The sequence below is a fragment of the Rhodococcus sp. ABRD24 genome, from assembly GCF_004328705.1.
Taxonomy (GTDB): domain Bacteria; phylum Actinomycetota; class Actinomycetes; order Mycobacteriales; family Mycobacteriaceae; genus Prescottella.
In genome coordinates this window covers 803,761-861,431 of sequence record NZ_CP035319.1, presented here as the reverse complement: position 1 = coordinate 861,431, position 57,671 = coordinate 803,761, and the positions used below count along the sequence as shown (strand labels likewise).

Annotated in this window: 52 protein-coding genes and 3 tRNA genes (1 of these 55 running past the window's edge); 39 read left to right on the top strand and 16 right to left on the bottom strand. The window is 67.5% G+C overall.

What is annotated here, in order from left to right:
• The 5 genes from ERC79_RS03760 to ERC79_RS03740 all read left to right on the top strand — a co-directional run.
• A protein-coding gene (locus tag ERC79_RS03760; RefSeq protein WP_242676843.1) for a histidine kinase crosses the window boundary here: on the top strand, positions 1–938 show its 3' portion. The gene continues 289 nt to the left of window position 1, outside the view; only the last 938 of its 1,227 coding nucleotides appear in the window; the start codon falls outside the window, past its left edge; its stop codon occupies positions 936–938.
• A gap of 9 nt (positions 939–947) precedes the next feature.
• A complete protein-coding gene (locus ERC79_RS03755; RefSeq protein ID WP_131575848.1) occupies positions 948–1,610 on the top strand; it encodes a response regulator transcription factor in 663 nt (220 codons plus the stop codon).
• An 83-nt stretch (positions 1,611–1,693) separates the two neighbouring features.
• Complete coding sequence (locus ERC79_RS03750; protein ID WP_131575846.1) at positions 1,694–2,725, top strand: ATP-dependent 6-phosphofructokinase; 1,032 nt, start codon at positions 1,694–1,696, stop codon at positions 2,723–2,725.
• Positions 2,726–2,747: 22 nt separating this feature from the next.
• Entirely contained in the window at positions 2,748–4,259 is a 1,512-nt protein-coding gene (gatB, locus tag ERC79_RS03745; protein WP_131575844.1) for an Asp-tRNA(Asn)/Glu-tRNA(Gln) amidotransferase subunit GatB, read from the top strand.
• An 11-nt stretch (positions 4,260–4,270) separates the two neighbouring features.
• Positions 4,271–5,479, top strand: coding sequence for a cation:proton antiporter (locus ERC79_RS03740; protein WP_131575842.1), 1,209 nt, complete (start codon positions 4,271–4,273; stop codon positions 5,477–5,479).
• 3 nt (positions 5,480–5,482) lie between these two features.
• Here the strand turns inward: ERC79_RS03740 and ERC79_RS03735 are convergent, their stop codons facing one another.
• A complete protein-coding gene (locus ERC79_RS03735; RefSeq protein ID WP_131575840.1) occupies positions 5,483–6,628 on the bottom strand; it encodes a PQQ-dependent sugar dehydrogenase in 1,146 nt (381 codons plus the stop codon).
• A 113-nt stretch (positions 6,629–6,741) separates the two neighbouring features.
• On the opposite strand from ERC79_RS03735, the gene ERC79_RS03730 reads away from it, so the two are divergent.
• A complete protein-coding gene (locus ERC79_RS03730; protein ID WP_131575838.1) occupies positions 6,742–7,638 on the top strand; it encodes a DoxX family protein in 897 nt (298 codons plus the stop codon).
• Here the strand turns inward: ERC79_RS03730 and ERC79_RS03725 are convergent.
• The 3 genes from ERC79_RS03725 to ERC79_RS03715 form a co-directional block, all read right to left on the bottom strand.
• Positions 7,631–8,626, bottom strand: a complete 996-nt coding sequence (locus tag ERC79_RS03725) for a hypothetical protein (protein WP_131575836.1) — start codon at positions 8,624–8,626, stop codon at positions 7,631–7,633. The two genes, ERC79_RS03730 and ERC79_RS03725, sit on opposite strands and share 8 nt — an antisense overlap.
• Before the next feature lie 155 nt (positions 8,627–8,781).
• Positions 8,782–10,623 carry a dihydroxy-acid dehydratase gene (gene ilvD / locus ERC79_RS03720; protein WP_131575834.1) on the bottom strand — a complete coding sequence of 614 codons (1,842 nt, stop codon included), beginning with the start codon at positions 10,621–10,623 and terminating at the stop codon, positions 8,782–8,784.
• Between the two features lie 187 nt (positions 10,624–10,810).
• Positions 10,811–11,287, bottom strand: a complete 477-nt coding sequence (locus tag ERC79_RS03715) for a PH domain-containing protein (RefSeq protein ID WP_131580699.1) — start codon at positions 11,285–11,287, stop codon at positions 10,811–10,813.
• Positions 11,288–11,558: 271 nt separating this feature from the next.
• On the opposite strand from ERC79_RS03715, the gene ERC79_RS03710 reads away from it, so the two are divergent.
• From ERC79_RS03710 to ERC79_RS03690, 5 genes are all read left to right on the top strand, one after another.
• Positions 11,559–13,508, top strand: coding sequence for an acetolactate synthase large subunit (locus ERC79_RS03710; RefSeq protein WP_131575832.1), 1,950 nt, complete (start codon positions 11,559–11,561; stop codon positions 13,506–13,508).
• A complete protein-coding gene (ilvN, locus tag ERC79_RS03705; RefSeq protein ID WP_131575831.1) occupies positions 13,505–14,008 on the top strand; it encodes an acetolactate synthase small subunit in 504 nt (167 codons plus the stop codon). The genes ERC79_RS03710 and ilvN overlap by 4 nt, the downstream gene beginning before the upstream one ends.
• Positions 14,009–14,099: 91 nt before the next feature.
• Positions 14,100–15,101 (top strand): ketol-acid reductoisomerase, encoded by a 1,002-nt coding sequence (ilvC, locus tag ERC79_RS03700; RefSeq protein WP_207390478.1) that lies wholly within the window; start codon positions 14,100–14,102, stop codon positions 15,099–15,101.
• Positions 15,102–15,362: 261 nt separating this feature from the next.
• Entirely contained in the window at positions 15,363–16,955 is a 1,593-nt protein-coding gene (serA, locus tag ERC79_RS03695) for a phosphoglycerate dehydrogenase (RefSeq protein WP_131575827.1), read from the top strand.
• Positions 16,956–17,069: 114 nt separating this feature from the next.
• Entirely contained in the window at positions 17,070–18,083 is a 1,014-nt protein-coding gene (locus ERC79_RS03690; protein ID WP_131575826.1) for a 3-isopropylmalate dehydrogenase, read from the top strand.
• Between the two features lie 64 nt (positions 18,084–18,147).
• Here the strand turns inward: ERC79_RS03690 and ERC79_RS03685 are convergent, their stop codons facing one another.
• Positions 18,148–19,350 carry an MFS transporter gene (locus ERC79_RS03685; protein ID WP_207390421.1) on the bottom strand — a complete coding sequence of 401 codons (1,203 nt, stop codon included), beginning with the start codon at positions 19,348–19,350 and terminating at the stop codon, positions 18,148–18,150.
• A 126-nt stretch (positions 19,351–19,476) separates the two neighbouring features.
• Here ERC79_RS03685 and ERC79_RS03680 point away from each other — a divergent pair, with 126 nt between their 5' ends.
• The 5 genes from ERC79_RS03680 (at position 19,477) to ERC79_RS03660 (ending at position 22,430) form a co-directional block, all read left to right on the top strand.
• Positions 19,477–20,250: a fumarylacetoacetate hydrolase family protein gene (locus ERC79_RS03680; RefSeq protein ID WP_131575824.1), complete on the top strand. Its 774-nt coding sequence runs from the start codon at positions 19,477–19,479 to the stop codon at positions 20,248–20,250.
• A gap of 94 nt (positions 20,251–20,344) precedes the next feature.
• Positions 20,345–21,820 (top strand): glutamate--tRNA ligase, encoded by a 1,476-nt coding sequence (gene gltX, locus ERC79_RS03675; protein WP_131575822.1) that lies wholly within the window; start codon positions 20,345–20,347, stop codon positions 21,818–21,820.
• A gap of 137 nt (positions 21,821–21,957) precedes the next feature.
• Positions 21,958–22,029 (top strand) — tRNA-Gln (locus ERC79_RS03670).
• A gap of 146 nt (positions 22,030–22,175) precedes the next feature.
• Positions 22,176–22,251 (top strand) — tRNA-Glu (locus ERC79_RS03665).
• Positions 22,252–22,354: 103 nt separating this feature from the next.
• Positions 22,355–22,430 (top strand) — tRNA-Glu (locus ERC79_RS03660).
• Positions 22,431–22,493: 63 nt separating this feature from the next.
• Here the strand turns inward: ERC79_RS03660 and ERC79_RS03655 are convergent.
• From ERC79_RS03655 to ERC79_RS03645, 3 genes are all read right to left on the bottom strand, one after another.
• Entirely contained in the window at positions 22,494–22,694 is a 201-nt protein-coding gene (locus tag ERC79_RS03655) for a DUF5302 domain-containing protein (RefSeq protein WP_131575820.1), read from the bottom strand.
• 89 nt (positions 22,695–22,783) lie between these two features.
• Positions 22,784–23,281 carry a PPOX class F420-dependent oxidoreductase gene (locus tag ERC79_RS03650; protein WP_131575818.1) on the bottom strand — a complete coding sequence of 166 codons (498 nt, stop codon included), beginning with the start codon at positions 23,279–23,281 and terminating at the stop codon, positions 22,784–22,786.
• 89 nt (positions 23,282–23,370) lie between these two features.
• Positions 23,371–24,072, bottom strand: coding sequence for an IclR family transcriptional regulator (locus ERC79_RS03645; RefSeq protein ID WP_131575816.1), 702 nt, complete (start codon positions 24,070–24,072; stop codon positions 23,371–23,373).
• A gap of 119 nt (positions 24,073–24,191) precedes the next feature.
• On the opposite strand from ERC79_RS03645, the gene leuC reads away from it, so the two are divergent.
• The 3 genes from leuC to ERC79_RS03630 all read left to right on the top strand — a co-directional run bounded on the left by leuC (position 24,192) and on the right by ERC79_RS03630 (position 27,150).
• Entirely contained in the window at positions 24,192–25,625 is a 1,434-nt protein-coding gene (leuC, locus tag ERC79_RS03640) for a 3-isopropylmalate dehydratase large subunit (protein WP_131575814.1), read from the top strand.
• 26 nt (positions 25,626–25,651) lie between these two features.
• On the top strand, positions 25,652–26,263 hold the full coding sequence (leuD, locus tag ERC79_RS03635; protein ID WP_131575812.1) for a 3-isopropylmalate dehydratase small subunit: 612 nt from the start codon (positions 25,652–25,654) through the stop codon (positions 26,261–26,263).
• Positions 26,264–26,418: 155 nt separating this feature from the next.
• Positions 26,419–27,150 carry an HU family DNA-binding protein gene (locus tag ERC79_RS03630; RefSeq protein WP_131575810.1) on the top strand — a complete coding sequence of 244 codons (732 nt, stop codon included), beginning with the start codon at positions 26,419–26,421 and terminating at the stop codon, positions 27,148–27,150.
• A gap of 101 nt (positions 27,151–27,251) precedes the next feature.
• Here ERC79_RS03630 and ERC79_RS03625 read toward each other — a convergent pair whose 3' ends face one another.
• The 3 genes from ERC79_RS03625 to cofC form a co-directional block, all read right to left on the bottom strand.
• Positions 27,252–28,226, bottom strand: coding sequence for an NUDIX hydrolase (locus ERC79_RS03625; protein ID WP_131575809.1), 975 nt, complete (start codon positions 28,224–28,226; stop codon positions 27,252–27,254).
• A 3-nt stretch (positions 28,227–28,229) separates the two neighbouring features.
• The gene (locus tag ERC79_RS03620) at positions 28,230–30,392 is read right to left on the bottom strand and encodes an RNA degradosome polyphosphate kinase (RefSeq protein WP_207390477.1); all 2,163 of its coding nucleotides are present in this window, start codon (positions 30,390–30,392) and stop codon (positions 28,230–28,232) included.
• Positions 30,393–30,515: 123 nt separating this feature from the next.
• Positions 30,516–31,232 carry a 2-phospho-L-lactate guanylyltransferase gene (gene cofC / locus ERC79_RS03615; protein WP_131575805.1) on the bottom strand — a complete coding sequence of 239 codons (717 nt, stop codon included), beginning with the start codon at positions 31,230–31,232 and terminating at the stop codon, positions 30,516–30,518.
• 159 nt (positions 31,233–31,391) lie between these two features.
• Here cofC and ERC79_RS03610 point away from each other — a divergent pair, with 159 nt between their 5' ends.
• Together ERC79_RS03610 and ERC79_RS03605 are read left to right on the top strand one after the other, a co-directional pair.
• Positions 31,392–32,390 carry an NAD(P)H-dependent glycerol-3-phosphate dehydrogenase gene (locus ERC79_RS03610; RefSeq protein WP_131575803.1) on the top strand — a complete coding sequence of 333 codons (999 nt, stop codon included), beginning with the start codon at positions 31,392–31,394 and terminating at the stop codon, positions 32,388–32,390.
• 71 nt (positions 32,391–32,461) lie between these two features.
• Positions 32,462–33,568: a D-alanine--D-alanine ligase family protein gene (locus ERC79_RS03605; protein ID WP_131575801.1), complete on the top strand. Its 1,107-nt coding sequence runs from the start codon at positions 32,462–32,464 to the stop codon at positions 33,566–33,568.
• A gap of 45 nt (positions 33,569–33,613) precedes the next feature.
• On the opposite strand, the gene ERC79_RS03600 is transcribed toward ERC79_RS03605, so the two are convergent.
• Positions 33,614–34,195, bottom strand: a complete 582-nt coding sequence (locus tag ERC79_RS03600; RefSeq protein ID WP_131575799.1) for a DUF3515 domain-containing protein — start codon at positions 34,193–34,195, stop codon at positions 33,614–33,616.
• Position 34,196: 1 nt separating this feature from the next.
• On the bottom strand, positions 34,197–34,442 hold the full coding sequence (locus ERC79_RS03595) for an Lrp/AsnC ligand binding domain-containing protein (protein ID WP_131575797.1): 246 nt from the start codon (positions 34,440–34,442) through the stop codon (positions 34,197–34,199).
• Between the two features lie 274 nt (positions 34,443–34,716).
• Between ERC79_RS03595 and ERC79_RS03590 the strand changes: the two genes are divergently transcribed.
• Genes ERC79_RS03590 through ERC79_RS03580 form a run of 3 tightly spaced genes read left to right on the top strand, consistent with a single transcriptional unit; the run spans position 34,717 to position 36,866 of the window.
• Positions 34,717–35,655 (top strand): thiamine-phosphate kinase, encoded by a 939-nt coding sequence (locus ERC79_RS03590; protein ID WP_242676842.1) that lies wholly within the window; start codon positions 34,717–34,719, stop codon positions 35,653–35,655.
• Between the two features lie 9 nt (positions 35,656–35,664).
• Complete coding sequence (locus tag ERC79_RS03585) at positions 35,665–36,186, top strand: gamma carbonic anhydrase family protein (protein WP_131575793.1); 522 nt, start codon at positions 35,665–35,667, stop codon at positions 36,184–36,186.
• A complete protein-coding gene (locus ERC79_RS03580) occupies positions 36,186–36,866 on the top strand; it encodes a uracil-DNA glycosylase (RefSeq protein WP_131575791.1) in 681 nt (226 codons plus the stop codon). Before ERC79_RS03585 ends, ERC79_RS03580 begins: the two co-directional genes overlap by 1 nt.
• Positions 36,867–36,944: 78 nt before the next feature.
• On the opposite strand, the gene ERC79_RS03575 is transcribed toward ERC79_RS03580, so the two are convergent.
• Together ERC79_RS03575 and rpmB are read right to left on the bottom strand one after the other, a co-directional pair.
• Positions 36,945–37,739, bottom strand: coding sequence for an enoyl-CoA hydratase-related protein (locus ERC79_RS03575; protein WP_131575789.1), 795 nt, complete (start codon positions 37,737–37,739; stop codon positions 36,945–36,947).
• A 150-nt stretch (positions 37,740–37,889) separates the two neighbouring features.
• Positions 37,890–38,081: a 50S ribosomal protein L28 gene (gene rpmB / locus ERC79_RS03570; RefSeq protein ID WP_131575787.1), complete on the bottom strand. Its 192-nt coding sequence runs from the start codon at positions 38,079–38,081 to the stop codon at positions 37,890–37,892.
• Positions 38,082–38,396: 315 nt separating this feature from the next.
• Between rpmB and ERC79_RS03565 the strand changes: the two genes are divergently transcribed.
• The 10 genes from ERC79_RS03565 (at position 38,397) to mutM (ending at position 50,466) form a co-directional block, all read left to right on the top strand.
• Entirely contained in the window at positions 38,397–40,028 is a 1,632-nt protein-coding gene (locus tag ERC79_RS03565; protein ID WP_242676737.1) for a DAK2 domain-containing protein, read from the top strand.
• 40 nt (positions 40,029–40,068) lie between these two features.
• Entirely contained in the window at positions 40,069–42,324 is a 2,256-nt protein-coding gene (recG, locus tag ERC79_RS03560) for an ATP-dependent DNA helicase RecG (protein ID WP_131575783.1), read from the top strand.
• Between the two features lie 185 nt (positions 42,325–42,509).
• Positions 42,510–45,917 (top strand): pyruvate carboxylase, encoded by a 3,408-nt coding sequence (locus ERC79_RS03555; protein ID WP_131575781.1) that lies wholly within the window; start codon positions 42,510–42,512, stop codon positions 45,915–45,917.
• A 27-nt stretch (positions 45,918–45,944) separates the two neighbouring features.
• Complete coding sequence (gene rsmD / locus ERC79_RS03550; protein WP_131575779.1) at positions 45,945–46,511, top strand: 16S rRNA (guanine(966)-N(2))-methyltransferase RsmD; 567 nt, start codon at positions 45,945–45,947, stop codon at positions 46,509–46,511.
• Positions 46,508–47,002, top strand: a complete 495-nt coding sequence (gene coaD / locus ERC79_RS03545) for a pantetheine-phosphate adenylyltransferase (protein WP_131575777.1) — start codon at positions 46,508–46,510, stop codon at positions 47,000–47,002. Before rsmD ends, coaD begins: the two co-directional genes overlap by 4 nt.
• 153 nt (positions 47,003–47,155) lie before the next feature.
• Positions 47,156–47,911, top strand: a complete 756-nt coding sequence (locus tag ERC79_RS03540) for a DivIVA domain-containing protein (protein ID WP_131575773.1) — start codon at positions 47,156–47,158, stop codon at positions 47,909–47,911.
• A gap of 145 nt (positions 47,912–48,056) precedes the next feature.
• Positions 48,057–48,623: a DUF177 domain-containing protein gene (locus ERC79_RS03535; RefSeq protein ID WP_131580695.1), complete on the top strand. Its 567-nt coding sequence runs from the start codon at positions 48,057–48,059 to the stop codon at positions 48,621–48,623.
• 2 nt (positions 48,624–48,625) lie between these two features.
• On the top strand, positions 48,626–48,811 hold the full coding sequence (gene rpmF, locus ERC79_RS03530; protein WP_131575771.1) for a 50S ribosomal protein L32: 186 nt from the start codon (positions 48,626–48,628) through the stop codon (positions 48,809–48,811).
• 16 nt (positions 48,812–48,827) lie between these two features.
• A complete protein-coding gene (gene rnc / locus ERC79_RS03525; protein ID WP_131575770.1) occupies positions 48,828–49,574 on the top strand; it encodes a ribonuclease III in 747 nt (248 codons plus the stop codon).
• Positions 49,575–49,599: 25 nt separating this feature from the next.
• Positions 49,600–50,466 carry a bifunctional DNA-formamidopyrimidine glycosylase/DNA-(apurinic or apyrimidinic site) lyase gene (mutM, locus tag ERC79_RS03520; protein WP_131575769.1) on the top strand — a complete coding sequence of 289 codons (867 nt, stop codon included), beginning with the start codon at positions 49,600–49,602 and terminating at the stop codon, positions 50,464–50,466.
• On the opposite strand, the gene ERC79_RS03515 is transcribed toward mutM, so the two are convergent.
• Complete coding sequence (locus tag ERC79_RS03515; protein ID WP_207390420.1) at positions 50,402–51,886, bottom strand: PLP-dependent aminotransferase family protein; 1,485 nt, start codon at positions 51,884–51,886, stop codon at positions 50,402–50,404. The genes mutM and ERC79_RS03515 overlap by 65 nt on opposite strands.
• Positions 51,887–51,952: 66 nt before the next feature.
• On the opposite strand from ERC79_RS03515, the gene ERC79_RS03510 reads away from it, so the two are divergent.
• The 5 genes from ERC79_RS03510 to ERC79_RS03490 all read left to right on the top strand — a co-directional run bounded on the left by ERC79_RS03510 (position 51,953) and on the right by ERC79_RS03490 (position 57,465).
• Complete coding sequence (locus ERC79_RS03510; RefSeq protein ID WP_131575765.1) at positions 51,953–52,672, top strand: pyridoxamine 5'-phosphate oxidase family protein; 720 nt, start codon at positions 51,953–51,955, stop codon at positions 52,670–52,672.
• A 182-nt stretch (positions 52,673–52,854) separates the two neighbouring features.
• Complete coding sequence (kdpF, locus tag ERC79_RS03505; protein ID WP_131575764.1) at positions 52,855–52,953, top strand: K(+)-transporting ATPase subunit F; 99 nt, start codon at positions 52,855–52,857, stop codon at positions 52,951–52,953.
• A gap of 21 nt (positions 52,954–52,974) precedes the next feature.
• On the top strand, positions 52,975–54,675 hold the full coding sequence (gene kdpA / locus ERC79_RS03500) for a potassium-transporting ATPase subunit KdpA (RefSeq protein ID WP_131575762.1): 1,701 nt from the start codon (positions 52,975–52,977) through the stop codon (positions 54,673–54,675).
• Positions 54,672–56,807 carry a potassium-transporting ATPase subunit KdpB gene (gene kdpB, locus ERC79_RS03495; RefSeq protein WP_242676736.1) on the top strand — a complete coding sequence of 712 codons (2,136 nt, stop codon included), beginning with the start codon at positions 54,672–54,674 and terminating at the stop codon, positions 56,805–56,807. The genes kdpA and kdpB overlap by 4 nt, the downstream gene beginning before the upstream one ends.
• A gap of 7 nt (positions 56,808–56,814) precedes the next feature.
• Positions 56,815–57,465 carry a potassium-transporting ATPase subunit C gene (locus ERC79_RS03490; protein ID WP_131575760.1) on the top strand — a complete coding sequence of 217 codons (651 nt, stop codon included), beginning with the start codon at positions 56,815–56,817 and terminating at the stop codon, positions 57,463–57,465.
• Positions 57,466–57,671 lie beyond the last annotated feature (206 nt).

Here is a 57,671-nt window from a genome sequence, read left to right as displayed (position 1 = left end):
ACGACTTCCCGTGGCAGGTGGTCCACGTGATGGTGCTGATGGCGTTGTTGTTCGCGGTGAGCCTGCGCTCGCCCGTCGCGGTGGTCGCGGTGGCGTGGGCGGCGACCGCGATGCTGTTCCTTGCCGATGCACCCGGACAGGATGGCCGGGGTTGGGCGGTGGGGCTGACGGTGCTGGTGCTGTTCGGTCTGTTGATCCGGTGGCTCGTCCTTTCTCGGCGTCAGCTTGCCCGGCAGGCGGAGGTCACCGAGGTGGAGCGGGCACGACGGGCGATTCTCGAGGAGAAGGCCCGCATCGCCCGCGACCTGCACGATGTGGTGGCCCATCACATGTCGCTCGTGGTGGTTCAGGCCCAGAGTGCGCCTTACCGGGTCGAGTCGGTTTCGGACGAGGCCCGGGCGGAGTTCGAGTCCATCGGTGCCACGGCGCGCGAGGCGCTCAACGAGGTGCGTGGCCTGCTCGGAGTACTGCGTAGCGACGGTGCGGAGGTCGAGCGCGCACCGCAGCCGGGAACCGCACAGATCGATGAGCTTCTCGACGCCAGCGTGCGGGCGGGAATCTCGCTGTCGCGGAGCATGACCGGAGATCCGGCGGTCATCTCGGAGGCGGCGGGGCTCACTGTGTACCGGATCCTGCAGGAATCTCTCGCCAATGCCGCGCGGCATTGCCCGGGCGCCCACGTCGAGGTCGCGCTCGACTACTCGTCCGCGGTGACGTCACTCGTCGTGACGAACGGTCCGGCCACCTCGGAGCCGAGCGTCGGCGCGCACGCGGAATCGTCCGGAGGGAGTGGTATTCGCGGTATGCGCGAGCGGGCCCGGGCCGTCGGCGGCACGCTCGACACCCGACCGCTCGACGACGGGGGATTCGAGGTCAGGGCGCATATCCCCGGCGGCTCGGCCGCCGCGGTCGGCGTCTCGTCGACGACACTGGCCTAGTCTGTGGCGGTGGCGATCACGGTATTCATTGCGGACGATCAGGCGATGGTGCGGCAGGGTTTCGGGGCGCTGCTGGCCGCCCAGCCCGACATCAGTGTCATCGGCGACGCCCCGAATGGGCTCGTCGCGGTCGCCGAGGTCAAGCGTCTGCGCCCCGACGTCGTGCTGATGGACGTGCGGATGCCCGAGATGAACGGCCTCGATGCGGCCCGTGAAATCCTCTCCGCAGCAATGGATCCTCCAGTTCGGGTGCTGATGCTGACAACGTTCGACATCGACGAGTACGTCTACGAGGCGCTGGGCATCGGTGCGAGCGGATTCATGCTCAAGGACGCCCCCGCGGAGGAACTGATCCGCGCGGTCCGCGTCGTCGCGGCAGGCGAGGCGCTCCTCGCACCTACCGTCACCCGGCGGCTGATCGCGGACGTCACTCGTCGGCGCGTTGCTCCACGGGCCCGGCACAAAGAGCTGGAGACACTGACCCCCCGCGAGCGCGAGGTGCTCGAGCTCATCGCGGCCGGGCTGTCGAACACCGAAATCGCCGAACGCCTGTTCGTTGCCGAGCAGACCGTCAAGACGCACGTCGGGAAGGTGCTCTCGAAGCTGTCGTTGCGCGACCGGGCCCAGGCCGTCGTGCTGGCGTACGAATCGGGGCTGGTCACACCCGGTTGATCGGCTCGGGGTGCCTGATCGGCGTGGGAGCGGCAAGATGAGAGGGAAACCGCTCTGCTCCGTGAAGGCCGAGAGGGGCCGTGATGCGCATCGGAATTCTCACCGGGGGCGGCGACTGCCCCGGACTCAACGCCGTCATCCGTGCCGTTGTACGCACCGCGGACGCACGCTACGGCAGCACCGTCGTCGGGTTCCGCGATGGTTGGCGAGGTCTGCTCGAGGACCGCAAGATGCAGATGCGCAACGAGGACCGGATCGACCGCATTCTCGCGCGCGGCGGGACGATTCTGGGGACCGCGCGGGTCAATCCGCAGAAGCTGCACGACGGGCTCGACCGGATCAAGCAGACCCTCGACGACAACGGCATCGACGTGCTGATCCCGATCGGCGGGGAGGGCACACTCACCGCGGGCAGCTGGCTCGCCGACAGCGGAGTCCCGGTGGTAGGGGTGCCCAAGACGATCGACAACGACATCGACTGCACCGACGTCACGTTCGGGTTCGATACGGCTCTGACGATCGCGACCGAGGCAATCGACCGGCTGCACACCACCGCGGAGTCGCATCAGCGGGTGATGCTCGTCGAGGTGATGGGCCGGCACGCCGGCTGGATCGCGCTGCAGGCGGGGATGGCCTCGGGTGCGCACCTGACGCTGGTGCCCGAGGAACCCTTCGACGTCGACGAGGTGTGCGCGCTGGTGAAGAAGCGGTTCCAGCGCGGCGACTCGCACTTCATCTGTGTCGTCGCCGAGGGCGCCGCTCCGGATCCCGAATCGATGACGTTGCGCGAGGGTGGGATCGACGAGTTCGGTCACAAGATCTTCACCGGTGTCGCACAGCAACTCGCGATCGAGATCGAACGGCGCATCGGCAAGGAGGTGCGGACCACGGTGCTGGGCCATGTGCAGCGCGGTGGTACCCCGACCCCGTACGATCGCGTCCTCGCGACCCGTTTCGGGGTCCACGCGACGGATGCCGCCCACAGCGGTCAGTTCGGTCAGATGGTGGCACTGCACGGCACCACCATCGAGCTGGTACCCCTCGCGGAGGCGACCAAGCGGCTGAAGACAGTCCCCGTCGACCGCTACCGGGAGGCGGCCGCGTTCTTCGGGTGACCCGGCGCATAAACTCATGGCCATGACTGCCGCCGTGTCCGCTGACCTTCTCGACTATGACGACGTCCTCGCGAAGTTCGAGCCCGTCCTGGGCATGGAAGTGCACGTCGAGCTGCACACCAACACCAAGATGTTCTGCCCGTGCCCGACTGCGTTCGGTGCCGAGCCCAACACGCAGGTGTGCCCCGTGTGCCTCGGCATGCCCGGCGCGCTTCCGGTGGTCAACCAGGCTGCGGTCGAGTCCGCAATCCGCATCGGCCTGGCGCTGAACTGTTCGATCACGCCGTGGGGCAGGTTCGCACGGAAGAACTACTTCTACCCGGACCAGCCGAAGAACTACCAGATCTCGCAGTACGACGAGCCCATCGCGACCGAGGGCTACCTCGATGTCGTGCTCGACGACGGCACCACCTGGCGCGTCGAGATCGAGCGCGCACACATGGAGGAGGACACCGGCAAGTCACTGCACGTGGGCGGCGCCACCGGTCGTATCCACGGTGCCAGCCACTCGCTGCTCGACTACAACCGGGCCGGTGTGCCGCTCGTGGAGATCGTGACCAAGACCATCACCGGTGCCGGTGAGCGCGCCCCCGAGGTGGCTCGCGCGTACGTCGCGGCCCTGCGCGACCTGCTCGAGGCCCTCGACGTGTCCGATGTCCGCATGGACCAGGGCTCGCTGCGCTGCGACGCCAACGTTTCGCTCATGCCGATCGGCGCTGACGTGTTCGGCACCCGTACCGAGACCAAGAACGTCAACTCGCTCAAGAGCGTCGAAACCGCGGTTCGGTACGAGATGCGCCGTCAGGGCGCCGTGCTCGTCGCCGGTGGTGAGGTCATTCAGGAGACCCGGCACTTCCAGGAGGCCGACGGCACCACTTCTCCCGGTCGCCGCAAGGAGACCGCGGAGGACTACCGCTACTTCCCCGAGCCGGACCTCGAGCCGGTCGCGCCCGACGCAGCCTGGGTCGAGCAGCTGCGCGGCACGCTGCCGGAGTTGCCGTGGATCCGCCGTGCCCGCATCCAGGAGGAGTGGGGCGTGTCCGACGAGGTCATGCGCGACCTGGTCAACGCCGGTGCTCTCGATCTGGTGATCGCGACAACCGAGGCCGGCGCGCCCGCCGACGCGGCGCGGTCGTGGTGGGTGTCCTACCTCGCACAGCAGGCGAACACCCGCGGTGTCGAGCTCGCCGATCTGCCGATCACGCCCGCGCAGGTGGCGCAGATCGTCGCGCTCATCGACAGCGGCAAGCTCAACAACAAGGTGGCTCGTCAGGTCGTCGACCACGTCCTCGATGGTGAGGGCGATCCGGAGCAGGTGGTCGCGAACCATCCCGAGCTCGTGGTCGAGCGCGACGACACCAAGCTGCAGGCCGCCGTCGACGAGGCCCTCGCCGCGAACCCCGACATCGCCGACAAGATCCGCAGCGGCAAGGTTGCCGCGGCGGGCAAGATCGTCGGCGATGTGATGAAGGCGACTCGCGGCCAGGCGGACCCGGCCCGGGTCAAGGAACTCGTCATCGCTGCGTGCAGCTAACGTAGCGGCGCATGGATGCCGCCGTTGCCACCTCGCTGTTCTGGATCACGGTCGCTGCCGCGGTAGCGCCCCTCCTGGCGGGTGTGCTCCCACGACGCCTCGTTCCCGAGGTGGTGCTGCTCCTGGTGGCCGGCATCGTCATCGGCCCGTACGCGCTGGATATTGCGGGGGTCGGCACGGAGATCGGTGTCCTTCGTGAGCTCGGCCTGGGCATGTTGTTCCTGCTTGCCGGGTACGAGGTGGACACCGATGAGCTGACCGGGCGGGGCGGTCGCCGCGCGCTCGTCACCTGGTCGGTATGTCTGGCAATCGCGTTCGCGATCGTGGGCGTGCTAGGTATGGCGGGATTGATGAGCGCCGAGATCGCGGTGGCGATCGCGTTGACGTCGACGGCTCTCGGCACCCTCCTCCCGATTCTCAAGGATCGGGGACTGCTCGATACCCGGCTGGGCCGCACCGTGCTCAACCACGGCGCGATCGGCGAGCTGGGTCCGGTGCTCGCGATGGCGATTCTCCTGGGCACGCGCGGCGCGATCGCGTCTTTGTTGGTGCTCGCGGCATTCGCCGCCGTTGCCGTCGTGGTCGCGATGCTCCCGGCCCGGATCCTGCGGGAGGGTTCGCGGCTGCTCTCGCTGGTGCGCCTCGGCGCCGACACCACCGCACAGACCACCGTTCGGCTGGTCATGCTGCTGCTGGTTGCCCTCATCGCCGTCGCAGCGGTGTTCGACCTCGACATCATCCTCGGCGCTTTCGCGGCCGGATTCATCCTGCGCCGTGCCGTTCCCGGCGGCAGCGAGCAGCTCGAGACCAAGCTCGAGGGTATCGCTTTCGGCCTGCTGATCCCGATCTTCTTCGTCACGTCCGGTATGGCCATCGACATCGTCGCCGTCGCGGCCGAGCCGCTGATCCTGGTGGCCTTCCTCGGCCTGCTGATCGTGGCCCGCGGCGTGCCGGTGTTCGTCGCGTCCAGGCTCGACCGCGGACCGGGCGGTGCGAACTTCGACACGCGTGAGCAGGTGCAGATTGCGCTCTATTCCACCACCGGGCTGCCGCTGATCGTGGCGGTGACCGGCGTCGCGGTCGCGGCGGGCGAGATGTCCAACGCGATCGCGTCGATCCTCGTGGCGGCGGGCGCAATCACCGTGCTGGTGCTGCCTCTGCTCGCAAGCGTCCTGGGACATGAGGAACCGACGACGAAGGCCCGCGACGTCGCAGCCTGACGGTCAGTCGAATCCGCCGCCGCCGTTGGGCATCGGAATCTTCACGACCCGGTCGTCGGTGGGGCCGGGTTCGCCACCGGACTTGTTGACCGTCGCCGCCCAGATCTGGCCCTCACCGCTGATTGCGGTGCCGGCCAGGCGTCCGTACAGCTTCTGGGCGAGCAGCGCGGGCGTGGCGGTGACGGCGCCCGTCGCAGCCTCTGTGGTGAGCACCGCCATGGCCTGGGCATCGGTCAGGGCCACCGCAATCGCGCCCTGGGCGGCTGCGCAGCCGGCGACACCGGGCTTGTCGGGCCACGTCCACACGGGCGCGCCGACCGTGCCGTCCGGGCGTACCCGCTGGAGCCGGTCCTCGACGACGGTACGGTCGGTGACCCACACGCCTCCGCCGTGATCGGCGCATACTCCGCCGGCGCGGCCGATGCCCGACAGCACCACCGCCGGACGCGGCGGATTGGGCGTCGACGTCAGTGCCGTCACCCGAAGCAGCTTCCCGGCGAGAGAAGTGGGATCCGTTGCCGCGGCCGGATTCTCGGTGTCACCGGTGAGCACCAGCAACTCGCCCGGCCGTGCGAACGTCAGCGCGCCCGCATTTCCCGCGTTGCCACGGGGGATGCCGGTGAGTACGTCCTTCGGGGTATCGCCGGGCGCGATGCGGACCACACGGTTGTCGGTGGGTGTCGTCACGTATGCGTAGAGCAGGTTGTCCTCCGCGTAGGTGGGGGACAGCGCAATGCCGAGCAGGCCACCGTCGGAGCTGGAATCGACCGGGATGCGGGCAAACTCGGTGGGCATCGTGCCCGGTGCCACCCGCAGGATCCTGCCGGTCCTGCGTTCGGCCACCAGTGCCGAGTCGCCGCCGGGCAACATCGCCAGTCCGCCAGTGGTGTCCAGACAGGTTGCGACGATGTTCGCGTCGCGGTCGACACACGGATCGTCCGGACTCGCCGGATCCGGCGCCACGGACGACGGGGCGGGAGGTTCGAACGGCTGGACCTCCGCGCCGGAACCGAATGTCGGTTCGGGTGTGAACGCCGACGAGGCGGAGTCGTCGAACTCGGCGCACCCTGCGGTCACGATCAGTGCGGTGGCGCAGATCGCCACGCCGCCCGCGCGCCTGGATACCCTGCGCCGTTCACCCGTCGTCATGATCCAAGACGTTACGGAAGGTTCGTCGCTCTTCGCCACGTCGGTGTGGTGTGATCGGCGCGCCGGGGCCGGGCTACCCGGACGGCCACGTGAACGGACTTAGGCTGCAATGCGTGACTGACAAGCCGAAAGATCACACCGAGTCCACCGACACGGGGTCCGCGCCGAGTCCGTTCGACCAGCCGACCGAGAGGTTCCCGGCTCAGTCGGCTCAGTCCGCCCGCCCGGCCGAGTCCCCGCTCGCGCACACCGACGACGATCTCGATTTCGGGGCGCGCGACGCCGACAGCCTGCCCACCGAACAGATTCCGATGTTCAAACCCGGTCAGGCGCCGACCGTGCCACCTTCCGTCGACGATCAGCCGACCCAGGTGATCGGGCGTGACCAGCCCGGCAGGTCGCGGCCCGAGCCGATCGTGTCCGAGCCGATCGCCGCTGCACCCGTCGCAGCGCCTGTCGCGGTAGCGCCCGCGTCCGGCGACGATGTCGATTCCCGCCGCGGAACGCTGGACCTCGGACTGGCGGTACTGCGCGTCGCGGTCGGCGGCACGATCCTCGTCCACGGCCTGCAGAAGCTGACCGGCTGGTGGAACGGTCCCGGCCTCGGTGGTTTCCGGGATGTCCTGGTCGACGCCGGATTCGACCATGCCCGAGCGCTCGCGATTCTGGGCGCCGTCGGTGAGGTCGCCGGTGGCACACTGCTGATCCTGGGCCTGCTCACCCCGGTTGCGGCCGCGTCTGTGCTCGCGGTGATGATCAACGCGTGGTGCTTCAAGCAGGTCATGGAGCCCGGACTCGAATACTTCGCGCCCGGCGGCGTCGAGTACGAGACGCTGCTCGGAGCCGCCGCTGCGGCGATCATCCTCACCGGTCCCGGGCGCATCTCGCTGGACGGCCGCCGCCGGTGGGCGACGCGCCCCTATGTCGGCTCCCTCATCGCGCTGATCCTCGGCATCGCGGCCGGTGTGTGCGTGTGGATCTTCCTCAACGGCGCGAACCCCGTCATCTGACGCCGCCGCTCCGCTTTTCGTTGCGCCGCTCCTCCGATCGGGGGAGCGGCGCAACCATTTCCGGCGCGGCACCCCGGCTGCAGCCGAAGGCCCGTCTCAGCCGCCGCACCACTTCATCGGGTGCGCTCAGCTCCTTCCAGCCCCAGCGGGCGACACCGTAGCCCGCCGAGCGGATGTCGTCCTCGCGCAACTTCTCCTCGATGACCGCCTGTTCGGTGGTCTGACCGGGGCGCAGATGCTCGGTGTACTTGCCGTGCCCGTCGAACTCGCCGACGGCGCGCTCGCGCTCGAACCAGAAGTCGACGCGGCCGATCGGAACCCCGGCGTCGAACAGGACGCGCTGCGGTTCGGGTGCGGGCAGCCCGGCGCGGTGGATCAGCACGCGGCTGCGGGATTCGCCGACGCTCTCGCTGCGCCCGTCCATGAAGGTCATCGCCCGCGTCGCCTGCGCGCTTCCCCTCCGTCCGCGACACCGGGCCAGTTCCTCGCGTAGCTCGTCGTGGGTGACCAGTCCGGTTGCGAGCGCGTGATCGCCGGCCACCACCGCACTCTCGAAGGGAACCGTCCGCGCGAGATCGATGACGGTCCGTGCGGGCGCGGTGACCGCGATTTCGTCGATGACGACGATGTCCTCGGCTGGGAGTTGGGCGACGTGTACGTGACGGCGGGTGGTGATCTTGCCGCCGCACGGACGGTCGAGGGTGGTGTGCACTCGGCGCAGCGGCACGTTCCAGACCGTGATGCCGTGGAGGACGGCCGCCGACACGTGGCTGACGACGGCTCCGGGGCTCGCCTTTGCGGTGGCGAGGACGGCGAGCCGGTGTTGCCCGACAGAATCGAGTTGCGCAAGATCCTCGCCGCGCACGTACGCGCCGGGCCGCACCGCGAGTAGGCGCCTCGACCGTCGGGCGGTACGCAGTTCGTGGTCGGTGAACCCGCGCGCGAGTGCGTCGGACCTGAACACCAGTGGTGTGCCATCGAATTCCATGCGTCGAGCCTCGCGTTTCACGCACCAGGGCGGGCGCCCGTTCCGCGATCTGTGGATGGATTGTGCGCTGTCCACAGGGTGCCGCTCCGAAAACAGTCGTGGCGCGCCCCCGATCGGGGACGCGGCACGACGAAAACCGGAGCGGCAGCTACGCCTTACGGCACGTGGCGAACGGCGCCCTTGTCGGCGGATGTGGCCAGTGCGGCGTATGCCCGCAGCGCCGTGGTGACGGTGCGCTGGCGGTCCACCGGCTGCCACGGACGCTCGGACGCCTCCATCTTGGCGCGGCGCTGCGCGAGGGTCTCGTCGTCGACGAGGACCTCGAGGGTGCGGGTCGCGACGTCGATGCGGATCTGGTCGCCGTCCTCGACGAGTCCGATCACACCACCCGCTGCGGCCTCGGGCGAGATGTGGCCGATCGACAGGCCCGACGTGCCACCGGAGAAGCGGCCGTCGGTGACGAGTGCGCACTCCTTGCCGAGGCCGGCGCCCTTGAGGAACGCGGTGGGGTGCAGCATCTCCTGCATGCCCGGGCCGCCCTTGGGGCCCTCGTAGCGGACCACGAGGACGTCGCCCGGCTTGATTTGCTTCTGCAGGATCACCGACACGGCAGCCTCCTGCGACTCGACGACGACGGCCGGCCCCTGGAAGGAGAACAGCTCCTCGTCGATCCCGGCGGTCTTGAGGATCGCGCCGTCGACGGCGATGTTGCCGCGCAGCACGCACAGGCCACCCTCGACGGTGTAGGCGTGTTCGAGGTCGCGAATGCAGCCGCCCTCGGCGTCGGTGTCGAGCGCGGACCAGCGGTTGTCGGTCGAGAACGGCTCGGTGGTGCGCACGCCGCCCGGCGCCGCGTGGAAGAGCTCGAGTGCCTCGTCGCTCGCCTTGCCGGAGCGGATGTCCCAGGTGTCGAGCCATTCGTCGAAGCTCTTGGTGTGCACGGTCGAGACGTCCGTTTCCAGCAGTCCGGCGCGGCGTAGCTCACCCAGCAGCGCGGGGATGCCACCGGCGCGGTGGACGTCCTCCATGTGGTAGTCCGAGTTGGGCGAGACCTTCGACAGGCACGGCACCAGCCGGCTGATCTCGTCGATGGTGTCGAGGTCGAAGTCGACCTCGCCCTCCTGCGCCGCGGCGAGGGTGTGCAGCACCGTGTTGGTGGAGCCGCCCATCGCGACATCGAGGGCCATGGCGTTGCGGAATGCCTTGGGGGAGGCGATGTTCCGCGGCAGCACCGACTCGTCCTCGTCGCGGTAGTACTTCAGTGCTGCCTCGACGACGGTGGTGCCGGCCCGGCTGAACAGGGCGCGGCGGGCCTCGTGGGTGGCCAGCGTGGAGCCGTTGCCGGGCAGCGCGAGTCCGAGCGCCTCGGTGAGGCAGTTCATCGAGTTGGCGGTGAACATGCCCGAGCACGAACCGCATGTGGGGCACGCGCTGCGCTCGACCTCGTCCAGGCCCTCCTCGGACACAGCGTCATTGGCGCTCGCGGAGATCGCGGTGATGAGATCGGTGGGGGCCTGTGCGACACCGCCGACGACGACGGCCTTGCCGGCCTCCATCGGGCCTCCCGAGACGAAGACCGTCGGGATGTTCAGGCGCATCGCGGCATTGAGCATGCCGGGGGTGATCTTGTCGCAGTTCGAGATGCAGACCAGGGCGTCGGCGGTGTGCGCGTTGACCATGTACTCGACGGAGTCGGCGATGATCTCGCGGCTCGGCAGCGAGTAGAGCATGCCGCCGTGGCCCATCGCGATGCCGTCGTCGACGGCGATCGTGTGGAACTCGCGGGGCACGCCGCCGGCTGCGCGGACGGCCTCGGCAACGATCTCGCCGACGTTCTTGAGGTGAACGTGGCCGGGGACGAATTGGGTGTACGAGTTCGCGATCGCGACGATCGGCTTTCCGAAGTCGGAGTCGGTCATACCGGTGGCGCGCCACAGCGCGCGGGCTCCGGCAGCGTTACGTCCGACAGTGGTGGTGCGTGACCTGAGCGGGGGCATGGGCGATTTCCTTCGTCGTCGATCATCGGTCTCGGCGGCGGGCTGTGCGCCGAGCACGGCGAAATACGTAATCAGTGGGCCCGTGAAGGTGCTGGTCGGCAAGGACCCGATTCGGCTTTCCGGGGAGCCTCGTCATCTCCGGTGGGAGCGGGAGACGTCCTGGTGAGACGCTACTCCCGCGCGCGGACTATTCGGTATTCGGCTGGGCATCCGTGTCGTCGTCCTTGTTGGAGGCGGCGGCCGCCTCGGCCTCGCGCGCGGCCGCATACGGGTCGGTGATGCGGCCGCCGCTCGCGGAGGCGAGCTGCGGCAAGCGGCCGAATGTCACGACCGGCAGCGAGACCTCGGTTCCGTCGACGAGGTCGGCGCGCGCCCATCCGCGCTTCGGGAAGCGGAAGCCCTTGATTTGATCCCACGATATGGACTGCGTCGAGAACGCTCGGCGCAGTTCGAGGCCGTTCTCGGTGACGGTGGTCCGCACGCGAAGCACCCATGCCGCGATGAGGAACGGGATCACGAGCATCCAGCCGAAGGCGGCGGGCCATCCGAGCACCGGGAAGCTGAAGCAGAACAGCAGGAACACGCACGCCATCAGGGCGAGCGGCGAAATCCGGATGATCTGTCGCGGGTTCTCGGGCGTGTGGGATGATGACTGCGGTGGCACGGGCTGCTGAGGAGATGACACCTCACCATCTTCGCACTGCAGCCGAGGCATCTTACATTCTGGGACAGCGCACTCACCAAAGTTGACTGTCTACCGTTTACGCGCCTACCGTCGAGCGCGTGAAACAGAATGAGTTGCTTGTAATCGGCAGGCGCGTCGCCGCCTGAGCCGGTTCTTCAACTCGCCGGATAACGACGCGCCACCCTCGTCCAGCAGATGACTGCTGACGGGGGTTTTTTATTGCCCGGAGCCAGAATCAGAGGACTTTCCAGTGAGCGCACCAACCGCACGGCCTCAACCCACGCCGCGCAAGTCGGGGGCAGCCAGCCCGACTACCGCGGCCGCCGCTACGCAGACCGGTAATCGTCGTCAGCTCGCCCCCGAACGGGTGACCGGCGCGCAGTCCGTCGTCCGCGCGCTCGAGGAGCTCGAGGTCGACACGGTCTTCGGTATCCCGGGTGGTGCCGTTCTGCCGGTGTACGACCCACTCTTCGACTCGCAGAAGGTGCGGCACGTTCTGGTGCGCCACGAGCAGGGTGCCGGCCACGCCGCCACCGGCTACGCGCAGGCCACCGGCAAGGTCGGCGTCTGCATGGCCACCTCGGGTCCCGGTGCGACGAACCTGGTGACGCCGCTCGCGGATGCGCAGATGGATTCGGTTCCGGTCGTCGCGATCACCGGTCAGGTCGGTCGCGGGCTGATCGGCACGGACGCTTTCCAGGAAGCCGACATCTCCGGCATCACGATGCCGATCACCAAGCACAACTTCCTGATCACCGACGGCATCGACATCCCGCGCATCCTGGCGGAGGCGTTCTACCTCGCGTCGAGCGGCCGTCCGGGCGCGGTCCTGGTCGACATCCCGAAGGACATCCTGCAGGCGCAGACCACCTTCTCGTGGCCGCCGGAGATGCACCTGCCCGGGTACCGTCCGGTCACCAAACCGCACGGCAAGCAGGTTCGTGAGGCTGCCCGGCTCATCGCCGATGCCAAGTCTCCGGTTCTGTACGTCGGCGGCGGAGTGATCAAGGCCGACGCCTCGCCGGAGCTGCTCGAGCTGGCCGAGCTCACCGGCATTCCCGTCGTCACCACGCTGATGGCGCGCGGCGCGTTCCCGGACAGCCACCAGCTCAACTGCGGTATGCCGGGCATGCACGGGACCGTGGCCGCGGTCGCGGCGCTGCAGAAGAGTGATCTGCTGATCACCCTCGGCGCCCGCTTCGACGACCGCGTCACCGGCCAGCTCGACTCGTTCGCGCCCGACGCCAAGGTGATCCATGCGGACATCGACCCGGCCGAGATCGGCAAGAACCGCCATGCGGACGTCCCGATCGTGGGCGACTGCAAGGAGGTCATCGCCGAACTGATCGAGGCGATCCGCGCCGATCAGGCGACGGGCACGACTCTCGACCTCGCCGAGTGGTGGGCCTACCTCGAAGGAATCCGTCGCACCTACCCACTGGCGTACGACCGCCCGGCGGACGGTTCGATGTCGCCCGAGTACGTGATCCAGGCCGTCGGCCGGCTCGCGGGCCCCGACGCCATCTACTGCGCCGGCGTCGGCCAGCACCAGATGTGGGCCGCACAGTTCGTCAACTACGAGAAGCCGCGCACGTGGCTCAACTCGGGCGGCCTGGGCACCATGGGCTACGCGGTGCCTGCCGCGATGGGCGCCAAGATGGGCATGCCGGACACCGAGGTGTGGGCCATCGACGGTGACGGCTGCTTCCAGATGACCAATCAGGAACTGGCCACCTGTGCCGTCGAGGGGGTGCCGATCAAGGTCGCGCTCATCAACAATGGCAACCTCGGGATGGTCCGCCAGTGGCAGACCCTGTTCTACGACGAGCGTTACTCCAACACGAACCTGGGCACCCACGGCACCGTCCGCATCCCGGACTTCGTCAAGCTCGCCGAGGCGCTGGGTTGCGTCGGTATCCGCGTCGAGCGTGAGGAGGATGTCGAGGACGCCATCCGCACCGCGCAGTCGATCAACGACAAGCCGGTCGTCATCGACTTCATCGTCGGCGCCGACGCCCAGGTGTGGCCGATGGTCGCGGCCGGCACCAGCAATGACGAGATCATGGCGGCCCGGGGTATCCGCCCGCTGTTCGACGACGACGAGGCCGCCGCCGAGCCCGCCGCCATCCATGAGGCCATGCAGGAAGCCACCGCGCGCGACCAGGTCGCCGGCGCCGAAGCAGGAGAGGATCGCCAGTGAGCACCAGCCACACCCTCAGTGTTCTCGTCGAGGACAAGCCGGGCGTGCTGGCCCGCGTCGCCGCGCTCTTCTCCCGCCGGGGATTCAACATCGAATCGCTCGCGGTCGGCGGCACCGAGATCCCCGAGATCTCGCGCATGACGATCGTCGTGACCGTCGACGAGTTCCCGCTCGAGCAGGTGACGAAGCAGCTCAACAAGCTCGTCAACGTCATCAAGATCGTCGAGCAGGACACCGAGGCTTCGGTCGCTCGTGAGCTTGTCCTGATCAAGGTGCGGGCCGATGCGAGCGTTCGGACACAGGTGATCGAGACCGTGAACCTGTTCCGCGCCAAGGTGATCGACGTCTCACCCGAGGCCGTCACGATCGAGGCGACCGGCACGCGCTCCAAGCTCGACGCGCTCTTGCGCATGCTGGACCCGTTCGGGATCCGCGAGATCGTGCAGTCCGGTGTGGTGGCGGTCGGCCGTGGGCCGAAGTCGATCACCGCGACCCGCTAGTACCGTCTCACCAGACGCCGTTTCACCTACAACAGCAGACAACCAAGCGTTCATAGAACCCAGAGGGAAGGTAAGAACTGTGGCAGTCGAGATGTTCTACGACGACGATGCAGACCTGTCGATCATCCAGGGCCGCAAGGTCGCGGTCATCGGCTACGGCAGCCAGGGCCACGCGCACTCGCTGAGCCTGCGCGATTCCGGTGTCGATGTGCGCATCGGCCTCAAGGAGGGTTCGAAGTCCCGCGCGAAGGCCGAGGAGCAGGGCCTGACCGTCGGTACGCCGGCGGAGGTCGCCGAGTGGGCCGACGTCATCATGGTGCTTGCCCCCGACACCGCTCAGGCATCGATCTTCACCAATGACATCGAGCCGAACCTCAAGGACGGCGACGCGCTGTTCTTCGGCCACGGCCTCAACATCCACTTCGAGCTGATCAAGGCTCCGGAGTTCGTCACCGTCGGCATGGTCGCCCCCAAGGGTCCCGGCCACCTGGTGCGTCGTCAGTTCGTCGACGGCAAGGGCGTTCCGGCCCTGATCGCCATCGATCAGGACCCGAAGGGTGAGGGCCAGGCCCTCGCGCTGTCCTACGCAAAGGGCATCGGTGGCACCCGCGCGGGCGTCATCAAGACCACCTTCAAGGAAGAGACCGAGACGGACCTCTTCGGCGAGCAGGCGGTGCTCTGTGGCGGCACGGAGGAGCTCGTCAAGACCGGCTTCGAGGTCATGGTCGAGGCCGGCTACGCGCCCGAAATGGCGTACTTCGAGGTGCTGCACGAGCTCAAGCTGATCGTCGACCTCATGTACGAGGGTGGCATCGCCCGCATGAACTACTCGGTGTCCGACACCGCTGAGTTCGGTGGATACCTGAGCGGTCCCCGTGTTATCGATGCCGGCACCAAGGAGCGCATGAAGGCGATCCTGGCCGATATCCAGTCCGGCGAGTTCACCCGTCGCCTGGTTGCCAATGTCGAGAACGGCAACACCGAGCTCGAGGGCCTGCGCAAGGCCAACGCCGAGCACCCCATCGAGGTCACCGGCAAGAAGCTGCGCGACATGATGAGCTGGGTCGATCGTCCGATCACCGAGACGGCCTGATCCACAGCTGACAATCCGGCCCGAGGGTCGTGCGCGTAAAGCGCACGGCCCTCGGGCCGGAGTCGTTCCCGAGTGTGGCGCGGATCTCTGAGTTGCATACCGCAGGTGTCCACTATGTGGTAACGGGTACCCGTCATGCGAAATCGACGCGGTCGGCCCACTAAACTGATTCGGTCACGGTCTCACCCGCACGCTCCGCGCGGAGCCGTAACCGTCTGTTCGACCCGACACACCCCGACACCGAACACAGGAGAGTTCCTCGTGAGCCAGAATGGCCGTCCCGTTGTCCTGATCGCCGACAAGCTCGCACAATCGACCGTCGATGCGCTCGGTGACGGTGTCGAGGTGCGCTGGGTGGACGGTCCGGACCGTCCCGCGCTCCTCGCGGCCGTGCCCGAGGCCGACGCCCTGTTGGTCCGCTCGGCCACGACGGTCGATGCCGAGGTGCTGGCCGCCGCCACGAAGCTCAAGATCGTGGGCCGCGCCGGCGTCGGCCTCGACAACGTCGACATCCCGGCTGCCACCGAGCGTGGCGTCATGGTCGTGAATGCGCCGACCTCCAACATCCACTCGGCCGCCGAGCACGCCGTCTCGCTGCTGCTGTCGACCGCGCGGCAGATCCCGGCCGCGGACCGCACGCTGCGCGAGAAGACCTGGAAGCGTTCGAGCTTCAACGGCACCGAGATCCTCGGCAAGACCGTCGGCGTCGTCGGCCTGGGCCGCATCGGCCAGCTGTTCGCACAGCGCCTCGCCGCGTTCGAGACCGAGATCATCGCGTACGACCCCTACCTGCCGGCCGCTCGCGCCGCGCAGCTGGGCATCGAACTGGTCGACATCGACCAGCTGGTCGAGCGCGCCGACTTCATCTCGGTGCACCTGCCCAAGACCAAGGAGACCGCCGGCCTGCTGAATGCCGAGCGCCTGGCCAAGGCCAAGGACGGCGTCATCATCGTCAACGCCGCCCGCGGCGGCCTGATCGACGAGGACGCACTGTACGACGCGCTCGTGAACGGCAAGGTCCGCGCCGCTGGCCTCGACGTGTTCAGCACCGAGCCGTGCACCGACTCCAAGCTGTTCGACCTCGACAATGTCGTCGTCACCCCGCATCTCGGCGCGTCCACCTCGGAGGCCCAGGACCGCGCCGGTACCGACGTTGCCAAGAGTGTCCTGCTGGCGCTGGCCGGCGAGTTCGTGCCGGACGCGGTCAACGTCTCCGGTGGCCCGGTCGGTGAAGAGGTCGCACCGTGGCTCGAGCTGGTCCGCAAGCTGGGTCTGCTGGCCGGCACCCTGTCGCCCGAGGCCGTGCAGAACGTTCAGGTCGTCGTCAGCGGTGAGCTTTCGGCGGAGAACGTCGAGATCCTGGGTCTGGCCGCTCTTCGTGGTCTGTTCTCTGCGAGCAGCGACGAGGCCGTCACGTTCGTCAATGCCCCGCAGCTCGCCGAGCAGCGCGGCGTGAGCGTCGAGGTCGAGAAGCACAGCGAGGCGCAGTCGCACCGCAGCGCCGTCGAGGTACGCGCGGTCGCCGCCGACGGCACCGTGACGGCGGTCGCGGGTGCGCTCACCGGCCTGCAGCAGGTCGAGAAGATCGTCAACGTCAACGGCCGCAGCTTCGACCTGCGCGCCGAGGGCCACAACATCGTCGTGCATTACGCGGATCGCCCCGGTGTCCTCGGTGTGCTCGGCACCGTGCTCGGCAATGCCGGTATCGACATCCAGGCCGCTGCGCTGAGCCAGGACGTCGAGGGCACCGGGGCTACCGTCATCCTGCGCGTGAACCGTGTCGTCGGTGACGCCGAGGTCTCGCAGATCGTGGAGCAGCTCGACGCGCGCGTCGAGCAGGTCGACCTGTCCTGATCCTCCCCAGTCCTACCCGGTGGCCGTGATCGTCGACTCGATGGTCGCGGCCAGCGGCGCAGCCGGGGTGTCTCACGCCACCGGTGGATTCTCAGTCGAAAGAGAGTGTGTCCCATGAAGCTTGCGGTCATCCCCGGTGACGGCATCGGTGTCGAGGTCACAGCGGAAGCGCTGAAGGTCCTCAGGAAGCTGGTTCCGGATGTGGAGACCACCGAGTTCGACCTCGGTGCCAAGCGCTACAACGAGACCGGCGACCTGCTGCCCGAGGCCGAGCTCGACGCGATCCGCCAGCACGACGCGATCCTGCTCGGCGCCATCGGCGACCCGCGGTTCGTCGCTCCCGGCATCCTCGAGCGTGGCCTGCTGCTGAACATGCGGTTCCTGCTCGATCACCACGTGAACCTGCGTCCGGCCCGCACTTACCCGGGCTCGAGCTCGCCGCTGGCCGCCAACCCGGACATCGACTTCATCGTGGTCCGTGAGGGTACCGAAGGCCCGTACACCGGCAACGGTGGCTCGATCCGCGTCGGCACCCCGCACGAGGTTGCGACCGAGGTCTCGGTCAACACGTGGTTCGGCGCCGAGCGCGTCGTCCGCGCCGCATACGAGCTGGCGCAGTCCCGGCGCAAGCACCTGACGCTGATCCACAAGACCAACGTGCTCTCCAACGCCGGCCGCATCTGGACGCGTGCGATGGAGACGGTCGGCGCGGAGTACCCGGACGTCGAGACCGCCTACTGCCACATCGATGCGGCGACCATCTACATGGTCACCGACCCGGCTCGCTTCGACGTGATCGTCACCGACAACCTGTTCGGCGACATCATCACCGACCTGGCGGGCGCCGTCACCGGTGGCATCGGTCTGGCGGCGAGCGCCAACATCGACGCGTCGGGGACCAATCCGTCGATGTTCGAGCCCGTCCACGGCTCCGCCCCGGACATCGCCGGCCAGGGCATCGCCGATCCCACCGCCGCGATCCTGTCGGCCGCGATGTTGCTGCGTCACCTCGGCCGGGGGGACGATGCCGCCCGTATCGAGGCCGCCGTCGAGGCGGACCTTGCCTCCCGTGGCGACGCCCCGATCGTCACCACCGAGGTGGGGGACCGGATCGCCGCCGCCGTCTAGACCGTTCGCCTCGGCAAGACACGACCGCCGCCCGGCATCCGGGCGGCGGTCGTGTCGATTGCGACTACTTCCGTTCAGGCTGGTCGGCGGGTACCAGCGGCACCGCGACGAGCGGGAACAGCGCCGCGGCCGCGAACGTCAGCGGAAACCCGGCCACGCCGATCAGGGCGCCGAAGATCGGCGGCACCAGTGAAGCCGCGACGTACTGGCTCGTGTTCTGGGCGCCGAGCGCCCGGCCGCTCCAGTATGGGCCGGCGATCTCCGCGACGGCGGTGAACGCCAGCCCGTTGTCGGCCACGGTGATCACGGATGCGAGCATCATCAGTGCCACCGAGACGGGGGAGTTCAGCCAGTCGGTGAGTGCGAGCGCGCCCATCGAGACGGCCGCGGCGATCGCAACCGTGCGCAGTGGGCCCATCCGGCTGCCGACCCGGTCGGACCAGAAGCCCGCCGCGATCCGGCCGGCGGCGCCGAGCAGTTGCGTAACGGTGATCAGGACGCCCGCCGACGCGGCCGACCAGTGCCGGTCGGCCATCAGCCACACCAGCGTGAACGTCCACACCAGGTACTGCGGCACCACCAGCAGGACCGAGACGCTGTGGATCCGCCATAGCACGCCCTGGTTCCGGTACGGGTTGTCCAGCAGGCCGCTCTCCTGCGCGCGGGCTCGGCTCGGACGCGGGGGATCGACGACGAACAGGCAGGCCGCGACCGCGACGACTGCCACGATGGTCGGTAGCACCAACGCCCAGCCGAGGCCGTGTGACTCGGCGATCCGTGGCACCGTGAGGGCGGCGACGGCCACACCCAGTGGAAGCGACATCTGACGGATCCCCATCGCGAGTCCGCGGCGCTCGGGCGGGAACCAGCCGACGACGACGCGCCCGCTCGCCGCGTTCGCACTGGAGGCGGCCATACCGCCCAGCACCAGTAGGCCGCCGAGGAGTGCGAACGAGCTGCTCAGCGCGGCACCGGCACTCGCCAGGGCGGTGAGGGTCAGGCCGATCACCAGCACCCGCCGCTCGCCGATTCGGTCGACGATCGCTCCCCAGGCCATCAGGCTCACCAGGAACCCCAGCGTCGGCGCGGCTGCGATCAGTCCGGCCTGGCTCAGGTTCATCCCGTACTCGTCGTGCAGCGTGGGGATGAGAAAGGCGGGCGCGTTGGCGAAGACGGCCCCCGCGGACTGTGCGAGAACCCCCAGCCCCAGCATCGACCAGCGGTGAACGGAGCCGGTCCGGCTGCGGGGATGCGTCGTCGTACTCATCTCACCATCTCATAGTTTGAGACACATATCTTATTATGTGAACAGGTTTCGAAGTGTAGACCCACCGGCGCGGTCTGCGCGGTGGGCACCGGGTGAGGTCACCCACTGGCTCGATAGACTGCGCTCATGCGCCTAGGTCGAATTGCCAGTCCTGACGGAGTCGCCTTCGTGTCGATCGAGGGGGAGGGTGACGCGCAGATCGCGAAGGAGATTGCCGAGCATCCCTTCGGGACACCGACTTTCACAGGTCGAAGCTGGCCGGTGGCGGATGTCCGCCTGCTCGCCCCGATCCTCGCGAGCAAGGTCATCTGCGTCGGGAAGAACTACGCCGCGCACGCGGCCGAGATGGGCGGGGAGGCGCCGGAGGATCCGGTCATCTTCCTCAAGCCCAACACCGCGATCGTCGGTCCGGGTGCGCCGATCGTGCTGCCGCCATCGTCGAACGAGGTCCACTACGAGGGCGAACTCGCGGTCGTGATCGGTCGCCCGTGCAAGGATGTGCCGGCTGCGAAGGCCCTGGATGTCGTGCTTGGATACACCGTCGCCAACGACATCTCCGCGCGTGATCAACAACGCCACGACGGTCAGTGGACTCGCGCGAAAAGCCACGACACGTTCTGTCCGCTCGGGCCGTGGATCGAGACCAAGCTCGACGCGTCCGATGTCGAGATCACGACCGAGGTCGACGGCGAGGTCAAGCAACGCAGCCGCACTTCGCTTCTCCTGCATGACATTCCGAAGATCATCGAGTGGGTTTCCGCTGTCATGACATTGCTGCCGGGTGATGTGATTCTCACCGGTACCCCCGAGGGTGTGGGTCCGATCGTGGACGGGCAGCGCGTCAGCGTCACGATCGAGGGCATCGGCACGCTGACCAATCCGGTTGCTGCCAAGCGCTGATCGGATACCGCTCGGCAGGGAAGCGTCACGGGACTAGCCTGTAGGGGTCCTATCCGCGCCTAGTCGCGCCGAGCAGCGTCTATCGAAGTGAGCCATGACCACCAGCGAAGTACGAGTCCGTTTCTGTCCGTCACCCACCGGAACCCCGCACGTCGGGCTCGTCCGAACTGCCCTGTTCAACTGGGCGTTCGCGCGACACCACGGTGGCACCTTCGTGTTCCGCATCGAAGACACCGATGCCGCGCGTGACACCGAGGAGTCGTACCAGGCGATCCTCGATGCACTGCGCTGGCTCGGTCTGTCGTGGGACGAGGGGCCGGAGGTGGGCGGCCCGTACGAGCCGTATCGCCAGTCGCAGCGGCGCGACCAGCACATCGACATCGTTGCCAAGCTCGTCGAGGCGGGGGAGGCGTACGAGTCGTTCTCCACGCCCGAGGAGGTGGAGGCACGGCACAAGGCGGCCGGACGCGATCCCAAGCTCGGCTACGACAACTTCGATCGTGACCTCACGCCCGAGCAGCGTCAGGCGTACCGTGACGAGGGCCGTGGGGCCGTCGTGCGTCTGCGCATGCCCGATCACGATCTGACGTGGACCGACCTGGTGCGCGGCGAGACCACGTTCAAGGCCGGCACGGTGCCGGACTTCGCGCTCACGCGCGGTAATGGGATTCCGCTGTACACACTGGTGAATCCCGTCGATGACGCGTTGATGAAGATCACCCACGTGCTGCGCGGTGAGGACCTGCTGTCCTCCACCCCGCGTCAGCTCGCGCTGTACGAGGCCCTCCAGCGCATTGGTGTCGCCGACTTCACGCCGGAGTTCGGTCACCTGCCGTTCGTGATGGGGCAGGGCAACAAGAAGCTGTCCAAGCGCGATCCGGAGTCGAACCTCTTCATTCACCGCGATCGCGGTTTCATCCCCGAGGGTCTGCTCAACTACCTTGCGCTGCTGGGCTGGAGTATTGCCGACGACCACGACGTCTTTTCGCTCGACGAGATGGTCGCCGCGTTCGACATCTCCACGGTCAACTCGAACCCGGCGCGCTTCGATCAGAAGAAGGCCGACGCCATCAACGCCGAGCAGATTCGGCTCCTCGAGCCGGGGGACTTCGCGGGGCGCCTGCGCGAGTACCTCACCATGCACGGGCATCCGGTCGACGCGCTCACCGACGAGCAGTTCGCGGTCGCGGCCGAGTTGGTGCAGACGCGCATCGTCGTGCTCTCGGACGCGTGGGACCTGTTGAAGTTCCTCTTCGTGGCGGAGTCGGACTTCGAGATCGATCCGGCGGCTGCGGCCAAGAACCTGGGTGCGGACGCGGCGCCTGTTCTGGATGCAACGATCGAAACACTCGACGCCCTCCCGGCGTGGGCCACCGCGGACATCGAGGAGGCGCTCAAGGGCGCGCTGATCGAGAAGATGGAACTCAAGCCGCGTAAGGCATTCGCGCCGGTGCGCGTCGCGGTCACCGGATCGCACATCAGTCCACCGCTGTACGAGTCGATGGAGCTGCTGGGTCGGGAGGCGACGCTCGCTCGCCTGCGCTCGGCTCGTGCTCAGGTGGAGGGCTAGCCGTCCCATCAGCTGGTCGGAGGGCTATTTCAACCCTCTGACCAGCTGATTTGGAGAAACAGTGGGGGGCTTTGATATTGTTCTCTTCGTTCGAAAGGCAAGCCCGGCCGCGAGGTCAGGAAAGCCTGGAAGATCATTGGGGTATGGTGTAATTGGCAACACAGCGGTTTCTGGTACCGCCATTCTAGGTTCGAGTCCTGGTACCCCAGCGGAGAGTTCGAGTGATTTTGACTCTGAACTCCGGCAAGCTAAGCTAGCCGAGCTTCCATTGTAATCCGGTCCATTACGGATCGGGTGAAAATCGGGAGTGTTCCAGCGTGTTGCGAGTAGGTGGCGGCACACCTTGAAATGTTCTGGCCCCGTCGTCTAGCGGCCTAGGACGCCGCCCTCTCAAGGCGGTAGCGCGGGTTCGAATCCCGTCGGGGCTACCAGGGGAATCACCCTCCGATCTTGTATCGGGGGGTTTTCTTTTGGCGAGAGAGTTCTCGAGAGAGCTCTACTGTGCTGCACAGCACGGATAACAATGAAGATCCTGGCCCCGTCGTCTAGCGGCCTAGGACGCCGCCCTCTCAAGGCGGTAGCGCGGGTTCGAATCCCGTCGGGGCTACCACAACGCGAAGACCCTCCGATCAATCGATCGGAGGGTCTTCGCGTTGCGTGGGTCAGCGGGTTTCTAGCCGCTCTTACGGCGGAACTCGCGCTTGTGATCGGCGCTGCGGTGCGCACTGTGGATCTTCGACTGTCCGTCGAGGTGGCCGCTCGAATTCCCGTGTCGCTGATTCTTGCGGTCGAGTGCCTCGCGGAACCGTCTTTTGACATCGTCTGCATCGCTGCCGTGCCCGGCCTCGCTGCTGGTGCGATCGGATTCGCTCACGTGGTCCTCCTTCTGCCTCGGTGGTGGCTCGTCCTTCGGAATGTACCGCCGGTGCGGTGGTGTGTCGCGTGGTTTTCCGGCGGCCAGCGCTATAGGTACGCTGCCGTCGAGCCGCCCACCGGCATGGTGGGCAGCCCGAGCTTGCGATGGTCCCACGACCGGACCCGTTCCGGGATCACGCGCACAGCGACGCGCTTGTGCAGCATCATCTCAACGGCCGGCCTCACGTCCTCGGAGTACGGACCCGTGTAGCGCTCCCAGATGCTGATTCCCACCCGGAAGAGGGCCTCGGGTTCGTCGACGATCTCGCCGCGGCCCTCGATCGAGATACCGCGCAGCGTGTCGTAAGTCTCGCCCGCCTCGAGCATCACGGTGAGGCGGTCGTCGCGCCGAAGATTGACGGCCTTCTGCGATTTGGCCTTCGTCTCGAACCACAGCTCACCGTCGATCACCGCGTACCACATTGCGATCAGATGTGGTGTGCCGTTCGGGCCGATCGTGGCCATGGTCGAGACCCGGGTACGTTCGACGAATTCGGCGATCTCGGCGTCGGTCATCGTGATCTGTGCGCGCTGATTGGTGCCCACTGGTGCTTCCTTCACTCGGCATCGAATGCTTATGGACGAACTGTGCCACGAATCACGTGGTGAGCGCCCGAGCAGCGGGATTCGTGTCGTCAGAGCCGCTTGTGGAGAGCGTCCGCTGCGGCCAGCAGGTTTTCCGCCCAACGCGCGCCGGGACGCCGGCCCATTCGGTCGATCGGGCCGGACACCGAGATCGCGGCGACGACGTTTCCTGCCGCGTCCCGGACCGGCGCAGCGACGCTGGCGACCCCCGGTTCCCGCTCGGCGACACTCTGTGCCCATCCGCGCCGCCGAACTTCGAGCAGGACGCGTTCGCCGAACGAGGCGTCGGGAAGGATCGCCCGCTGAGTCTGTGTGTCCGCCCACGCGAGGAGGACCTTCGCGCCGGAGCCGGCGGTCATGGGCAGCCGGGCGCCGACCAGGACGGTATCCCGGAGGCCTGTCGGTGGTTCCATCGATGCGACGCACACGCGATGGGTGCCCTCCCGGCGGTACAGCTGCACACTCTCTCCGGTGATTTCGCGCAGACGCGGCAGGATCAGTGCGGCGGCGTCCACGAGGGTGTCGCTGGCGCTCGCCGCGAGCTCGCCCAGCCCTGGCCCCGTGCACCACAGACCGTCTGCGTCGCGAGTGAGCAATCGGTGCACTTCGAGGCCGACGGCCAGACGGTGGGCCGTGGCGCGAGGGAGACCGGTCCGATTGCACAATTCGGTGAGGCTGCAGGGTTGTTCGGCAACCGCGTGCAGCACGCCCATCGCTTTGTCAAGGACCCCGATACCGCTATGCTGTCTCATAGGTCGATACTCAGTTCTCGCATACTGGGATCATAGCCCAGATCGTTCGACGGGTGTTTCGACACATCACGCGATGCGGGTCAGCCCGTAACCCGGCAGCGCGACATCCTGATACAGAGGTGGAGAAGATGGCGGACAGAGCACGCACTCTGGCGGAGAAGGTGTGGGACGACCACGTTGTCGTTCGTGGCGAGGGAGAGGGTGCGGCTCGCCAGCCGGATCTGATCTACATCGACCTGCATCTCGTTCACGAGGTCACCAGCCCGCAGGCATTCGACGGCCTGCGCCTGTCCGGCCGCAAATTGCGTCGCCCCGATCTGACGATCGCCACCGAGGACCACAACGTCCCGACCATCGATATCGACAGGCCGATCGACGATCCCGTATCTCGCACGCAGGTCGATACGTTGCGTCGCAACTGTGAGGAATTCGGTGTGCGACTGCATCGGATGGGCGATCTCGATCAGGGCATCGTGCACGTCGTCGGTCCGCAGCTGGGCCTGACCCAGCCGGGTACCACGGTCGTGTGCGGAGACAGTCACACCTCGACCCACGGCGCTTTCGGTGCTCTCGCAATGGGAATCGGGACGAGCGAGGTCGAGCACGTGATGGCGACGCAGACCTTGTCGCTGCGCCCCTTCAAGACCATGGCGATCACCGTCGACGGTGAACTCCCGGTGGGCGTCACGAGTAAGGACCTGATCCTCGCCGTCATCGCGAAGATCGGCACCGGTGGGGGACAGGGGTATGTCCTCGAATACCGCGGGGAGGCAATCCGCAAGCTGTCGATGGAAGCGCGGATGACGATCTGCAACATGTCGATCGAGGCGGGCGCGCGTGCGGGAATGATCGCGCCGGACGCGACCACCTACGAGTTCATCAAGGGCCGCCCACATGCTCCACAGGGGGCGGACTGGGACGCCGCGGTCGCAGCCTGGGAACAGCTGAAGACCGACGAGGACGCTGTTTTCGACGCTGAGGTCCATATCGACGCATCCTCGCTGACCCCGTTCGTCACGTGGGGCACCAACCCCGGACAGGGCGCTCCGCTGGGAGATTCGGTGCCGAACCCGGCCGAGATGGCCGATGAGAGCGAGCGGCACACGGCCGAGAAGGCTCTTGCCTACATGGGTCTGGAGGCGGGAACTCCGTTGCGGGAGGTGGCCGTGGACACCGTGTTCGTCGGATCCTGCACCAACGGACGGATCGAGGATCTACGCGCCGTTGCGGACGTCCTGAAGGGCCGCAGTGTCGCGGACGGGGTTCGGATGCTGATCGTCCCGGGTTCGATGCGCGTTCGTGCACAGGCGGAAGAGGAGGGCCTGGGAGAGATCTTCACCACTGCGGGCGCCGAGTGGCGCCAGGCCGGATGCTCGATGTGCCTGGGCATGAACCCGGATCAGCTTGCCCCGGGTGAGCGCTGCGCGTCGACGTCCAACCGCAATTTCGAAGGCCGCCAAGGCAAGGGTGGGCGCACGCACCTCGTCTCCCCGGCCGTCGCTGCCGCCACGGCTGTTCGGGGCACGCTGTCGGCACCGGCAGATCTGGCATAGGGCGCAAGGGAACTAGGAGAAAATCGATGGAATCCTTTACCACTCATAAGGGAATCGGTGTTCCGCTGCGCCGATCGAACGTGGACACCGACCAGATCATTCCCGCGGTGTACCTGAAGCGCGTGACCCGCAGCGGATTCGAGGACGGTCTGTTCGCGCGCTGGCGGTCCGATCCGGACTTCATCCTCAACACTGCGCCGTACGACAAGGGCAGCGTTCTCGTGGCCGGACCGGACTTCGGCACGGGTTCGTCTCGCGAGCACGCCGTCTGGGCGCTGTCGGACTACGGTTTCCGCGTCGTCATCGCGTCGCGCTTTGCGGATATCTTCCGCGGCAACGCGGGCAAGGCTGGTCTGCTGGCCGCCGAGGTCGCTCAGAGCGACGTCGAGTTGCTGTGGAAGCTCCTCGACGAGCAGCCCGGGCTCGAGTTGGTGGTCGACCTCGAGGCGTTGACGGTGACCGCCGGAACAACGGTGGTGCCCTTCGCGATTGATGACTACACGCGGTGGCGTCTACTGGAGGGTCTCGACGACATCGGGTTGACATTGCGCCAGGTAGAGGCGATTTCCGAGTTCGAAAAGTCAAGGCCGTCATGGAAACCTGCGACCCTCCCGGCTCGCACCGCGAGCGACAATTGAGGCAATCGGACAACTGGTTCGGGGCCTGAAATATCACAGAACAGGGGGCCGCGTTTGATGAGAATTGGCGTGGCACATAGACTCTTGCCGATTTCGGGTTTACCGTAGTTCGTAGTCGGTCCGACGGTGGGCCATTAGTTTGCGGAGGAATTTCAATGAACAAGGCAGAGCTCATCGATGTTCTGACCGAGAAACTGGGGTCGGACAGGCGGACCGCCACCGAGGCCGTCGAGCATGTCGTCGACACCATCGTGCGCGCGGTGCACGCCGGTGAAAGCGTCACGATCACCGGTTTCGGCGTATTCGAGCAGCGTCGCCGTGCGGCTCGCGTCGCTCGCAACCCGCGAACCGGTGAGACCGTCAAGGTCAAGCCGACGTCGGTTCCGGCCTTCCGTCCGGGCGCACAGTTCAAGGCGCTCATCGCCGGTGGTCAGAAGCTTCCGTCATCCGGTCCGGCCGTCAAGCGCGGTGCTGCGGAGCCGGTGAAGAAGGCGGCGAAGAAGACGGCTGCGAAGAAGACTGCGGCCAAGAAGACGGTCGCGAAGAAGACTGCGGCCAAGGCTCCGGCCAAGACCGTCGCAAAGAAGACTGCGGCCAAGGCTCCGGCCAAGACCGTCGCGAAGAAGACCGTCGCGAAGAAGACTGCGGCCAAGGCTCCGGCCAAGACCGTCGCGAAGAAGACCGTCGCGAAGAAGACTGCGGCCAAGGCTCCGGCCAAGACCGTCGCAAAGAAGACCGTCGCGAAGAAGACCGCGGCCAAGGCTCCGGCCAAGACCGTCGCAAAGAAGACCGTCGCGAAGAAGACCGCGGCCAAGGCTCCGGCCAAGACCGTCGCGAAGAAGACTGCGGCGAAGAAGGCTCCGGCCAAGCGCACCGCGCGTAAGTAGGGCACCGGCGCCACCCAGGCGCCGGGGATTGCTCCGGAACTGACTCGGCGGCCACGGGATTATTCCCGTGGCCGCCGAGTTTCGTTTGTCCCGGGGAAAATTCAATCAGATCTGCGTGTCACCGGCAGCGGGCTGTCTATGTGATCGGCGGCAACAAGTTTGCCGCCGGACAGCGACAGCACCCAGGTGCTCGCCTTCCGGTTCCGCGCAGGTGGCAGTTCGATTCCGTCCCGCTCTGCCCACCACTGCATGAGGTCGGGAATAACCCCGCCCTGGCTGCAGATCACCTGTACACCACCCATCGCGGCGATCTTGCGGGCGCGGGCGCGGGCACCGATGGGGTCAGCGAGGTAACCCTCCTCGGAAAGCAGCGGTTCGAGGTGGACCGGCACGCCGAGGCGTCGAGCGAGGGGCTCGACCGTCTGTGTGCACCGTGTGCGGTCGGCCGAGGAGATCGCGGATGCTCCGAAGGCCTCCAGTTCGGCGACCAGCGCGTCGGCCTGGACGAGTCCCTTGTCGTCGAGGGGGCGCTGGGTATCGTCGCCGGTATACCTCTTGCTGCTGCCGGCTTTCGCGTGCCGAACGAGTAGCACCGTCGTGGTATCCGGCGGCAGTTGCTGGAACCGTCTCAGAATCGTCCGATCCATCGGGTAGGACAGCTGCTCCGCGACCCGGTCGGGCGTGAGCCAGATCAGTTCGTCGACCTCGTCATTGGCCGTGAACTCGCCCGACACCGCCTCTGCGGCCCAGTAATCGACGCGCTTGAGTCGCCGGTGGCCAGGTATCGGATATGTCACACGTGACAGATGCCGTCCCAATTGGGCACTAATCCCGGTCTCTTCGGCGATCTCCCGAACTGCGGCGACAATCGCCGTTTCTCCCGGATCGAGCTTTCCCTTCGGAAATGACCAGTCGTCGTATCGCGGGCGGTGAATGAGCGCGATTTCGATCTCATACGGATTCGAAGGAGACTTCCGCCACAGAACGGCGCCTGCCGCGAATATATTGGCTTTGGCCCGCTTGTCGGGACTCAAGGGCTTCCTTCCGTTGGCCACGTCGCGGCGCGAGGTGGACATTGATCAGGAGTTCGCGGTCCTCCGGCGACGCATCATCTCTTCCTGATGCTCGCGCACCTCCTCGCCCCGTGCGGGCGAGGCGAGCCAACCACCGTCCGATTGCAGCACCCAGCAGCGGGTGGTCGGGTCCAGTGCGGAGTCGAAGATCTCGTTGAGCTGACGGCTCAGCCGCGGATCCTTGACCTGGGCCATCACCTCGACGCGTCGATCAAGGTTGCGGTGCATCATGTCTGCGCTACCGATCCAGAACTCGTCGGCGCCGCGGAAGTGCATGATGCGCGAGTGCTCGAGGAAACGGCCGAGGATGGAGCGAACCTCGATGTTCTCGCTCAGTCCCGGCACACCGGGCTTGAGTGCGCAGATGCCGCGGACGACGATCCGCACAGGGACGCCGGCCTGCGACGCCCGGTACAGCGCGTCGATGACCTGCTCGTCGACGAGGGCATTGGCCTTGAGGCGGACTCCGGCGTCACGTCCGGCCTGTTTGTGCTCGATCTCGGCCTCGATACGAGCAATGATTCCGGCCCGGACCCCGATCGGCGCGACGAGCAGGTTGCGGTACTGGGATTTCCGCGAATAGCCGGTCAGCGAATTGAACAGGTCCGTGAGATCGGCGCCGATCTCGGGCGCCGCGGTTAGCAAGCCCACATCCTCGTACAGCCGCGCCGTCTTGGGGTTGTAGTTGCCTGTTCCGATGTGGCAGTACCGCCGGATCGTCGAGCCCTCTCGGCGCACCACGAGGCAGGTCTTGCAGTGAGTCTTCAGTCCGACGAGGCCGTACACCACATGCACGCCGGCCTGCTCGAGCTTGCGGGCCCACTTGATGTTCGCTTGTTCATCGAAGCGGGCCTTGATCTCTACCAGCGCGACGACCTGCTTTCCGGCCTCGGCAGCGGCGACGAGCGCATTGACGATGGGGGAGTCGCCCGACGTCCGATACAGCGTTTGTTTGATGGCGAGCACCTGCGGGTCGGCCGCGGCCTGTTCGATGAAGCGTTGCACGCTCGTGGAGAACGAGTCGTACGGGTGCTGGACCAGGACATCGCCGTCGCGCAGGGTCGAGAAGACACTCTTCGGAGTTTCCCGCTCACCGAACGCCGGGTGCGTGGCCGGCACGAAGGGTGTGTCCTTGAGGTTCGGGCGGTCGACGCCGTACACCTGCCACAGCGACGAAAGATCAAGAAGCCCAGGCACTTGGATGACGTCACCGGGGTCGACGTCGAGTTCGCGCAAGAGCAGTTCGAGCATGTGCTCGGTCATGTCGTCGGCGACTTCGAGCCGGACTGGTGATCCGAAGCGCCGACGTGCCAGCTCCCGTTCGAGCGCCTGCAGCAGATCCTCGTCGCGATCCTCCTCGACCTCGAAGTCGGCGTTACGGGTGATGCGGAAGGCGTGGTGCTCGACGACCTCCATGCCGGGGAACAGCACATCGAGGTGGGCGGCGATGAGCGCCTCGGTGGGCAGGAAGGCGGCGATAGCGCCCGGGGTTTCGTTGGTGCGCTTGATCCGAACGAAACGGTCGACATTGTCGGGGACCTTGACCCGGGCGAAGTGTTCGCCGGCCGTGACGGAGTCCTTCACCGTCACGGCAAGATTCAGGCTCAGGCCACTGATGTAGGGAAACGGGTGGGCCGGGTCCACCGCGAGAGGTGTCAGGACCGGGAACACCTGCTCATGGAAGTGATCCGACAGCCGACCGCGTTCCTCGGCATCCAGATCGGACCAGCCGATGATCGAGATGCCCTCGGCCGCAAGCTCGGGACGCACGGAATCGAGGAACACTCGCGCGTGCTTGTCCGAGATCTCTTGGGTGCGGGAGCCGATCAAGGCGAGCTGCTCACGCGGGGAAAGCCCGTCGGCGGAACGAACCGACAATCCGGTCTCGTCCCGGCGCTTGAGCCCGGCGACGCGGACCATGTAGAACTCGTCGAGGTTGGACGCGAAGATCGCGAGGAATTTCGCCCGTTCGAGCAATGGCAGCGAGCTGTCCTCGGCGAGCGCGAGGACTCGGGAGTTGAAGTCCAGCCAGCTCAACTCGCGGTTGAGATAACGGGCGACGGGCAGGCCGCCGGACTCGCCGTTGCTGGAGGTTGCCGCCGGTGGTGCGGTCGGGATACTCGGGCGGTGACCGGTCTCGATGCTGCGGTGCGAGGCACTGCGTTCCACCGCGCCGTTGTCCGCCGGTCCGCCGGTGTCTGTGCGTGGTTCGAGTGCTCTTCCATTGCTCACTCCCCGATCATCCCTCGAGAATCGCAGGCACGACAATCGATCACGATCAGTTCACGGCATTCACGGTCGGAGGCCACCCGGAGTACATCTCATTCGTTCGAGACACGCGCGTGTGGCAGGACCCAGACCCAGTCGGGCCGCAGCGGCCAGATCGGCCACCGTATCGACGTCCTGGCGCAGGCCGGGCCAGTCTCCATCGAGAATGTGGGCGCCGGAAGCGGCGTGGCGTGCGGCCGAATCGGGGCCGAATCGCGGTTCGAGCCGGTAGTGAGGACCGCACGCGAACAATGCCGCGGTGCCGGTGCCGGTGTGGTCGACGACGATCGCGCGGCCGAGCGCGCGGGCGCGGGCGAGTGCGTCGAACAGTTCGGTCGCCCGTAGGGCGGGCAGATCCGCCTGCAGAGCCACCACATCCGTCGGGTCCGAGTGGGTGCGGAGTCCGGCCTCGGCCGCGGCGAGGGCCGCGTTCAGGCCCGATTCGCCCGGCGGTGCGCTGGCGGGATCCGGCCAGTGCCGTACCCCGAATTCTCCTGCGATTGCAGCGACGGTCGGGTCCGGGGTGACGACCGTGATGCCTGAGATCGGGTTCGGAGCCCCGGCCGGTGCTTCCGTCGCGACCAGTGTCGCCAGAGTGTCGCGCAGCATGGCCACCACGAGGTCGGTGCGGTCGAATGCCGACAGCGATTCGGCGAGTCGGGTCTTCGCGCGCCGCAGATCCTTCACCGCGATCAGTACATGCGTGTGCGCCGCACGTTCCGGACGGTGCACATCGCTCATGCGGCCAATCTTGCCAGCCCCGCCGTCCTCGACTCGCGCCCGCCGATCGCTGGGCCCGGGAAGTATCGTGTGCGGAGGTAGCGAGCCGGACCAGGCTGGCCGGTGAACAGTATTGGTTGACAGCAGCGCGCGTGGTGAACGCAGAGCGGAGGGGCCGGCGTGGGCAAGGCAGCGGTACTCGGTGCGGGGTCGTGGGGGACGGCATTCGCGAAGGTGCTCGCGGATGCGGGTACCGACGTCACCGTGTGGGCGCGTCGGAGCGAGGTCGCGGAAGCAATCGTCTCGCGCCACGAGAACCCGGACTATCTGCCGGGCATAGAGCTGCCGTCGTCGCTCACCGCGACCGGTGACCACGAGGCGGCGCTGGCCGGTGCGGACATCGTCGTGCTCGCCGTGCCGTCCCAGTCGTTGCGTGGCAATCTCGAACGCTGGGCCGGCGCGATCGGTCCGGACGCGACGCTGCTGAGCCTCGCCAAGGGCATCGAGAGTGGGACGCTGATGCGGATGAGCGAGGTGATCTCTCAGGTCGCTGCGGTGGATCCGTCGCGGGTCGCGGTGCTGTCCGGTCCGAACCTCGCCCGCGAGATAGCGCTCGGGCAGCCGGCCGCAACCGTTATCGCGTGCACCGACGAGTCACGAGCGATTACGGTTCAGAAGGCATGCGCGACAGGATATTTCCGCCCCTACACGAACACCGACGTGATCGGGTGCGAGATCGGCGGCGCCTGCAAGAACGTGATTGCGCTCGCGTGTGGGATGGCCTCGGGAATCGGGCTGGGGGAGAACACGATCGCGAGCCTGATCACCCGCGGCCTGGCCGAGATCATCCGTCTCGGTGTTGCACTGGGCGCCAGCCCGGCGACCCTCGCCGGTCTCGCCGGCGTCGGGGACCTGGTCGCCACGTGCACGTCGCCACTGTCGCGGAACCGCTCGTTCGGCGAGCGGCTCGGCCGCGGCGGATCTCTCGAGAGCGCGCAGGCCGCGACCAACGGGCAGATCGCGGAGGGCGTCAAGTCGTGCACGTCCGTGCGCGCGCTGGCCGCTGCGCATGACGTGGAGATGCCGGTCACCGACGCCGTCCACCGCGTCTGCCACGAGCAGATGTCCGTGCACGACGCGGTCGGCCTGTTGCTCGGTCGCCGGATCAAGCCCGAATAGCATCCCGTCGGCCGGATCGACATGATCGGGTGGTTCGGTGCGAGGCCGCCCGCGACGGTACGGTTTGGGGCGTGAACAATCCGCGTACCAGGGTCGCCGTCGTCTTCGGCGGCCGCAGCAACGAGCATTCGGTGTCCTGCGTCTCCGCCGGTAGCGTCCTGAGGAACCTCGACCCGGACCGCTACGAAGTGGTACCGATCGGCATCACCACGGACGGTTCGTGGGTGCTCGGATCGACCGATCCGACGGAGCTCGCGATCCGCGATCGCGCGATGCCGACCGTCGACGCGACCGGTGCGGCGCTCGCCCTCACCGCGGACCCCACCCGGAAGGGCGCGCTTGTCTCGCTCGACAACGAGGAGGCAGAACGAATTCTCGCCACCGTCGACGTCGTCTTCCCGGTGCTGCACGGTGCGTACGGCGAGGACGGCACGATTCAGGGGCTGCTCGAGCTCGCGGGGATCCCGTATGTCGGCCCGGGCGTGCTCGCGAGCGCGGCGGGCATGGACAAGGAGTTCACCAAGAAGCTGCTTGCGGCGGAGGGGCTGCCGATCGGATTCCAGGTGGTGCTGCGCCCTGGGACGCCGACGCTGTCGCAGGAGCAGCGAGACAGCCTGCAGCTTCCCGTGTTCGTCAAGCCCGCGCGCGGCGGATCCTCGATCGGGATCACGCGGGTCTCCGACTGGGACGCGCTCGATGCCGCCATCGCCGACGCGCGCAAGCACGACCCCAAGGTGATCGTCGAATCCGGCATCGTGGGACGCGAAGTGGAGTGCGGTGTCCTCGAGTTCCCGGACGGTGAGGTGCGGGCCAGCGTGGTCGCCGAGATCCGCATGCCCGACACCGCCGGTGATGAGGCAGCGTTCTACGACTTCGATACCAAGTACCTCGACGGCGTGTGCGAGTTCGACGTTCCGGCCAAGCTCGACGACGCCGTGAGCGCAGAGATCCGCGACCTGGCGGTGCGGGCTTTCCGGGCGCTCGACTGTCGGGGTCTGGCCCGGGTCGACTTCTTCGTCACCGAGGACGGGCCGGTGATCAACGAGATCAACACGATGCCCGGGTTCACGTCGATCTCGATGTTTCCGCGGATGTGGGATGCGGCCGGCATCGACTACCCGTCGCTGGTCTCGACGCTGGTCGACGCCGCGCTCGCACGCGGAACGGGGCTACGCTGATTCGCTTGCCAACCGGCAGGTCGCTCCGCGGCGGGGTCGGACCTACTACGGGTTCGCGATCGGTGCCGGATCGAGCGTTTGCTGCGGCAGTGTCTGCGCGACGGCGCTCGACGCGTCCTGCAGCGGGGTGGGACCGGACCCGTTGGGCACCGTGAGCGCGACGTAGACGCCGCGGTCTACCGCGTACCAGGTGCTGGCGTCGATGCCCTGCGCGGCGCCGGAGATTTCGAACCACTGCACGCCGTCGACGACACTGAGCGCGGATGCCTGGTCGAACTCCGGCGGCCGCTCGAGGCCGCAGCGCAGCACCACCGGATCACCTTCCGGTTGCTGCCAGGCTGCAGTGGCCGGGGGAGCCGGGTCCCGCAGCTCGGCGCGGGTGTAGCTGCCGAGTTTGTCCGGAAGTGAGCCCATCAGCGCGGTGCACTCGGTTGACTCTGCGGCGGGCGCCTGCACCGGCCCGAGACCCACGGGTTCGAGAGCGGGTGTGCGCCCGGCGATCACCGCGGCGGCGATGACACCGACGACGAGGGCGACGGGGAGCGCGACGGCGGTCGCGATCAGTGCCGGATTGCGCTTCTCCGACGGGTGTAGTTCAGGGTTCTCGGGATTATCGGGTTCGGACATCTCAGTTCTCGGTCGGTGCGGCGGGTGCCGCGATTTGGCAGGTCAGGATTCGGGTGATGCCCCGGACCTTCTTCATATCGTCGACGACGGCGGACAATTCCGCTTCGGCGGGTGCCGTCACACGGGCAATGACGTCGTACGGCCCGAGCACATCCTCGGCGGAGCCGACACCGGGGAGTCGGGAGAGCGTTGCGGCGACCGCGGCGGCCTTGCCCACCTCGGTCTGGATCAGTATGAAGGCCTGCACCACGGGTCCGTCCCTTCCCGTCGCCGTGCGCCGTCGTCTCGGTAGAGTCGCTCGAGACTCCGGTCGTCGGCTCCCCGCGCCGGGGTGCCCCGGTCGCAAGGTAAAAGGTACCGCAGCCGCCGCGGCCGAAGCTGTGACCCGGTTCTGCCGGCGGATCCGGGACCTGTCCAGGAGCGCCCGGATCCGGAAACTACGCAGGAGGTTGATCATCGAATCCCGGCGACACAACCAGGGCGACGCCGAGCGCACCGTAACGGATCTCGGCGAGTTCGCCGTGATCGAGCGTGCGGTGCAGGGCCGGATCCAGCCACCGAGCACACTGATCGGGCCGGGGGATGATGCCGCGCTGGTGCGCGCGGCGGACGGCCGAGTCGCGGTATCTGCGGACATGCTTGTCGAGGGTCGGCATTTCCGGCTGGACTGGTCGACGCCCGAGCAGGTGGGCCGGAAAGCGGTGGCGCAGAACGGGGCGGACATCGCCGCGATGGGTGCGCGGCCGACGGCATTCCTGGTCTCGATGGGCTGCCCGCCCGCCACACCGGTGTCGGTGGCCACGGGGATCTCCGACGGGATCGGACTCGCCGCGGAGGCGATTGGCGCGGGTGTCGTCGGCGGCGATCTCGTGCAGTCCGGCCAGGTGGTGGTGTCGGTCACGGTGCTGGGTGATCTCGAGGGGCGGGCGCCGGTGCTGCGCTCGGGGGCGCGGGTAGGAGACGTCGTGGCGGTCGCAGGCCGGCTCGGTCGCTCGGCGGCCGGGCTGTCGCTACTGCTCGCCGGTGGTGCGACCGCAGATGACATCGAACCCGAGTGCGCCGCGCTGATCGACGCGCACCGGGTGCCCCAGCCGCCGTACCGCGCCGGTGTCGCGGCGGCGCTCGCCGGTGCGCGCGCGATGACTGACATCTCCGACGGGCTGATCGCCGACCTCGGTCACGTCGCGCAGGCATCGGGCGCGCGGATCAGGATCGAGCGGGCACGGATCGTTCCGGATCCGGCGCTGGCGGTGGCGGCCGGCCGACTCGGCGCCGATCCGTGGGGGTGGATCCTCACCGGCGGTGAGGACCATGCCCTCGCCGCGACCTTCCCACCGGACGCGATGCTGCCTGCCGGGTGGTCGGTGATCGGCGCGGTGGTCGAGGGGCCTGGCGATGTCGTCGTCGACGGTACGGCGTGGACGACCTCCGGCGGCTGGCAGAGCTTCGGTACCGGATAGGTTGCACACATGGCTATCTATGCACTCGGTGATCGCGAGCCTGACATCGCTCCGGACGCCTACGTCCATCCCGACGCCGTGGTGATCGGCGCCGTCACACTCGGTGCGGGCGTCTCGATCTGGCCGCAGGCCGTTCTGCGCGGCGACTACGGCACCATCAGCGTCGGTGCCGGTACCAACATCCAGGACGGCACGATCGTCCACTGCACCTCACTCGAGGCGACGATCATCGGCGCCGGGTGCGTCGTCGGGCACAACGCCCATATCGAGGGCGCGCGGATCGGCGACAACTGCCTCATCGCGTCGGGCTCGGTGGTGCTCAACGGCTCGACCGTCGGCGCCGGTTCCGTGATCGGTGCGGGCGCGGTGGTGCCCTTCAAGTTCGAGGTGCCGCCGCGGAGCATGGCGCTCGGCGTGCCGGTGAAAATCCGTGAGGGCTACCAGGTTCCGGAGGGGCACCTCGACCTCAACGTCAAGCTCTACGCCGCCAATGCCGCGTATTACCGCGACGCATTGCGCAGGCTCGACTGATGACTGCAGTTACTCCTCTCGCTGAACTGATCGATCCCGGGTGGGCCCGGGCGCTCGACCCCGTCGCCGGACGGATCACCGAGATGGGAGAGTTCCTGCGTGCGGAGAACGCGGCCGGCCGGGGGTACCTCCCGGCCGGTGAGAACGTGCTCCGGGCATTCATGCATCCCTTCGACGGTGTACGGGTGCTCATCGTCGGACAGGACCCGTACCCGACGCCGGGTCATGCTGTGGGACTGAGCTTCTCGGTGGCGTCCGACGTCCGGCCGGTGCCTCGGAGCCTGCGGAACATCTTCGCCGAGTACACCCACGACCTGGGGTACCCGACGCCGTCGAACGGTGATCTCACGCCGTGGACCGAACGAGGGGTGCTGCTGCTCAACCGTGTGCTCACAGTGGCGCCCGGCGACGCCGGGTCGCATCGTCGTAAGGGGTGGGAAGCGGTGACGGAGCAGGCGATCCGGGCGCTGGTCGCTCGTTCGTCGCCGATGGTTGCGATCCTGTGGGGCCGGGACGCGGCCGGGCTGAAGCCGATGCTCGGTGACGTGCCGACGATCGAATCGGCGCACCCCTCACCGCTGTCTGCGTCGCGGGGATTCTTCGGGTCGCGACCGTTCAGTCGCACCAACGAGTTGCTCGCGCAGCTGGGTGCCGAGCCGATCGACTGGCGTCTGCCCTGACCTGGAAACCACGACTGCCGGTGACGCACGGGCTTCCCGAGCGTCACCGGCAGCCGGTGTGGTTCAGTTCAGTTCGGTTCAGTAGGGACGGATCGAGGAGAAGTCGGGGCGCCGCTTCTCGGCGAACGCGTCCACACCCTCGCGTCCGGTGGGGCTGTCCGCGGCCGCGGCGATAGAGGCCGTCTCCGCGTCCAACTGTTCCGAGAGGGTATTGGTTCTGCCGGTCGCAAACAGTGACTTGATGCCGGCATAGGCCGCGGTCGGGCCTGCGGCCAGCGTCCTGGCCACGCGGAGGGCCTCCTCCTGTACCTGGTCGTCCTCGACGAGGCGGCTCAGGATGCCCAGCCGTACCGCTTCCTCGCCGTTGAGAACGGCGTCGGTGAGCAGGATCTCGCGTGCACGGGCAATTCCGACGATCCGCGGCAGCGTCCACGACATGCCGCCGTCCGGAGTGAAGCCGATCGAAGGGTAGGCCGGGCGCAGCATGGTAGAGGTGCCGCCGATGGCAATGTCGGCCAAGCACACGATGCTCATGCCGGCCCCGGCCGCCCAGCCGTGGACGCCGGCCACCACCGGGACGGTCGTCGCGTCGAGCGCACGCACGAACTCATGGAACACCCGCGCGACCTCGCCGACGAACTCACCACGCCGCTCCGCGGACGCGAAGGCCCGGACATTGCCGCCGGCACAGAAGTTGCCACCCTCGCCGACCAGCAGAACGCTGCCCATGTCGCCTCCAGCCTGCCGGAGGGCGGTGGTGGCTTGGGTGATCCCCTCGATGTCGAGGGAGGTTCCCTTGGCGTCGGTGGCCACGGCCAGCCGCAGTACGCCGTCCTCGATCCTGACCTTGCTGAGCGCGTTGATTGCAGTCACGATTGCACCTTAGCGGTCCCGAGGTAGGGACTCAGCCGTTCGGACCCACAGAGCGACCCGGTTCCCGCGGGCGGAGAACTCCGGAAACGAATCAACCCCCGGCACACAGGGTGTCGGGGGTTGATTCGAAGACTGTCCGAGACGGCTCTATCAGCCGCGGACGACCTTTCCGGCCTTGAGGCAGGAGGTGCAGACGTTCCGCTTCTGGGTGTTGCCGGGGGCAACCTGAGCGCGAACGGTCTGGATGTTCGGGTTCCAGCGACGGTTGGTACGCCGGTGCGAGTGCGAGACCGACTTACCGAAGCCGGGCCCCTTGGCGCATACGTCGCAGACGGCAGCCATAGTCGCGAACTCCTTGTGATAGTGAAACATTGTCTTGTGCTTGCCTTCGAACACGCGAAGTGAATCATCCTGTGCGAGGCAACCCTGCAAGGGTAACCACATCCGCCTAGTTTGGCCAAATCACCTGGCTGTTCGGGGCGATGGACCCCGAGAGCCCCGTCGAAGGAACCTGGACGACCCTACATGGCGCGCTCGCACTGTGGGCTGACGGACCTGGTGGAGTGCCCGCTAGGCTGGCTGCCTGGGACTGGCCGCCCGATCGGGCGGTCGGACCCGACCGTGGTGCGTGAACCGGCGCAGAGAGAGGGCAGGCGAGTGCTCGAGGTCCTGGAATCGGTGGACGGCCGTGCGCTGTACCGGTGGGCCCGCGCATGTGTCCGTGGGATCGAGAAGCACTGCGACGAGATCAACGATCTCAATGTCTTCCCGGTCCCCGACGCCGATACCGGCACCAATCTGCTGGCAACGATGCGGGCTGCGGTCGATGCGCTCGCGGTCCTGGGTGCCGGCCCGATCAGTGCAGCCGAGGCCGCGCAGGCGCTCGCACGGGGCGCGGTCGTGGGCGCTCGCGGTAACTCGGGCGCCATCCTCTCCCAGGTGCTGCGAGGGATTGCCGAAACCGCCGACGCCGACCTTCTCGATGCGACCACGCTCCGGTCAGCGTTGCGTCAGGCGGCCACGCTCGCGACCGCGGCGGTCAGTGTGCCGATGGAAGGCACGATCGTGACTGTGCTCGCGGAGGCCGCCGCGGCCGCGGCGGCGGGGCCGCCCGAGGCGGGACTTGCTGACATTGCGACGCTCGCGGCGAATGCGGCCGCAGATGCGCTGACGCGAACGCCGATGCAGCTCGATGTCCTCGGTGCGGCCGGCGTGGTCGACGCAGGAGGCCGCGGGCTCGTGGTGATTCTCGACGCGCTGGTCGCTGTCATCACCGGCACCGAGCCCGAACGGGCGCCGTTTCTCGGGCGGATGCCGCGCGGGGGTGGGCAGGACTGCGCCGCGGAGGCTGTCGTCCATGCGGCGTCGGTTCAGGATTACGAGGTGATGTACCTCGTCGCCGAAACCGACGACGCCCGCATCGCGGCGCTGCGCGCACGTCTGGTGGAACTCGGCGATTCGGTGGTGGTCGTCGGCGACGGCAACGGCGCCGGCACGGGCAACTGGTCGGTGCACGTGCACTGCGCGGATGCCGGTGCCGCGGTCGAGGCCGGCCTGTCCGCGGGACGGCTGCATCAGGTCCGGATCACGTGCTTCGTCCTCGACGAGCGCACTCGCAGGAATGGACGTCACCGCGAGCGGGCGGTGCTGTCGATCGTCGAAGGTGAGGGCGCCGCGGAGCTGTTCACGCAGGAGGGTGCGCGGGTGCTGCGCTCGGACGGCGTCGTCACGCGCACCCAGTTGCTGGACGCGATCCGCCGCATCGGACGGCCCGAGGTGATGGTCCTGCCCAACGGTGCGTTGCCCGCTCAGGATCTTGTCGCGGTCGGCGCGCAGGCGCGTGCGGACGACCGCGAAGTGGTGTTCCTGCCCAGTTCGTCGATGGTTCAGGGGCTCGCGTCGCTTGCCGTGCACGACGCCGAGCGCATCGCGGTCGACGACGCGTTCGCGATGTCCGAGGCCGCCGCGGCAACCCGCTGGGGCTCGCTGCGGGTCGCGGAGGAGCGCGCGCTCACGTACGTCGGTACGTGCGAGCCCGGAGACGGACTGGGCCTCGTCGGCCACGAGGTGGTGGTGATCGAGCCGGATGTGGAGGCGGCGGGCTGCCGATTGGTCGACCTGGTCCTGGGGGCCGGCGGTGAGCTCGTGACGATCCTGCTGGGCGCGAAGGCGTCGGACGACCTGGGGGAGCGGGTCTCCGCATACATCTCGGCCAGGCACCCCGGCGTCGAAGTCATGATTTACCACGGTGGGCAGGGTCGAGACCTGCTCCAGTTCGGTGTCGAGTAGAAGGCGAGTGGATGGCGACTATCGCGACGGGACCGGCGACATGGCGACACTGACCGACCGGCTCGACCACCTGCTCGGCGGGAAGACAGCGGACGCGCTCGCGGAGGCGTTCGAGATTCGCACGGTCGAAGATCTGCTCAGGCACTACCCGCACCGGTATGCGGCACAGGGCAAGGAACTCAGTGAGAAGGAGCCCGAGGAGGGCTCCCACATCACGATCATCGCGAGGGTCGTCAAGGCCGATGTGGTGAACATGAAGACCCGCAAGGGGCAGATGCTCAAGGTGGTCCTCGCGGCGGACACCCAGAACGTCGACGTCACGTTCTTCAACCCTCACAAGGTCAAGCACGCCGTCCGCGCGGGTGCGCGCGCGATGTTCTCGGGCACCGTCAAGTACTTCCGCGGCAAGTGGAGCCTTACCCACCCGAGCTACCTGATCCTGCCCGAGCCCAGCGTGGCGGACGATCCGATCGTCCCCGTCAGTGAGATTCGCGGCGCCGGTGCGCTGGCCGGAATGGCCCGTGCCACAAAGGACTCCGGCGCGGCAGTGGACATGTCGATCTTCGATCGGGAGTTGATTCCGCTGTATCCGGCGACGCGCGAGGTGGAGAGCTGGACGCTGCTGCGGTGCGTGCGGCAGGTCCTCGACCAACTCGACGAGGTGGAAGATCCGCTGCCGCAGTCGGTTCTGGACGAACACGGACTCATCGGCCTGGACTCGGCGCTGCGCTCGGTGCATCTGCCGGACACCCGCGAGGAGGTGACGCGGGCGCAGGATCGGCTGCGCTTCGACGAGGCAGCGGCGCTGCAACTGGTGCTGGCCCGCCGCCGCCGGGACGTCGCGGTGCGCGTCGCCCCGCAGTGCCCGCCGAAGCCCGGTGGGCTGGCAGAGGAGTTCGATCGCCGGCTGCCGTTCGAACTCACCGACGGGCAGAAGGAGGTGGCCGCAGAGATTTCGGCCGATCTCGCCCGTCCGCATCCGATGAATCGGCTGCTGCAGGGCGAGGTGGGCTCGGGCAAGACGATCGTGGCGCTGCGGGCGATGCTGCAGGCCGTCGACGCCGGTCATCAGTGCGCGCTGCTGGCGCCTACCGAGGTGCTCGCCGCGCAGCACGCCCGGTCGCTGCGCGCGATGCTGGGTCCGCTCGGGATCGCCGGCGAGCTCGGCGCCGAGGATCTCGCCACCAAGGTGACATTGCTGACGGGCTCGATGTCGACGGCCACCAAGCGGGCGGCCCTCCTCGACATCGTCACCGGCGACGCCGGCATCGTGATCGGCACTCATGCGTTGATCCAGGACAACGTGGAATTCTTCGACCTCGGGTTCGTCGTCGTCGACGAACAGCACCGTTTCGGCGTCGAACAGCGCGACGAACTCCGGTCTCGGGCCCGGGACGGGATGAGCCCGCACCTGCTCGTCATGACCGCCACCCCGATTCCGCGCACGATCGCGATGACGGTGCTCGGTGATCTCGAGACGTCGGTTCTGCGTCAGCTCCCGCGGGGCCGCTCGCCGATCGTGAGCAATGTCGTCGCGGCGCGGGAGAAGCCACAGTGGGTGGCACGCGCCTGGGAGCGGATCCGTGAGGAGATCGCGGCCGGGCGGCAGGCGTATGTGGTGTGCTCACGGATCGGCGACGGCGAGACCGAGGCCGATCTCATCAAGGCCGGAAAGGAGCCGCCGGACACGAAGTCCGCGATCGACCTGTTCGACGAACTACGGGCCGGTCCGCTGCGGGACCTGCGGGTCGGGTTGCTCCACGGGAGGCTCCCGGCCGATGAGAAGGACGCGGTGATGCGGGAATTCACTGCGGGCGACATCGACGTGCTGGTGTGCACGACCGTCGTGGAGGTCGGGGTCGACGTCCCGAACGCGACCGTGATGGTGCTCGTCGATGCCGATAGGTTCGGCGTCAGCCAGCTCCATCAGCTGCGCGGCCGGGTGGGCCGCGGTGGCCACCAGGGGCTCTGCATCCTCATCACCGACATGCTTCCGGGATCCCCGGCGTTCGAGCGCCTCAGCGCGGTCGCTGCGACGAACGACGGATTCGAACTGGCGCAGCTCGACCTGCGGCAGCGACGCGAGGGAGACGTGCTCGGGGTAGCGCAGTCGGGCAGTGTGACGACACTGCGGCTGTTGTCCCTGCTCGACCACGAGGACGTCATCGAAGCGGCGCAGGACTTCGCGCGGGCGGTCACCGAGTCGGATCCGAACCTCGCCGAGCACCCCGGCCTGGCCGCGATGGTGGCCGCCGCGCTGAATTCCGAGAAGATCGAATTTCTCGAGAAGTCCTAGCGGCGAACTGCTCCGGGCCAGCCGTGTGAGCGGTCCGCCCGGGGTTTGTCTTGCAGGGTTCTTCTCTTGTTTGCAAACTTGCCAATTTTGCACGTCAGGGGCAATGTTTGTGAAGATTGCAAAGCATCTCGCATCGTGAGAGGGTGCCTCCGCAGAGTGGCCTGCGGCACGGTACTTTGCTTCCCATGTTCACCAAAGTTCTCGTCGCCAACCGCGGCGAAATTGCGATCCGCGCGTTCCGTGCCGCCTATGAACTGGGCGCAGGAACGGTTGCGGTGTTCCCGTACGAAGACCGCAACTCGGTGCACCGACTGAAGGCCGACGAGGCCTATCAGATCGGCGAGGTCGGCCATCCGGTCCGCGCGTATCTGTCGGTCGACGAGATCGTCGCGGCCGCGCAGCGTGCCGGCGCCGATGCGATCTACCCCGGCTACGGCTTCCTGTCCGAGAACCCGGACCTCGCCGCGGCGTGTGAGGCGAACGGGATCACGTTCGTCGGCCCGTCCGCGGAGATCCTGGAGCTGACCGGCAACAAGGCGCGCGCGATCGCTGCCGCGAAGGCCGCCGGGCTGCCGGTGCTGGCGTCATCGGAGCCGTCGGCCGATGTGGACCAGCTTCTCGCGGCCGCCGAGAACATGGAGTTCCCGGTCTTCGTCAAGGCCGTCGCCGGCGGCGGCGGACGCGGTATGCGCCGCGTCGCCGAGCGGGCCCAGTTGCGCGAGTCGATCGAGGCGGCCTCGCGTGAGGCCGAGTCGGCATTCGGCGACCCGACGGTGTTCCTCGAGCAGGCCGTCATCGACCCCCGGCACATCGAGGTGCAGATCCTCGCAGACGGCCAGGGCGGCGTGATCCACCTGTTCGAGCGGGACTGCTCGGTGCAGCGTCGCCACCAGAAGGTGATCGAGCTGGCCCCGGCGCCGAATCTTGATCCGGCCCTGCGAGATCGGATCTGCGCGGACGCGGTCGCGTTCGCCAAGCAGATCGGCTACCAGTGCGCCGGCACCGTCGAGTTCCTCCTCGACACCCGCGGCAACCACGTGTTCATCGAGATGAATCCGCGTATCCAGGTGGAGCACACGGTCACCGAGGAGATCACCGACGTCGACCTGGTGCAGGCGCAGCTGCGCATCGCTTCTGGCGAGTCGCTCGCCGATCTGGGGCTGAGCCAGGATTCGATCACGATCCGCGGCGCGGCGCTGCAGTGCCGCATCACCACGGAGGACCCGGCGAACGGCTTCCGCCCCGACACCGGTCGCATCACCGCGTACCGCACTCCGGGCGGCGCGGGTGTGCGTCTGGACGGCGGCGCCAACCTGGGCGCCGAGGTAGGCGCCTACTTCGATTCGATGCTCGTCAAGCTCACCTGCCGCGGCCGTGATCTCGAGGCTGCCGTTGCCCGCGCCCGTCGTGCGGTCACCGAGTTCCGCATCCGTGGCGTGTCGACGAACATCCCGTTCCTACAGGCGGTTCTGGACGACGCGGACTTCCGCGCGGGCCGCGTCACAACCTCGTTCATCGAGGAGCGCCCGCAGCTGCTGACGCTGCGCAGCTCTGCTGACCGCGGCACCCGCATCCTGAACTACCTCGCGGACGTCACCGTCAACAAGCCGCACGGCGCCCGGCCGACAACGGTGTACCCACAGGACAAGCTGCCGTCGATCGACCTGACCGCACCCGCACCGGACGGCTCGCGTCAGCGCCTGCTGGCCCTCGGGCCCGACGGCTTCGCGAAGTCGCTGCGCGAGCAGAAGGCCCTCGCAGTCACCGACACCACGTTCCGTGACGCGCACCAGTCGCTGCTCGCGACACGCGTCCGGACATCGGGTCTGCTCGATGTTGCCGGCCATGTCGCTCGGATGACCCCCGAGCTGCTCTCGATCGAGGCATGGGGCGGCGCCACCTACGATGTGGCACTGCGATTCCTGCACGAGGATCCCTGGTACCGGCTCGCCGCGCTGCGTGAGGCCGTGCCGAACATCAACCTGCAGATGCTGCTGCGTGGCCGTAACACCGTCGGCTACACCCCGTACCCGGAGAAGGTCACCCGCGCGTTCGTGGCGGAAGCCACGGCAACCGGTGTCGATATCTTCCGAATCTTCGACGCCCTCAACAACGTCGACCAGATGCGTCCCGCGATCGAGGCCGTCCGAGAGACCGGCACCACGGTCGCCGAGGTCGCGATGTCGTACACGGGCGACCTGTCGAACCCGAACGAAACCCTCTACACCCTCGACTACTACCTTCGCCTGGCGGAGGAGATCGTCGACGCGGGCGCGCACATCCTGGCCATCAAGGACATGGCCGGTCTGCTCCGCGCCCCCGCCGCCGCCGAACTCGTGACGGCGCTGCGAAGCAACTTCGACCTGCCGGTGCACGTGCACACTCACGACACTCCGGGTGGTCAGCTCGCGACGTACCTCGCCGCGTGGCAGGCCGGCGCGGACGCGGTCGACGGTGCCGCGGCACCGCTGGCCGGCACCACCAGCCAGCCCGCACTGTCGGCGATCGTCGCCGCGGCCGCGCACAGCGAGTTCGATACGGGCATCGACCTGCAGGCCGTGTGCGACCTCGAACCGTATTGGGAGGCGCTGCGAAAGGTGTACGCGCCGTTCGAATCCGGGATCCCCGCACCCACCGGACGCGTCTACACCCACGAAATCCCCGGCGGCCAGCTCTCGAACCTGCGCCAGCAGGCCATCGCCCTGGGTCTCGGTGACCGGTTCGAGGAGGTCGAGGCCAAGTACGCCGCAGCCGACCGCATGCTCGGACGCCTCGTCAAGGTCACCCCGTCGTCGAAGGTCGTCGGTGACCTCGCTCTGCATCTCGTCGGCGCGGACGTCGCGGCCGACGAGTTCGCTGCAGATCCCGCCAAGTTCGACATCCCCGATTCCGTCGTCGGATTCCTGCGCGGAGAGCTGGGGACCCCGCCCGGCGGCTGGCCCGAGCCCTTCCGCAGCAAGGCCCTCGAGGGTCGAGGACAGGCCAAGCCGGAGGCGGTGCTCACGGCCGCGGACGAGGAGGGTCTCGCAGGTTCGTCGAAGGAGCGTCAGGCCACGCTCAATCGGCTGCTGTTCCCCGGTCCCACAAAGGAATTCGAGGAGCATCGGGACAAGTACGGCGACACCTCACAGTTGTCGGCGAACCAGTTCTTCTACGGACTGCGTCGCGGCGAGGAGCACCGCGTCAAGCTCGGCAAGGGCGTCGAACTACTCATGGGCCTCGAGGCGATCTCCGAGCCCGACGAGCGCGGCTACCGCACCGTCATGTGCATCCTCAACGGCCAGCTGCGTCCGGTGTCGGTCCGTGACCGGTCCATCGCCAGCGAGGTCCCGGCCGCGGAGAAGGCGGACAAGAACAACCCCGCTCATGTGCCCGCGCCGTTCGCGGGCGTCGTCACGCTCGTCGTCACCGAGGGACAGCATGTCTCGGTTGGTGACACGGTCGCCACGATCGAAGCGATGAAGATGGAGGCGGCGATCACAGCACCGCGCAGCGGTATCGTCTCGCGGGTCGCCATCGGCGGTGTGCAGCAGGTCGAGGGTGGAGATCTCCTGGCCGTCGTGTCGACGATGGAGACCACCGGCAACGAGTGACCGTGGGCGAGTGAACAGGACTGCAGCGTGACAAGAATCGTCGCCGGACGAGCCGGAGGCAGGCGTTTGAAGGTGCCCGCAAGTGGTACCCGTCCGACGTCGGAGCGAGTCCGTGAGGCCCTGTTCAGTTCGCTCGACAGCCGCATGGACCTCGAGGGCGCCGCCGTGCTGGACCTGTACGCAGGTTCCGGCGCCCTCGGGCTCGAGGCGCTCTCGAGGGGTGCCGGGCACGTGTTGCTCGTCGAGTCGGATGCGAAGGCGGCCGCCGTCGTCAAAGAGAACGTGACGGCGGTCGGCCTCGCCGGCGCGGTAGTGCGGATCGCGCCCGTGGCGGCCGTTGTCGGCGCCGCCGCCGACCGCGAGTACGACATCGTGCTGGCGGACCCGCCGTACGCGGTTGCCGACGAGGACATGACCGCGGTCCTCGATGCCCTGCTGGCCAACGGCTGGATCGGGGAAGGGTCGATCGTCGTGGCCGAACGTTCTTCTCGCTCACCGGAGACGCAGTGGCCGGACGGACTGCGAGCCGAGCGGGTCAAGCGCTATGGCGAGACCAGAATCGAGCTCGCCACCTGCTACGGTCTGGAGCCATGACTGGCGCCGTCTGCCCCGGATCCTTCGACCCCGTGACCAACGGTCACCTGGACGTCATCGGACGGGCCGCCGCGCTCTTCGACGAGGTCGTGGTGACCGTGATGATCAACAAGAACAAGCGTGGCCTCTTCACCGTCGAGGAGCGCATCGAGATGCTCGAGGACGCCACCGGCCACCTGCCGAATGTCCGTGTGGCGTCGTGGCATGGGCTGCTGGTCGATTACGCGAAGACCCAAGGGATCACGGCGATCGTCAAGGGCCTGCGCGGCGCCAACGACTTCGACTACGAGCTGCAGATGGCGCAGATGAACCAGAAGCTCTCGGGTGTCGACACCCTGTTCATACCGACCAATCCGACCTACAGCTTCCTGTCCAGCTCGCTGGTCAAGGAAGTGGCGACCTTCGGGGGTGACGTGGCGGACATGGTGCCGGAGAAGGTGCACGCTCGGCTGACGGCTCGGATCGCCGAGCGGGCGGCAGAGGGTTCCTGAGCGGGGTTCCTGAGCGGGTCCGTTCCGGACATCGTGATCCGCGCGCTCGTCGAACCGGCCGCCGACACACCGGCCACGCCACCGGCTCCGCCGCGGCAACTGGGGCAGACTGGTTTCGAGCAGCAGCGAGGCATCTGACGATTGGGGTTGTGCGTGTACCGGGTATTCGAGGCACTCGACGAGCTTGTCGCGATCGTCGAAGAGGCGCGTGGAGTTCCGATGACCGCGGGGTGCGTCGTTCCGCGTGGCGACGTGCTCGAGCTCCTGGACGATGTCCGGGATGCAATCCCGGGCGAACTGGACGATGCGCAGGACGTCCTGGACCATCGGGACAAGCTTGTCGGTGACGCGCGCCAGAACGCCGAGCAGACGGTGTCGAGCGCCAACGCGCAAGCCACCGAAACTATCGCCGATGCGCGGGAGAACGCCGACCGCATCCTGGCCGATGCCAAGGCGCAGGCCGACCGGATGGTTGCCGAGGCGCGGTCGCACGCAGAGCAGCTCGTCCTCGATGCACGCGAGGAAGCCGACACCACCGTCGCCGAGGGGCAGCGTGAGTACGACTCGCTGACCGGTCGGGCGAGGGCCGAGTCCGAACGGATGATCGAGTCCGGCAAGGTCTCATACGATCGTTCGGTCGCGGACGGCATCGCCGAGCAGGAGCGGCTGGTCTCGGAGGCCGAGGTCGTGCGGGCGGCCAACACCGAGTCGGCTCGGGTGATCGACGCTGCGCATGCCGAATCCGACCGTCTGCGTTCGGAATGCGACCTGTACGTCGACACCAAGCTTGCCGAGTTCGAGGACTTCCTGAACGGAACCATCCGGTCCGTCGGTCGCGGTCGACAGCAGCTCCGGACGGGTACCGGCGTCCCGGACTACGACGCCGGCTACGGCGAGCGCCGGAGATAGCGGCGCTCGGTCACTTTCAATTTCCTCTCCCGGTGTCCTATCGCGTACCGTGGAGTGGTTGCCCGTTCCATGTCTTTCGTGAAAGAGAACATCGGTGTCATCCCATCATCGCCGCCCCTCGCGCCCCACTCGGGACGCGGGATTCGTGCTGGACACGCTCTCGCTGGGCCGTCGTCCCGGCTCGATGCGAACGGTGTCGCGGGTTGTCCCGGCTCCTTCCCGGATCGGTCTCGACCTTGTCGGGATCGAGAAGGGCACGGACGTGGAACTCGATCTGCGGCTCGAGTCGGTATCCGAGGGGGTGCTCGTCACCGGAACCGTTACTGCGGACACGGTGGGGGAGTGCTCGCGGTGTCTGGAGCCGTATACGGACTCGGTGAATCTGTACCTCACGGAGCTGTTCGCGTACCCGGACAGTGCAACTGAGGAGACCACCGACGAAGATGAGCTCTACCGGGTCGTCGACGACGAGATCGACCTCGAACCGGTGATCGTCGATGCCGTTGGCCTGGAGCTTCCGCTCCAGCCGCTGTGCAGTGACGATTGTGAGGGATTGTGCCCCGAATGTGGCATTCGCCTGGCGATTGCGGAATCCGGGCACAGTCATGAGACAATGGATCCTCGCTGGGCTGGGCTCGCAGCCAAATTCGGTGCAGGATCCGAAGCCAGCAACGTAAACGCTGAAGCCAGCAAGAACAACGAGGAGAAGTAGACGTGGCTGTTCCCAAGCGCAGAATGTCGCGGTCCAACACGAGGTCGCGACGGAGCCAGTGGAAGACCACTGCGCCCACCCTCGTCACCTGCCCGAACCGTGGGTGTGGCGAGAAGACGCTGCCCCACGTCGCGTGCCCGTCTTGCGGCACCTACAAGGGCCGCCAGGTTACCGCCGCGGCTGTCTAGTCTGCTCAGTGGCGTTGTGACCAGTAAGAAAAGCAATACAGCTCTCGTCGGCGGCGAGGAGGATCACGCATCACTCCTCGCCGCTCTCGGCGTTCCTCTGGAAGAGTCGCTCCTCATGTTGGCGCTGACCCATCGTTCGTATGCATACGAGAATGGTGGTCTGCCGACTAACGAGCGGCTCGAGTTTCTCGGTGACTCGGTCCTCGGACTGACTGTCACCGAGAGGCTGTACCGCGAGCACCCGGAGAAGTCCGAGGGTGAACTCGCGAAGATCAGAGCCAGCATCGTGAACATGCATGCGCTGGCGGAGGTCGCACGCGGTCTCGGCCCCGGCGGGCTCGGCGCGCACCTGCTCCTCGGCAAGGGCGAGGAGATGACCGGTGGTCGCGACAAGCCCAGCATCCTCGCGGATGGGATGGAGTCGCTCCTCGGTGCGATCTATCTCGAGCACGGCATCGAAACTGCACGGAAAGCAGTGATGGACTTGTTCTCCGACCTGCTCTCGCGCGCTCCCAAGCTGGGTGCAGGCTTGGACTGGAAGACGAGTCTGCAGGAGCTCACCGCCGAGCGCGGTGTCGGTGTACCGATCTACGAGATCACCGCAACCGGCCCCGATCACGACAAAGAGTTCACCGCGACCGTCGTGGTCGCTGGTGGTGCTCTGGGCGTGGGCGTAGGCCGATCCAAGAAGGAAGCCGAGCAGAAGGCTGCCAGCACTGCTTGGAGCGCGCTGTCCGAGTCCGGCGACTCGGTCTCCGAGTAGACCACCGGTAGGTACGAGCGACGCGGTGCCCGAGCTTCCCGAGGTAGAAGTGGTCCGACGCGGCCTCGACGCGCATGTCGTGGGCCGGGTAATCGAAACGGTGGACGTATTCCACCCCCGTGCGGTGCGCCGTCACCTGCCCGGGGCGATCGACCTGGCCCGCCGGCTCGAGGGCCAGACCATCGCGTCCGCGGAGCGTCGCGGAAAGTACCTGTGGCTCGTGCTCGAACCGAGCGACGTCGCTCTCGTCGTGCACCTCGGGATGAGCGGTCAGATGCTCGTGCAACCACCATCCGCCGAATCCGAGAAGCACCTGCGGATCCGGGCACGGCTCGACTCCGGCATGGACCTGCGGTTCGTCGACCAGCGTACCTTCGGCGGCTGGGCACTCGCCGAGCTTGTGACGGTGGACGGCACCGTGCTGCCCGATTCGGTCGCGCACATCGCTCGCGACCCCCTCGACGCGCGCTTCGACCCCGACGCCGTCGTGAAGGTCTTGCGCAGCAAGAAGACCGAGATCAAGCGCGCCCTGCTGGACCAGACTGTGGTGTCGGGTGTGGGCAACATCTACGCCGACGAGGCCCTGTGGCGGGCCGAGATTCACGGCAACCGGCCCACCGACCGCCTCACCGGGCCGCGGCTTCGGTGCCTCCTCGAGTCCGTCGAATCCGTGATGACCGAGGCGCTCGCACAGGGCGGAACCTCCTTCGATGCGCTCTACGTCAACGTCAACGGGCAATCGGGCTACTTCGACCGCTCTCTCGCCGCGTACGGGCAGGAGAACATGCCGTGCCCGCGGTGCGGTGCCCCGATCCAGCGCGAGAAGTTCATGAACCGGTCGTCGTACAGCTGCCCGAATTGTCAGCCACGGCCGCGCGTCGTTCGCGGATGACATCGGCGATCGTCTGCGCTGCCGCATCCGCGTGCGTCTCGGGCAGCCGGGCGTACCCGCACAGCAGCCCCGACGGAACCGCAGCGGCGGTGCGGTAGCCGCTCAGTCCGGGCACCGTCACACCGCGTCGGCCCAGTTCCGCCGCGACGACGGCATCGTCGAGGAAATCGGGCAGGCGGACTACCACGTGCAGTCCCGCATCCACCCCGGTCAGTTCCACGTCCGGCAGGTGCCGCCGCAATGCGTCGACGAAGGCATGGCGCCGAGCCGCGTAGGTGCGGGCGGCGCGTGCCAAATGTCTTGTCAGTGAACCGGATTCGATGAAATCGGCAAGGGCGCACGCGGTGATTGCGCATACCGACTCCCCGCTCGAGTCCAGAGCGTGACGCACCGGTTCCAGGAGCGCGACGGGAGGGATGAGCCAGGCCAGCCGCAGCGCCGGCGACAGGATCTTCGACGCCGTTCCGACGTAGGCGACGCATTCGCGGCCACGGTCGATCGCGCGCAAGGCGGGCAGGGTCGACACCCCGTACCGGAACTCGCCGTCATAGTCGTCCTCGATCACCAGCCGGCCCGCGGCGACAGACGCGGATACCAGTGCCGCCCGGCGAGCCACCGGCATTCGTGCGCCCATCGGATACTGATGGGCCGGAGTGCAGTACACGGTCGAGTCCGACGTGCGCAGCAGTTCCGGGTCCAGGCCGTCGCGATCGACGGCGACCGGACGGATCCGCATGCCGGCCGATGAGAGGGCCCGCCGTGCCTTCCCATATCCGGGGTCCTCGAAGGCGGCGTCGCGGCCGGCCAGGTCGGCGGCGGCGACCAGCGCCCGCAGCGCGGACGGCACCCCCGGCACGATCACGATCTCGTCTGGATCAGCGGCGATGCCACGCGTCCGGCGGAGGTGAATGCTCAGTGCCTCGCGCAGCTGCCGGTGGCCGGCGGGACCCGGGGAGACATGGGGGATTGGCAGCGATGCCGCGGTGCGCCAGGCCTGCCGCCAGTCCCGCTCCGAGATCAGTCCCGTATCCGGATAGCCGGGGGAGAGGTCGGTGGCGCCATCGTGGTGTGGTGGAGAGGCCGGCGCGGCAGAGATGTGAGCCGCTGTGACGTGGGGGCTGAGGCCTGCCCTGGCTGCGGCATCGGCACCGGCGGCGACGCGGGTACCGGACCCTGGACGTGCGACCGCATATCCGGCAGCCGCCAGTTCGTCGTAGGCGTCCACCACTGCGGCCCGGGCAATTCCCAGGTCCCGGGCCAGCGCGCGAGACGCGGGCAGTGGGTCACCCGGTCCGAGTGTTCCGGTGCGCACGGCGGCCACGATCGCGGACGCGACGCGGTGGCGCAGCGGCGCGGCGGTATCGGGGAGTTCCAGGTGCAGATGCGTCTCACGCGGGGTCCGGGCCACGCCGCCGACCATACTGGCCCCCAGGTATCAGCGTTTGTGGTCCTGGAATCATGGCCGGAATCGGGTGAACCTGGCACCATGACCCCTTCCACCCACGTCACCTCTGCCGCCGATCTCGCTCGTCTCCGACGCCTGACCGAGCGGGGCCGTACCGACCGCGCCGAACTCGATGCCATTCTCGACGCAACGCCGGTCGGCACGCTTGCGACCGTCGTCGACGGCCTGCCGTGGGTGGTGCCGATGCTGTTCGCGCGGTGTGGCGACCGGATCCTGTTGCACGGATCGACCGGCGCCGGTGCGCTGCGGCATGTCGCGGCGGGGTCACCCGTGGCTCTGAGTGTGACCTTGCTGGATGCGATCGTGGTGGCGGACAACCTGTTCAGTTCCTCGGCCAACTACCGCAGCGCCGTCGTCCGCGGCAACCTCACCGTGTTGCGGGCTGCGGAGTCGGAATCCGCGCTCGTGGCACTGTCCGACGCGCTGATTCCCGGTCGCAGCACCGAGGTCCGGGCATCGACCGGCAAGGAACTCGCCGCGACGCTCGCAGTGGCACTGCCGATCGAGCCCGGAGGGTGGACGGTCAAGGTCCGCGACGCGCCACCGAGCGAGGGCGACGGGAACTCGGAGACCTGGTCGGGAGTTGTTCCCCTGCGGACCGTCGCGGGCGCGCCGGTGCGGGCTCCGTGGGTCTCCGATCAGGCCTCGGTGCCCGCCTCGGTGCAGGCGCTCGCCGCACGGACGACCCCTCGCGTAAAGATCACGTCAACATGCTCGGATGTGGGTGTCAGCAGTGCGTAAGTGACCGGCTCATCTCCTCAGAGTGGGTGCACGCTCCTCGATGGGCGTCGAGATGCGGCGCCTTGAAACATGAGGAAGTCGAAGAGGAACGCCATGGCTGATATGGCCTACGTCGGGTTGATCATCGGAACCTTCACCGCCTGCGCGCTCGTCCTGCGCGGTCTCCAAGCGAAGAGTGCGCGATGACCGTTGCCGGGACGGTCAGCGTCGCCGTCGTCGCGATCGCCGCTGCCCTTGTGATCTACCTGCTCATCGCGCTCCTGAACCCCGAGCGGTTCTAGTCTTCGAGAGGTCATAGCCAAATGAATCCCGCTCTCGCAGCGGGACTACAGATAGCACTGGTTGTTGCCGTGCTAGCGATTCTGTATGTCCCCGTCGGTGACTACATGGCCAAGGTCTACGCCACCGACACAGATCTCCGATCTGGAGATCTGCGCATTGAATCTCTGCTGTACCGGCTGTGCCGGATCAACTCCCGTACCGAGCAGACGTGGTACGGCTACGCAGGCAGCCTTCTCGGTTTCTCGGCAGCCAGCATGGTTTTCCTCTACTTCCTGCAGCGAATCCAGGGCGTCCTTCCGCTCAGCAACGGGTTGGAGGGCGTCAGCCCCGCGGTTGCCTTCAACACCGCGGCGTCGTTCGTTGCCAACACCAACTGGCAGTCGTACGTCCCCGAGACGACGATGGGCCATATAACCCAGGCCGCTGGGCTGGCTGTACAGAACTTCGTCTCCGCCGCGGTCGGCATGTCCGTGGCCGCCGCTCTGATCCGCGGCTTCGTCCGTGTTTCGCGTGGCGGTGAGATCGGCAACTTCTGGGTGGACCTCACTCGTGGCTCGCTGCGGATCCTGCTGCCTTTCGCGTTCGTGATTGCGCTGATCCTGCTGAGCCAGGGCACGATCCAGTCCTTCCAGACCGGATTCGCATCGACCGGGCTCGACGGAAACAGCGTCACCAATGCGCTCGCGCCGGTCGCATCCCAGGAAGCGATCAAGGAGCTGGGCACCAACGGCGGTGGCATTCTCGCCGCCAACTCGGCGCACCCGTTCGAGAACCCCACCCCGATCACCAACATCGTCGAGATCCTCGCGATCCTGCTCATCCCGGTCTCTCTGACCCGTACCTTCGGCACCATGGTCGGCGATCGCCGGCAGGGCCTGACGTTGCTGGCAGTCATGTCGACGCTGTACTTCGGCCTGCTCGCCGTGACGCTGGCGGCCGAGTCCGGGGCGCGCGGCGTCGCCGCGACCGCAGCCGGTTCGATGATGGAGGGCAAGGAAGTTCGCTTCGGGATCCCGGGCTCGGCGCTGTTCGCAGTGACGACCACCGGAACCAGTACCGGTGCGGTGAACTCCGCGCATGACAGCATGTCGCCGCTCGGCGGTGGCACTGTTCTGCTGAACATGCTCCTCGGCGAGATCGCGCCCGGCGGCGTCGGAACCGGCTTGTACGGCATCCTCGTGCTCGCGCTGATCGCGGTGTTCGTCGGCGGCCTGCTCGTCGGCCGCACCCCGGAATACCTGGGCAAGAAGCTCGGTCGCCGGGAAATCACGCTGGCAGCGCTGTCCGTGCTCGTGATGCCGTCGCTGGTGCTGATCGGCACCGGCATCACGGTGATTCTCTCGTCGACCGGTGGATACCTCGGCAACAGTGGCGATCCCGGTACCCCCGGATCGATCCACGGCTTTACCGAGGTGCTGTACGCGTTCACCTCGGCGTCGAACAACAACGGCAGTGCCTTCGGTGGCCTCACCGTCACCAGCGACTGGTTCCAATCGTCGCTCGGCGTGTGCATGCTGCTCGGGCGTTTCCTGCCGATCGTGTTCGTGCTCGCGCTTGCCGGATCGTTGTCGGCGCAGCGTAAGACGCCCGCCGGTGCGGGCACGCTGCCCTCGACCGGTCCCATGTTCGTGGGCCTGCTCACCGGCACCATCGTGCTGGTCGCAGCCCTCACCTTCTTCCCGGCCCTGGCACTCGGGCCGATCTCGGAGGCCTTGCAATGAGTCTGCGGACTGAAATGACTGTGAAGTCGAAGGATCACCTCTCCGAGCCGGTACCCACCGGCGATGGTGACCCCGGACACGGGCATTCACCGGTTGCGGCGGGACTTTTCAGTCCCCGTCAGCTGGTGACGTCGCTGCCCGCCGCGGTACGCAAGCTGGATCCGCGTCACCAGGCACGTAACCCGGTGATGTTCGTGGTCCTGGTCGGGTCCGTGGTGACCACGATCATGGCGCTCGCGGACCCGTCGGTCTTCTCCTGGCTGATCGCGGCCTGGCTGTGGTTCACCGTGCTGTTCGCGAACCTGGCCGAGTCTGTCGCCGAGGGGCGCGGCAAGGCGCAGGCCGCGAGCCTGCGAAAGGTCAAGCAGGACACGATTGCCCGGCGGCTCAGTGCCTCCGGTGCCATCGACGAGGTCTCGGCGACGCAGCTCGTGGTCGGCGACACCGTGGTGGTGGAGGCCGGTCAGGTGATTCCGGGTGACGGTGACGTCATCGAGGGCATCGCCACTGTCGACGAATCCGCGATCACCGGTGAGTCGGCTCCCGTGGTACGCGAGTCCGGCGGTGACCGGTGTGCGGTGACCGGTGGCACGACCGTGCTCTCGGATCGCATCATCGTGCAGATCACGTGCGCTCCGGGACAGTCGTTCGTGGACCGGATGATCGCACTGGTCGAGGGTGCCGAGCGTAAGAAGACGCCCAACGAGATCGCGCTGAACATCCTGCTGGCGTCGCTGACGATCATCTTCCTGCTCGCGGTTGTCGCGATCGGGCCGATGGGTCAGTACGCGGGCCAGGCGCAGGATCCGATCAAGCTGATCGCGCTGCTCGTGTGCCTCATCCCCACCACGATCGGTGCTCTGCTCTCGGCGATCGGTATCGCCGGTATGGACCGGCTGGTACAGCGCAACGTGCTGGCGATGTCGGGTCGTGCGGTCGAGGCGGCCGGTGACATCGATACGCTGCTGATGGACAAGACCGGAACCATCACGTTCGGCAACCGTCGCGCGACGGCGCTGTACCCGGCGCCCGGACGGACGTCGATCGAACTTGCTGCGGCGGCCCGGCTTTCGAGCCTCGCCGACGGAACCCCCGAGGGTCGCAGCATCGTCGAGCTGTGTGCCGAGGAGTTCGGACTCGACACCGAGCCGTCGGCGAACGAACGTGCGGCCGAGTTCGTCCCGTTCACCGCACAGACGCGGATGAGTGGACTGGACCTCGTCAGCGAGGCCGGGTCGCGGCAGATCCGCAAGGGTGCGGGCGACGCGGTGATGGCCTGGGTTCGGGGATTCGGCGCGAACGTCGACCCCGAGGTCATCGCTTCCGTCGAGAAGGTGTCCAATCAGGGTGGCACGCCGTTGGTCGTCGCGGTCGCCGAACACGGCACGGCGACGGTGCTCGGTGTGATTGCACTCACCGACGTCGTGAAGCCCGGGATCGCAGACCGGTTCGCCGAGCTGCGTGCGATGGGCATCCGCACCGTCATGGTGACTGGTGACAACCCGCTGACCGCCCGGGCGATCGCGGCTGAGGCCGGGGTCGACGAGTTCATGGCCGAGGCCACCCCGGAGGACAAGCTGGCGCGGATCCGCGCCGAGCAAGAGGGCGGTCGGCTGGTCGCGATGACCGGTGACGGCACCAACGACGCCCCGGCGCTCGCGCAGGCCGACGTCGGCGTGGCGATGAACACCGGTACCTCGGCTGCCAAGGAAGCCGGCAACATGGTGGATCTGGACTCGGATCCCACCAAGTTGATCGAGGTCGTCGAGATCGGCAAGCAGTTGCTGATCACTCGCGGCGCCCTCACCACGTTCTCGCTCGCGAACGACCTCGCGAAGTACTTCGCGATCCTGCCCGCGCTGTTCAGTGCCATCTACCCGCAGCTCGCGGCGCTGAACATCATGGGTCTGGCGACTCCGCAGTCGGCGATCCTGTCCGCCGTGATCTTCAACGCCCTCGTCATCGTGGGCCTGATCCCGCTGGCACTCAGGGGAGTTCGCTACCGGCCCGCAGCGGCGTCGAAGCTGCTCGGCCGAAACTTGTTGATCTACGGTGTCGGCGGTGTGATCACCCCGTTCATCGGCATCTGGCTGATCGACCTCGTCGTTCGCCTCATCCCTGGAATCGGGTGATTTGTCCATGAGATTCGCAATCGGATTTCTGAAGCAGGTGTGGGCCGGGCTGCTGGTGCTCCTCGCGCTCACCGCAATTCTCGGTGTGCTCTACCCGGCCGCGGTGTGGGGCGTCAGCCGGATCAGTTCGGGCTCCGCTGAGGGCTCGCCGGTCTCCGATGCGGCAGGTTGTGTGGTCGGTAGCCGATGGATCGGAGTCGATCCGCAGGTGGAGGCCGACCAGCCGGATCCGTTCTTCCACAACCGTGTCGTCGGCTCCGTCGCTGACGACGACGCCTTCGCCACGGGTGATCCGGCGGCGGCACTGCCGACCAACCAGGGCCCGAGCAGTGAGGCACTGGCGGGATTCATCGAACAGCGTCGGGCCGCGATCGCCGAGCGCGAAGGCGTTGCGCCCCAGGCTGTCCCGGTGGATGCGCTGACGGGCTCCGGTTCCGGTGTGGACCCGCACATCTCACCCGAGTATGCGGCTCTGCAGGTTCCGCGGGTTGCCGCGGTCAACGGCCTGAGCGAGGAGCGAGTGCGGGAACTCGTCTCGGAGAACACTGAGGGCCGGCAGCTCGGATTCCTCGGCTCGGAGCGAGTCAACGTGCTCGAGCTGAATCTGGCCCTGGGTTTGACGGCACCTGGATGCGGAGCGGCTCCGTCAGGTGAATGATGGCGGTGTGAGCAGTACTGAGAACACCGGCACACCTCCCCGCGGCGAGCCGCGAGATCGGCCCCGCGGCGAGCCGCGAGATCGGCCCCGCGGCGAGCCGCGAGATCAGCCCCGCGGCGAGCCGCGAGATCAGCCCCGCGGCGAGCCGCGAGATCAGCGCCGCGGCGAGCCGCGAAATCAGCCGAGTGGCGAGCCGCGACATCGGC

Bases quoted from the DNA above. Each gene is read 5' to 3' on its own strand.
- ERC79_RS03690 (WP_131575826.1), top strand. From the start codon at position 17,070: ATGAAGCTTGCGGTCATCCCCGGTGACGGCATCGGTGTCGAGGTCACA.
- ERC79_RS03555 (WP_131575781.1), top strand. From the start codon at position 42,510: ATGTTCACCAAAGTTCTCGTCGCCAACCGCGGCGAAATTGCGATCCGC.
- recG (WP_131575783.1), top strand. From the start codon at position 40,069: ATGGCGACACTGACCGACCGGCTCGACCACCTGCTCGGCGGGAAGACA.
- ERC79_RS03685 (WP_207390421.1), bottom strand. From the start codon at position 19,350: ATGAGTACGACGACGCATCCCCGCAGCCGGACCGGCTCCGTTCACCGC.
- ERC79_RS03585 (WP_131575793.1), top strand. From the start codon at position 35,665: ATGGCTATCTATGCACTCGGTGATCGCGAGCCTGACATCGCTCCGGAC.
- ERC79_RS03735 (WP_131575840.1), bottom strand. From the start codon at position 6,628: ATGACGACGGGTGAACGGCGCAGGGTATCCAGGCGCGCGGGCGGCGTG.
- ERC79_RS03625 (WP_131575809.1), bottom strand. From the start codon at position 28,226: ATGTCCACCTCGCGCCGCGACGTGGCCAACGGAAGGAAGCCCTTGAGT.
- ERC79_RS03600 (WP_131575799.1), bottom strand. From the start codon at position 34,195: ATGTCCGAACCCGATAATCCCGAGAACCCTGAACTACACCCGTCGGAG.
- ilvD (WP_131575834.1), bottom strand. From the start codon at position 10,623: ATGCCCCCGCTCAGGTCACGCACCACCACTGTCGGACGTAACGCTGCC.
- coaD (WP_131575777.1), top strand. From the start codon at position 46,508: ATGACTGGCGCCGTCTGCCCCGGATCCTTCGACCCCGTGACCAACGGT.
- ilvC (WP_207390478.1), top strand. From the start codon at position 14,100: ATGTTCTACGACGACGATGCAGACCTGTCGATCATCCAGGGCCGCAAG.
- kdpA (WP_131575762.1), top strand. From the start codon at position 52,975: ATGAATCCCGCTCTCGCAGCGGGACTACAGATAGCACTGGTTGTTGCC.
- gatB (WP_131575844.1), top strand. From the start codon at position 2,748: ATGACTGCCGCCGTGTCCGCTGACCTTCTCGACTATGACGACGTCCTC.
- ERC79_RS03725 (WP_131575836.1), bottom strand. From the start codon at position 8,626: ATGGAATTCGATGGCACACCACTGGTGTTCAGGTCCGACGCACTCGCG.
- ERC79_RS03680 (WP_131575824.1), top strand. From the start codon at position 19,477: ATGCGCCTAGGTCGAATTGCCAGTCCTGACGGAGTCGCCTTCGTGTCG.
- ERC79_RS03515 (WP_207390420.1), bottom strand. From the start codon at position 51,886: ATGGTCGGCGGCGTGGCCCGGACCCCGCGTGAGACGCATCTGCACCTG.
- kdpB (WP_242676736.1), top strand. From the start codon at position 54,672: ATGAGTCTGCGGACTGAAATGACTGTGAAGTCGAAGGATCACCTCTCC.
- kdpF (WP_131575764.1), top strand. From the start codon at position 52,855: ATGACCGTTGCCGGGACGGTCAGCGTCGCCGTCGTCGCGATCGCCGCT.
- leuD (WP_131575812.1), top strand. From the start codon at position 25,652: ATGGAATCCTTTACCACTCATAAGGGAATCGGTGTTCCGCTGCGCCGA.
- gltX (WP_131575822.1), top strand. From the start codon at position 20,345: ATGACCACCAGCGAAGTACGAGTCCGTTTCTGTCCGTCACCCACCGGA.
- ERC79_RS03740 (WP_131575842.1), top strand. From the start codon at position 4,271: ATGGATGCCGCCGTTGCCACCTCGCTGTTCTGGATCACGGTCGCTGCC.
- ERC79_RS03490 (WP_131575760.1), top strand. From the start codon at position 56,815: ATGAGATTCGCAATCGGATTTCTGAAGCAGGTGTGGGCCGGGCTGCTG.
- ERC79_RS03510 (WP_131575765.1), top strand. From the start codon at position 51,953: ATGACCCCTTCCACCCACGTCACCTCTGCCGCCGATCTCGCTCGTCTC.
- rpmB (WP_131575787.1), bottom strand. From the start codon at position 38,081: ATGGCTGCCGTCTGCGACGTATGCGCCAAGGGGCCCGGCTTCGGTAAG.
- ERC79_RS03630 (WP_131575810.1), top strand. From the start codon at position 26,419: ATGAACAAGGCAGAGCTCATCGATGTTCTGACCGAGAAACTGGGGTCG.
- ERC79_RS03750 (WP_131575846.1), top strand. From the start codon at position 1,694: ATGCGCATCGGAATTCTCACCGGGGGCGGCGACTGCCCCGGACTCAAC.
- cofC (WP_131575805.1), bottom strand. From the start codon at position 31,232: ATGAGCGATGTGCACCGTCCGGAACGTGCGGCGCACACGCATGTACTG.
- ERC79_RS03580 (WP_131575791.1), top strand. From the start codon at position 36,186: ATGACTGCAGTTACTCCTCTCGCTGAACTGATCGATCCCGGGTGGGCC.
- ERC79_RS03645 (WP_131575816.1), bottom strand. From the start codon at position 24,072: ATGAGACAGCATAGCGGTATCGGGGTCCTTGACAAAGCGATGGGCGTG.